General features: G+C 62.4%; 47 protein-coding genes and 1 pseudogene. 11 read left to right on the top strand and 37 right to left on the bottom strand.

From position 1 onward, the window contains the following. From CRO48_RS32525 to CRO48_RS28465, 8 genes and pseudogenes are all read left to right on the top strand, one after another. Window positions 1–3,561: pseudogene (locus CRO48_RS32525) on the top strand (hypothetical protein); the annotation flags it as partial. A gap of 6 nt (window positions 3,562–3,567) precedes the next feature. Continuing rightward, window positions 3,568–3,990, top strand: coding sequence for a hypothetical protein (locus CRO48_RS28440; RefSeq protein ID WP_097143055.1), 423 nt, complete (start codon window positions 3,568–3,570; stop codon window positions 3,988–3,990). Continuing rightward, window positions 3,980–4,369, top strand: a complete 390-nt coding sequence (locus CRO48_RS28445; protein WP_097143056.1) for a DUF4376 domain-containing protein — start codon at window positions 3,980–3,982, stop codon at window positions 4,367–4,369. The genes CRO48_RS28440 and CRO48_RS28445 overlap by 11 nt, the downstream gene beginning before the upstream one ends. A 145-nt stretch (window positions 4,370–4,514) precedes the next feature. Beyond that, the gene (locus tag CRO48_RS33595) at window positions 4,515–4,748 is read left to right on the top strand and encodes a Com family DNA-binding transcriptional regulator (RefSeq protein WP_102026022.1); all 234 of its coding nucleotides are present in this window, start codon (window positions 4,515–4,517) and stop codon (window positions 4,746–4,748) included. Continuing rightward, entirely contained in the window at window positions 4,687–4,869 is a 183-nt protein-coding gene (locus tag CRO48_RS32530) for a hypothetical protein (protein ID WP_176526931.1), read from the top strand. Before CRO48_RS33595 ends, CRO48_RS32530 begins: the two co-directional genes overlap by 62 nt. Beyond that, entirely contained in the window at window positions 4,866–5,966 is a 1,101-nt protein-coding gene (locus tag CRO48_RS28455; protein ID WP_097143058.1) for a GNAT family N-acetyltransferase, read from the top strand. The genes CRO48_RS32530 and CRO48_RS28455 overlap by 4 nt, the downstream gene beginning before the upstream one ends. Before the next feature lie 68 nt (window positions 5,967–6,034). After that, window positions 6,035–6,646, top strand: a complete 612-nt coding sequence (locus CRO48_RS28460; RefSeq protein WP_176526932.1) for a formyltransferase family protein — start codon at window positions 6,035–6,037, stop codon at window positions 6,644–6,646. After that, window positions 6,633–7,415: a M10 family metallopeptidase C-terminal domain-containing protein gene (locus CRO48_RS28465; protein ID WP_210202041.1), complete on the top strand. Its 783-nt coding sequence runs from the start codon at window positions 6,633–6,635 to the stop codon at window positions 7,413–7,415. The genes CRO48_RS28460 and CRO48_RS28465 overlap by 14 nt, the downstream gene beginning before the upstream one ends. Before the next feature lie 98 nt (window positions 7,416–7,513). Here CRO48_RS28465 and CRO48_RS28470 read toward each other — a convergent pair whose 3' ends face one another. After that, a complete protein-coding gene (locus tag CRO48_RS28470) occupies window positions 7,514–7,771 on the bottom strand; it encodes a hypothetical protein (protein ID WP_097143060.1) in 258 nt (85 codons plus the stop codon). Between the two features lie 260 nt (window positions 7,772–8,031). Next, window positions 8,032–8,289 (bottom strand): hypothetical protein, encoded by a 258-nt coding sequence (locus CRO48_RS28475; RefSeq protein ID WP_097143061.1) that lies wholly within the window; start codon window positions 8,287–8,289, stop codon window positions 8,032–8,034. A 1,212-nt stretch (window positions 8,290–9,501) separates the two neighbouring features. Here CRO48_RS28475 and CRO48_RS28485 point away from each other — a divergent pair. Continuing rightward, window positions 9,502–9,792, top strand: a complete 291-nt coding sequence (locus CRO48_RS28485) for a hypothetical protein (protein ID WP_141402141.1) — start codon at window positions 9,502–9,504, stop codon at window positions 9,790–9,792. Further along, window positions 9,789–10,103, top strand: coding sequence for a hypothetical protein (locus CRO48_RS28490; RefSeq protein ID WP_097143064.1), 315 nt, complete (start codon window positions 9,789–9,791; stop codon window positions 10,101–10,103). The genes CRO48_RS28485 and CRO48_RS28490 overlap by 4 nt, the downstream gene beginning before the upstream one ends. A gap of 75 nt (window positions 10,104–10,178) precedes the next feature. On the opposite strand, the gene CRO48_RS28495 is transcribed toward CRO48_RS28490, so the two are convergent. From CRO48_RS28495 to CRO48_RS28640, 30 genes are all read right to left on the bottom strand, one after another. Next, complete coding sequence (locus CRO48_RS28495) at window positions 10,179–10,517, bottom strand: DUF1515 family protein (protein ID WP_097143065.1); 339 nt, start codon at window positions 10,515–10,517, stop codon at window positions 10,179–10,181. A 69-nt stretch (window positions 10,518–10,586) separates the two neighbouring features. Continuing rightward, entirely contained in the window at window positions 10,587–11,102 is a 516-nt protein-coding gene (locus CRO48_RS28500; protein WP_097143066.1) for a hypothetical protein, read from the bottom strand. A 51-nt stretch (window positions 11,103–11,153) separates the two neighbouring features. Next, window positions 11,154–12,020 carry a peptidoglycan recognition protein family protein gene (locus CRO48_RS32705; protein WP_097143067.1) on the bottom strand — a complete coding sequence of 289 codons (867 nt, stop codon included), beginning with the start codon at window positions 12,018–12,020 and terminating at the stop codon, window positions 11,154–11,156. Between the two features lie 323 nt (window positions 12,021–12,343). After that, window positions 12,344–13,372 (bottom strand): phage late control D family protein, encoded by a 1,029-nt coding sequence (locus tag CRO48_RS28510; RefSeq protein ID WP_097143068.1) that lies wholly within the window; start codon window positions 13,370–13,372, stop codon window positions 12,344–12,346. 3 nt (window positions 13,373–13,375) lie between these two features. Further along, window positions 13,376–13,609 carry a tail protein X gene (locus CRO48_RS28515; RefSeq protein WP_097143069.1) on the bottom strand — a complete coding sequence of 78 codons (234 nt, stop codon included), beginning with the start codon at window positions 13,607–13,609 and terminating at the stop codon, window positions 13,376–13,378. Beyond that, complete coding sequence (locus CRO48_RS28520; protein ID WP_097143070.1) at window positions 13,606–14,037, bottom strand: phage tail protein; 432 nt, start codon at window positions 14,035–14,037, stop codon at window positions 13,606–13,608. Before CRO48_RS28520 ends, CRO48_RS28515 begins: the two co-directional genes overlap by 4 nt. Next, window positions 14,037–17,174, bottom strand: a complete 3,138-nt coding sequence (locus CRO48_RS28525; protein ID WP_097143071.1) for a phage tail tape measure protein — start codon at window positions 17,172–17,174, stop codon at window positions 14,037–14,039. The genes CRO48_RS28520 and CRO48_RS28525 overlap by 1 nt, the downstream gene beginning before the upstream one ends. Before the next feature lie 170 nt (window positions 17,175–17,344). Beyond that, complete coding sequence (locus CRO48_RS28530; protein ID WP_097143072.1) at window positions 17,345–17,635, bottom strand: phage tail assembly protein; 291 nt, start codon at window positions 17,633–17,635, stop codon at window positions 17,345–17,347. Window positions 17,636–17,724: 89 nt separating this feature from the next. Continuing rightward, on the bottom strand, window positions 17,725–18,252 hold the full coding sequence (locus CRO48_RS28535; protein ID WP_097143073.1) for a phage major tail tube protein: 528 nt from the start codon (window positions 18,250–18,252) through the stop codon (window positions 17,725–17,727). Between the two features lie 76 nt (window positions 18,253–18,328). Then, window positions 18,329–19,834 (bottom strand): phage tail sheath protein, encoded by a 1,506-nt coding sequence (locus CRO48_RS28540; RefSeq protein WP_097143074.1) that lies wholly within the window; start codon window positions 19,832–19,834, stop codon window positions 18,329–18,331. An 86-nt stretch (window positions 19,835–19,920) separates the two neighbouring features. Further along, window positions 19,921–20,337, bottom strand: a complete 417-nt coding sequence (locus tag CRO48_RS28545; RefSeq protein ID WP_097143075.1) for a hypothetical protein — start codon at window positions 20,335–20,337, stop codon at window positions 19,921–19,923. A 1-nt stretch (window position 20,338) separates the two neighbouring features. Further along, window positions 20,339–21,442 (bottom strand): hypothetical protein, encoded by a 1,104-nt coding sequence (locus tag CRO48_RS28550; protein ID WP_097143076.1) that lies wholly within the window; start codon window positions 21,440–21,442, stop codon window positions 20,339–20,341. Then, window positions 21,442–23,397 carry a phage head spike fiber domain-containing protein gene (locus CRO48_RS28555; RefSeq protein WP_097143077.1) on the bottom strand — a complete coding sequence of 652 codons (1,956 nt, stop codon included), beginning with the start codon at window positions 23,395–23,397 and terminating at the stop codon, window positions 21,442–21,444. Before CRO48_RS28555 ends, CRO48_RS28550 begins: the two co-directional genes overlap by 1 nt. Further along, window positions 23,397–23,579 carry a hypothetical protein gene (locus CRO48_RS28560; protein ID WP_097143078.1) on the bottom strand — a complete coding sequence of 61 codons (183 nt, stop codon included), beginning with the start codon at window positions 23,577–23,579 and terminating at the stop codon, window positions 23,397–23,399. The genes CRO48_RS28555 and CRO48_RS28560 overlap by 1 nt, the downstream gene beginning before the upstream one ends. A gap of 56 nt (window positions 23,580–23,635) precedes the next feature. Then, window positions 23,636–25,948, bottom strand: coding sequence for a hypothetical protein (locus CRO48_RS28565; protein WP_097143079.1), 2,313 nt, complete (start codon window positions 25,946–25,948; stop codon window positions 23,636–23,638). A 7-nt stretch (window positions 25,949–25,955) separates the two neighbouring features. Continuing rightward, window positions 25,956–27,248, bottom strand: coding sequence for a phage tail protein I (locus tag CRO48_RS28570; RefSeq protein ID WP_097143080.1), 1,293 nt, complete (start codon window positions 27,246–27,248; stop codon window positions 25,956–25,958). Then, the gene (locus tag CRO48_RS28575; RefSeq protein ID WP_097143081.1) at window positions 27,245–28,129 is read right to left on the bottom strand and encodes a baseplate assembly protein; all 885 of its coding nucleotides are present in this window, start codon (window positions 28,127–28,129) and stop codon (window positions 27,245–27,247) included. Before CRO48_RS28575 ends, CRO48_RS28570 begins: the two co-directional genes overlap by 4 nt. Then, window positions 28,126–28,542, bottom strand: coding sequence for a GPW/gp25 family protein (locus CRO48_RS28580; protein WP_097143082.1), 417 nt, complete (start codon window positions 28,540–28,542; stop codon window positions 28,126–28,128). The genes CRO48_RS28575 and CRO48_RS28580 overlap by 4 nt, the downstream gene beginning before the upstream one ends. 3 nt (window positions 28,543–28,545) lie before the next feature. Further along, window positions 28,546–28,917, bottom strand: a complete 372-nt coding sequence (locus CRO48_RS28585; RefSeq protein ID WP_097143083.1) for a hypothetical protein — start codon at window positions 28,915–28,917, stop codon at window positions 28,546–28,548. Between the two features lie 9 nt (window positions 28,918–28,926). After that, on the bottom strand, window positions 28,927–29,199 hold the full coding sequence (locus CRO48_RS28590) for a PAAR domain-containing protein (RefSeq protein WP_097143084.1): 273 nt from the start codon (window positions 29,197–29,199) through the stop codon (window positions 28,927–28,929). 10 nt (window positions 29,200–29,209) lie between these two features. Continuing rightward, window positions 29,210–29,683: a phage baseplate assembly protein V gene (locus CRO48_RS28595; RefSeq protein WP_097143085.1), complete on the bottom strand. Its 474-nt coding sequence runs from the start codon at window positions 29,681–29,683 to the stop codon at window positions 29,210–29,212. Further along, window positions 29,680–30,501: a hypothetical protein gene (locus tag CRO48_RS28600; RefSeq protein WP_097143086.1), complete on the bottom strand. Its 822-nt coding sequence runs from the start codon at window positions 30,499–30,501 to the stop codon at window positions 29,680–29,682. Before CRO48_RS28600 ends, CRO48_RS28595 begins: the two co-directional genes overlap by 4 nt. Window position 30,502: 1 nt before the next feature. After that, window positions 30,503–30,916 carry a hypothetical protein gene (locus CRO48_RS28605; protein ID WP_097143087.1) on the bottom strand — a complete coding sequence of 138 codons (414 nt, stop codon included), beginning with the start codon at window positions 30,914–30,916 and terminating at the stop codon, window positions 30,503–30,505. A gap of 16 nt (window positions 30,917–30,932) precedes the next feature. After that, window positions 30,933–31,964 carry a major capsid protein gene (locus CRO48_RS28610; RefSeq protein WP_097143088.1) on the bottom strand — a complete coding sequence of 344 codons (1,032 nt, stop codon included), beginning with the start codon at window positions 31,962–31,964 and terminating at the stop codon, window positions 30,933–30,935. A 68-nt stretch (window positions 31,965–32,032) separates the two neighbouring features. Further along, a complete protein-coding gene (locus CRO48_RS28615; RefSeq protein WP_097143089.1) occupies window positions 32,033–32,413 on the bottom strand; it encodes a head decoration protein in 381 nt (126 codons plus the stop codon). Between the two features lie 32 nt (window positions 32,414–32,445). After that, on the bottom strand, window positions 32,446–33,789 hold the full coding sequence (locus CRO48_RS28620) for a S49 family peptidase (RefSeq protein ID WP_097143090.1): 1,344 nt from the start codon (window positions 33,787–33,789) through the stop codon (window positions 32,446–32,448). Between the two features lie 2 nt (window positions 33,790–33,791). After that, window positions 33,792–34,034, bottom strand: a complete 243-nt coding sequence (locus CRO48_RS28625; protein ID WP_097143091.1) for a hypothetical protein — start codon at window positions 34,032–34,034, stop codon at window positions 33,792–33,794. Further along, on the bottom strand, window positions 34,024–35,520 hold the full coding sequence (locus tag CRO48_RS28630; protein ID WP_176526933.1) for a phage portal protein: 1,497 nt from the start codon (window positions 35,518–35,520) through the stop codon (window positions 34,024–34,026). Before CRO48_RS28630 ends, CRO48_RS28625 begins: the two co-directional genes overlap by 11 nt. Window positions 35,521–35,648: 128 nt before the next feature. After that, window positions 35,649–37,685 carry a terminase gpA endonuclease subunit gene (locus CRO48_RS28635; RefSeq protein ID WP_097143093.1) on the bottom strand — a complete coding sequence of 679 codons (2,037 nt, stop codon included), beginning with the start codon at window positions 37,683–37,685 and terminating at the stop codon, window positions 35,649–35,651. Next, window positions 37,585–38,085 (bottom strand): hypothetical protein, encoded by a 501-nt coding sequence (locus CRO48_RS28640; protein WP_097143094.1) that lies wholly within the window; start codon window positions 38,083–38,085, stop codon window positions 37,585–37,587. The genes CRO48_RS28635 and CRO48_RS28640 overlap by 101 nt, the downstream gene beginning before the upstream one ends. A gap of 88 nt (window positions 38,086–38,173) precedes the next feature. On the opposite strand from CRO48_RS28640, the gene CRO48_RS28645 reads away from it, so the two are divergent. Next, a complete protein-coding gene (locus tag CRO48_RS28645; RefSeq protein ID WP_097143095.1) occupies window positions 38,174–38,995 on the top strand; it encodes a hypothetical protein in 822 nt (273 codons plus the stop codon). A 42-nt stretch (window positions 38,996–39,037) separates the two neighbouring features. On the opposite strand, the gene CRO48_RS28650 is transcribed toward CRO48_RS28645, so the two are convergent. The 5 genes from CRO48_RS28650 to CRO48_RS28670 all read right to left on the bottom strand — a co-directional run bounded on the left by CRO48_RS28650 (window position 39,038) and on the right by CRO48_RS28670 (window position 43,203). Next, the gene (locus tag CRO48_RS28650; RefSeq protein ID WP_097143096.1) at window positions 39,038–39,598 is read right to left on the bottom strand and encodes a PIN domain-containing protein; all 561 of its coding nucleotides are present in this window, start codon (window positions 39,596–39,598) and stop codon (window positions 39,038–39,040) included. Beyond that, window positions 39,582–39,950 (bottom strand): STAS-like domain-containing protein, encoded by a 369-nt coding sequence (locus CRO48_RS28655; protein WP_097143097.1) that lies wholly within the window; start codon window positions 39,948–39,950, stop codon window positions 39,582–39,584. The genes CRO48_RS28650 and CRO48_RS28655 overlap by 17 nt, the downstream gene beginning before the upstream one ends. Window positions 39,951–39,960: 10 nt before the next feature. Next, window positions 39,961–40,854 (bottom strand): hypothetical protein, encoded by an 894-nt coding sequence (locus CRO48_RS28660; protein ID WP_097143098.1) that lies wholly within the window; start codon window positions 40,852–40,854, stop codon window positions 39,961–39,963. Between the two features lie 82 nt (window positions 40,855–40,936). Next, window positions 40,937–41,647 (bottom strand): pyridoxal-phosphate dependent enzyme, encoded by a 711-nt coding sequence (locus CRO48_RS28665; protein WP_245423702.1) that lies wholly within the window; start codon window positions 41,645–41,647, stop codon window positions 40,937–40,939. Next, window positions 41,644–43,203, bottom strand: a complete 1,560-nt coding sequence (locus tag CRO48_RS28670) for a ParB/Srx family N-terminal domain-containing protein (RefSeq protein ID WP_210202042.1) — start codon at window positions 43,201–43,203, stop codon at window positions 41,644–41,646. Before CRO48_RS28670 ends, CRO48_RS28665 begins: the two co-directional genes overlap by 4 nt. Window positions 43,204–43,570 lie beyond the last annotated feature (367 nt).

Raw genomic sequence — 43,570 nt, forward strand, 5'->3', positions numbered from 1 at the left:
GTGAAGGGCGATCTTGAGCCGATCGAGCTTTGCCAGAAGCTTGACCGCGCCTGCAACGGCAAGACGGCCGAGAACGGCGGCATCTACAAGACCGTCTGCGGTAACCCCGCACTGCCGGTCTACTACTTCACCGACGAAGATCTGATCATTTCCGAGCCGCAGACCTTCACACCGTTCCCCGGCCTCGAAAAGACGTATAACGGCGCACACGCCTCCTATCCGGAGCCGGATGAGGCTTGGTCCGCCAAGGACGCCCCGCCGCGGTATAGGAGCGACCTGGAAGCAGAAGACGACGGCCGCCGCCTGATCGCCAATCTCACCTATGAGGCCGTGCCCTATAAGCGCCAGGTGCAGAGGCTCATGCGCGCGGCGATCGAGGCGAACCGACGCTTCCGCTCGCATCAAGGCGTCTTCACGCCGGCCGTGAAGCTGCTTGAGCCGCTCGACGTCATCGCATGGACGTCGGCCCGCAACGGCTACGACAACAAGCGCTTTCAACTTGGCGCTGTCGACGACCTGAACAACGTTAATCAGTCGGCCGCCTTCTCCGAACTCGACCCAGCCGACTACGACTGGTCGAGCGACTACGAGCTTCCGACGACGACCGGGCCGCTCGGCAGGGTGAAGCCCCAGCCGCGCGTGCTCGGCAGTTTCGGCGTGTTTCCCGCCACGGTAAAGGATGCGCTCGGCGTCGATCGCCGGCCCGCCATTCGTGCCGCGTGGCCCTATAATAATGACGACGTGGCAATCCGCGCGATCGCGTTTCAGGTTCGCGAGGCCGGAAAGACCGACGTCATGTGGCGGGGCCGATCGGATCAACCGGAAGAGGGCGAAGCGCTGCTCGCGCCATTCTCGCTTCTTCCGGATACCGACTATGAGGTGAAGGCCAAGTTCGTTGGCGGCGGCAATACCGAACTGTTCGCCTGGTCGGCGTGGATGCCAGTCCGGACGCCCAACGTCCAGCTGACGGCCGCTGACATCCTCGACGGCGCCATCGTCGCGGCGAAGCTTGCCGACGCGGCCGTCGAAGCCAACAAGATCATGACCGGGGCTGTCACCGAGCTCAAGCTCGCCGATCGCGCCGTTTCCGATCTGAAGATCAAGCTGGCCGCCATCAAAACCGAATTGATCGAAAACCAGGCTGTCGTCGCGGCCGCTCTGGCCGACGTGGCAGTAACGCAGCAGAAGATTGCCACCAACGCCGTAACCCAGCTGAAGATCGCAGCCGATGCCGTGACGGAAGCGAAGGTTGCGGTAGACGCAATCACCCAGGGGAAGATCGCCAGCAACGCGGTCAATGAGCTGAAGCTCGCCGCTGCCGCCGTGACAGAGGCAAAGGTGGCCGTGGGCGCAATCACCCAGCTTAAGATCTCAACGGGTGCGGTGGGCAACGCGCAGCTGGCGTCTCTTGCCGTGGATGCTGCGAAACTGGCCACCAACGCGGTGACGACGACCAAGATCGCGGATGATGCGATTACAACGCCGAAGCTGGTCACGGGTGCAGTTGTAGCGGACAAGGTTGCCGCAAATGCGATCACCGCCCCGAAGATCCTGGTCAGCGATCTGACCAACCTCGTCATGAACGGCAGCTTCGTCGGCGGTTCAAGCGATGGCTGGTCCGGTGGCGGTTTCGAATTGCGGGCGGGCACAAGCCGACCCGGCAAGACCGAATATATCGGCTACCTTCCCGCGGGATCCACAAGCAACATCACCGCGCAGTTTCCGGTAAATGTTCCCGTCAGTGAAGGCGACCAGTTCTATCTCGCGATGGACTTTGCGAGCGCCGGCAGCGGTGCGGCAGTGGATGCCGCCATTCAAGTCGTCTGGTACGACGCCACGAACTCCTACCTGTCGACCTCGTCACTGACGGACTCGGCGGGCACCTCCTGGAAAACCCGAGCGGGCACAATCAACGCCCCCGCCGGGGCCGCCTACATCCAGCGTGTCAACGTCATTCGGCAGGGCACGTCGGTAACCCTTCTCTACTTCACCAACGTCGTGCTTCGGAAGATGGCGTCGGCCGAGCTGATTGTCGACGGCGCCATCATCGCCAGCAAGGTGGCTGCGCTCGCGATCGCGGCCACCAACATCCAGGCTGGCGCGATCACAGCGGGTAAGATTGCGGCCGATGCGGTCACGGCCACCAACATTGTGGCCGGCACGATCACTTCGACCGAACTCGCCTCCAACTCCGTCGTCGCCGCAAAGATCGCGGCCGGGGCGATCGTCGCGGGCAAAATCGCGGCGGATGCAGTAACGGCGGCCAATGTCGTCGCCGGCACGCTGACGGCGGTCGAGCTTGCTTCCAGCTCGATCATAGCCTCCAAGATAGCTGCCAACGCCGTCACCACCGACAAGATCGCGACCAACGCTGTAACCGCAAACGAGATTGCCGCTGGCACCATCACGGCAACCGAAATCGCCTCGGGCGCGATCACGACCGTCAAGCTAGCAGCCGAATCCATCACTGGCGCAAAGATCGCGGCCAACACAATTGGCGCGAACCACATTGCCGCGAACTCGATCACGGCAAAGCAGCTCGTCATCATGGACTGGGAGAACATTGCCCCGAACGGACAGTGGATTACCGGCGACAATGCCGGGTGGGGCTCATATCCGAGCGGCTGGAACGTCGTCGGCGCCGGCGCGCGGCCTCCTCAGCGTGGGGATTACATTCTTTCAACTCCGGGCGTAGCTGACGATCGGACCATGACGACCGCCGGGCTCGATGTTCCCGTCCAGGGCGGTGAGCAGCTTAACGTTCAGTTCGACTGCGCCGGATCCGGTTCTGGCGCGTCATGGGAATTCCGGGTGCGCTTGGTTTACTACGCGGCCGGCAGTTACCTGTCCGGCAGCACAGTAACGCTGTCCGGTACTTCAGTAAGCTGGCAACGTCAGAACGGCACCATGAGCGTGCCGGCTGCCGCGGACAGGATACAGCGCATCGAGATCACCAGGGCTGGAGGCGGCAGCAACAATGCGTTCATCACGAACGTGGTTGTTCGCCGCAAGAAGGGCGGCGAACTGATCGTTGATGGGGCGATCTCGGCTGACCACATCAGGGCCAACGCGATCGAGACGGACAAGATCGTTCTGGGCGGCGTGACAACTACCAAGATCGATGCCGGCGCGGTCACCAACGTTGTCAGCGCCTATGCCTCGGGCAGCACAAGCGACCATAACAATAACGTGGTTCGAACAGTTGCCTCGGCCACAATTTCCGGGCTGACCGACGCAAATGCAGTGCAGGTCGTCTTCAATTGCCGAACCGTTCAGTCTGCCCGCGCAGGAGATGCCGTAAGCAGCCGATCGACTACTACCGTGGTGATCAAGCGCGGAAGTACCGTCATCGCGACGCGCGACATTGTGGATTGCGCGCTTGTCGATTCCGGCGGCATCGGTCGCATCGGGACGATGCCGGCCATTGCCATAGCCTTCGCGGACACGGGTTTCACAGGCAGCTCGGCAACCTACAGCGTAGAAATTTCTAGCGACTATGGCGGCTCCGGTACCTGCTACACGCAACAGCGGTTCCTTCAGCTCATGGCGACGAAGAGGTAGCAACCTATGGCGACGAACACGATCAGGTTCGTGAAGTACCGGACCGACACTGGCGAAATCCTCTGCACAGGCAACTGCGCAAAGGAAGAGCACGCCTACCTTCAGATGGAGGATCCCGAGAATGAGCACATCCTGCTCGATGTCGCGGCCGACGACGCAACGCAGTGGGTAAACGATGAAGGCGATATCGTCGCCCGTCCTACGCTCGATGTTCCCGAAACTGCATCGATCATTGCGGACGGCATTTCCGAAGTGACGGGCGCTCTGCCGGCCGGAACCGTGGTGCGCTTCAACGGTGCCGTCGCAACCACGGACGGCAGCGACTTCGGTTTCACGACTGACATGCCCGGTACTTATGTTTTCGACTTCCAGCCGCCGTTTCCGTACATCCCTCGCACCCTGACGATCGAGAGCACCGATGCGGTTTGATATTCGAGAGGATCAATCTGCCCGCGCCGATCGGGTGAATGCCGAGCGTGATCGGCGGATTGTCGCCGGCCTCGTCTTCGGCGGCGTCCTCTATCAGACACGCGACCAGGACAGGGAGAACATTGCCGGCGCCGGGGCGCTCGCCATCGCTGCTATCATGAACGGTGCGCAGCCGGCTGACTATCGCTGGCACGGAGGCGACACCGACTTCACCTGGATCGCGGCCGACAATAGCCTGCATGTGATGGACGCCCCGACCCTGATCGCCTTCGGCAATGCCGTGGTCAATCACAAGGCGGCGCTGATTCACGCGGCCCGCTTGATCAAGGACATGAACCCGATCCCGGCGGACTTCGCCGAGGATAGCTACTGGCCGTAACCGACCGGGCGGCCGAGGCGCGCGAACGCCTCAAGCGACGGGTGAACAACCGGCAAGAAGTCACCCCGTCCGACAGCAGCTTTGCACAACCGTCGCACCCGTACCCTGCAGGGCGGATATGCGATTACGTCGTGAGTTCTTAGAAATGGTGAACATTCGATGCGGCTCCTGCTCGGCCCTGCTTTTCAAGGCTGGACCGGGAGCCATCGCCGCCGGTATAGAGATCAAGTGCCGCCGATGCGGCACGATAAATCATCTGAGGCCACCCGAGCCCTTACCCGATCGCCAGGAGCGACAGGACAAAGGAGCCGGTGGCAATGCCACAGAAGTCAAAACCCCTCCCTCCATTGCCGGCCGACGCCCCACGGGCGCCGGATAAACCCCGCTATAAAGAACAGTATGGCGTGATCCTCGTCTGCCCGGATGAAGCAGCGCAAAAGGTCCTGTTCGAGGCGCTCGCCGCTCTCAAGGCCTGCAAGATCAAGGTGGTTGTGACATGAGGATCAGTGTCGCAAACTCGTGCGCCGACTACGCGAGCTACCGGACCGAGCGCGTGAAGTCTCTATTCAATGTCGATGACGGCAGCCGGTTCGAAATTGACGTCAATTTGCCGGTCGAGGAATCGGACTGGAAAATCGGCCTGGTGGTCGGGCCGTCCGGTTCGGGCAAGACGACGATCGGCAAGGCGATCTTCGCCGACCCGGCTGCGCTCTCGGCGCCGAGCTGGGCCACGGACAAGCCGATTATCGACTGCATCGCGGAGGGCGGCAGCTTCGACGACGCGACCGCGGCGCTCTCGGCGGTCGGACTTGGGTCTGTCCCGGCATGGCTGCGCCCATACTCCGTCCTTTCCAATGGCGAGAAGTTCCGCGCCGACCTCGCCCGCGTCGTTTGCGAGAAGCCCGGCGAGGTTGTCATCGACGAGTTTACAAGCGTCGTCGATCGACGGATCGCCCGCATTGGCGCCCATGCCTTCGCCAAGGCGTGGCGGCGTGGAAGCGGGCGGGCGGTACTGCTGTCCTGCCACTACGACATTATCGACTGGCTCGCGCCGGACTGGATTCTCGACACAGCGACAGGTGCTTTCACCGGGAGGTATCTTCGACGACGCCCGTCGATCGAGCTGGAAATCCGCGAAACCGACTGGCGATGGTGGCCGTATTTTGAGCCGCATCACTATCTGAAGCTTCCGAAGATGGTGGCCGCGTCCTGCTTCGTGGGCTTCGTCGACGGCGAGCCCGTCGCCCACCTGGGCGTGAGCACTCGGCCGGGCCTTAAGGAGGCCCGCGCCTGCCGCCTGGTCGTCATGCCCGAATGGCAGGGCGCCGGTGTCGGCATGCGCTTCCTCAATGCCGTTTGCGCCGCCTGGCGCCGCGGCGACAACCGCTATGGCCGGCCGATGCCGACCCTGTTTCACACCTCCCACCCGGCGCTCGCGGCCGCGCTGCGCCGCGACCCAAATTGGACGCAGGTTTCTGCGCCCTTGTGCGGCGAGAGCCGCAGCGGCCGATCGGCGTCCGTTGTCGGCAGCCTGGGCGGCCATTGGCGCGCCTCGCAGGGGTTCCGCTACATCGAGGGGATAAATATTCGAAAATGAAAATCGGGATTATTGGTCAGAAGTGGCTCGCCGAACGCGTCTTCAGCGAGCTTACAAAGGAGTTTCAAGTGACCTTCGTGGCGGCTTCAAGCGCGGACGATCGGCTGGCAGAAGCAGCCCGCGGTGCCGGCATCGAGCCGTTTCTCTATAACGGCCGTTGGTTGTCGGACGCCACTCCGGTCGAACCTCTCGACCTCCTCATTGCCGCGCACGCCTTCGTCTATATCCCGGCCAAGCTTAGGGCCGCCGCCAAGTGGTCGATCGGCTATCACCCCTCGTTGCTTCCGCTCCATCGCGGGCGGGACGCGGTCAATGCAACGATCCAAGCCGGCGACCGTGTCGCCGGAGGCAGCGTCTACCATCTGGACGACGGGTATGACACGGGGCCGATCGCGTTTCAGGAATGGTGCTTTGTGCACGAGGGCGAGGCCGCTGAACAGCTATGGCGGCGGGCGCTCGCCCCGATGGGGGCCGAGCTACTGGTGCGGGCGGCGCACTACCTTTCCGCCTACGACTTCCTACCGGCTGCAGACCAGGAATGTGACGCTCACGGCCGCGGCGCAACAGCGGCGCGGCTCCACAATCATCGGTACCCCGGCCTCTTCCGCTCATCGACAATTTGGTGCAAAAAGCAGCCTGGGCTTGCGGAAATGAGGGATTTTACAAGTGGCCAAATTTAAGTTCGGCGTTCGAGCTACCGATGAAATTTTCACGCATATCTCCCCGGACAATTACAAGACCTATATTCCCCGTCTCGACAGCCTCGACCTCTACGACAACATCTTCACGAAGGTAACGTTCAACGTTGACGGCCTAGAATGGAAGATGTCGCGAGGCAACCCGGTCGGCGTGGAGCGCGGGCGGCTGACGGAGCTGATCCAGTTGGAAAATTTGTCCACCGTCATCCACATCGAAAACATGAAGGTGAGCTTCAAAACCATCGTGCACGCGTTGAACAAGCGCGACCAACAAAAGGTCGCAGACCTGATCTTGAAGGGCAATGACAGCATCACCCTGACCAAATGGAACGACGACTTCCGCGGCGGCGCTGGCAACGACATTATGAAGGGGCTCGGCGGCCACGATGTCCTCCGGGGCGAGGCCGGTAGCGACAAGCTCTACGGCGGCGGCGGGAACGATAAGCTCTACGGCGGCGCCGGGGATGATCTCCTTGTGGGTGGGCCGGGAACCGATAGGCTCTACGGCGGCAGCGGTCGCGACACGTTCGTTTTCAGGACCGGCAGCGACAAGGACCGCATCATGGTTTTCGAGGATGGCGAACGGATCGACTTGAGCGGTCTCAAGTCCGTCACCTCGTTTGCTGACCTGATGGACAACCACGCGGCGCAGGTGGGCGACAATGTCCTGATCAACGGGAACCATGGCGACAAGCTCACTATCGCCGGAACGAAGCTCGCAGCGCTCGACGCGGACGACTTCATCTTCTAAGGCGCGCGGCTTCAAGGGGTCGTGAAGGGCTTGTGAGCCGGCTTTGAGACAGCAGCGAAGAGTGACAAGAACGACGGCCGGAAATCTACTGCAGCCCGTCAGTGTCGGCGCCGGAAAGACGGCAATAGGGCAGCCTTGATGAAAACCGGATCGCGCTGCCCCTGCGAGTAGAGGCGGATGATGGCGCCGCCGAGGGCCTCGGCAGCCTCGCTGTCAATCGAGAAGCAACATTCGCGCATGCAGTCATCAAAGATCGCCTGCATCTGGTTCAGGTCAGTGGGGCTGAATGCCTTGCTGAACTTGCCACATGGGAAGACCGGATAGCCGGCTGCATCATAGTAGTAAGACGGGGTCACAATTCCCTCCCGCGGTTGCGGCGGAAGTTGCTACCTCCCTGCCGTTCCTGCCAACATGTGGAGCGATGAGGGATTATGCGCCTGGTTCGGCGGGGGGTCTATGTCAGATGACACTTCGGTAGCGAATTTGACACTGCGTCTGGAATTCCGAAAATTCGCGTCGGGCTACAGGCAGGGCACGACTGACGCCAAAGGCACACACACCAACAGCGGACGCCTTCGGGCGTCCGCTTCTCGTGATCGCCTAGACCGGGAGGTTGTCAGGGCCGGCGCTTGAATGACGGAAGAAGCTCAGCCTTGATCAAAATGGGATCCTGCTGTCCCTGCGAGTAGAGACGGATTATGGCGCTGCCGAGGGCTTGGCCCGCTTCGCTGTCGGCCGCAAAGTTGCACTCGCGCATGCAGTCGTCGAAGATCGCTTGCATGCTGCTCAAATCATCAGGGCTGAACACATGTTCATTGGCACCAAATGGAAAGACAGGATGGCCGGCGGCATCAAAACGGCGAGACGTTGGCATGTCTTCCTCCTAAGTCCGGACGGAAGCCCACCTCTGGCGGTCCCGCCTCCCCCGTCACATGGAGGCGGTCCATAGTGTGCAGCTTACGGGGCTGTCGGCCTATAATGAACAGCTATGAAGCTAGCGTTCAAGCGGCGAAATTTGACACCTAATCTGCAAATTCGATTTTTGCAGAACCATCTGTCAAAATTGCAGATTTTCGCGTCCGGCTACACCGGAAATCTGCGTCCGGCTACAATTGCCACCGGAGCGACGCCGTGTATTGGCTATTGCGTTGGTAGCGGAGGTCCGCTCCGATCACACTCCCCCCGCAATTTCCGTTCGGGACACGGGCCCTCCCACGATTGTTTTTGCGGGTTTCAGGGCATAACTCGAGGCTCAAACTTGCAAATTAGAAAATCACCGACTTAATTGCCAGTATGAGCAAGCCTCAAGACCTTTTGCGAGCAATTGAAGCTCGGCGACTGCGCGGCGAACTGATGGATGAGGCGTGGCAGAAGCTTCGCCGGTCACTGCAGGGCGCACTATACAGAGAGGCACGCTTCCCCTGGCGGTCGCTCGGCCCGCGTACCAAACACGGTGCGCGATGAGCCTCCCCGCCGGAGCTTTCTGCGCAAACACAATTGGCTTTTGGTGCAATCGATTTAGGCACGCCCCGGGTGCGGCAATCCTACCGGGAAATTGGGGCCGCATTATCAAGACGATCGGTCCCTCGCACACCCACTACGCTCGCGAAGTGGCAATGGAGGCCCATCGCACGGCCCATCATCCCGGTAAGCCATCCCGATTTAACTGCAATTTTCTGTGCGGCTCGATCGAGCATGCAAGGTGGTACAAGCGCAATTATCAGCCAGAAGATCACATATATGAGGTGCGCTTCGACAGTCTCAACTACGCCTATCATCAAGGGATGATTATGTGCATTCCACCTCTACGGGGGAAGTCTGATGAAGATGCGGTCAGGCACTATTGGAATTGCGACCTAGGCGTTTACCCTGACCACGAGCCTTCGATCCAGCCAATTGAGATCCTAACGATGTCCCCAATGCTTGTTCTCGGTAACGTTGATCCGGGTGGGCCGACCGCGGAGCACTGAACGCAAAAAAGCCCCCCCGCCGCAACCGCAGCGAGGGGGCTTTAAAATTGGTGTTGAACTGGTGATTGCGCCGCGCTTAATTGTGCCAACACTTTTGCACAACTGAGGAGGCGCATGTGGGGACTGTCATTAGGAAAGAAGTACGAAAGAGAGGGTTCTTCGGCTGGGTGTTCCTGACCCTATTTATCGTTTTCAACCTTTTCATGCTCTTTTCCGTCTTCGCCGGCGCCAATGGCGCCAGCCAGGTTCCCGCCACGACAGAGCTTGAGCAGTCGGCGAAGGCCGTGGGCTCCGTCATCGGTATTGGTTTGCTTCTTTTTGTTTGGGCCTGCGGCTCAATCGTGCTCGGGCTCCTCGCGCTTGTGACCCGCGGCCAGAAGACAATCGTTGAAGAGGTGTCGGCATGAGAGCGTTGCTTTGCGTGGGGGCGCTCGCGCTCGGGTTCGTCGCTCCGCCCGCGGGTGCAGCAATGGGGCTGGAAGAGATGCAGGCCGCGAGCGGTTTGGCCGACATCCTCACGAGCGCTGAACACTGCGGCTATACGGTCGACGATCAGGCTCTTCAAAACTACTTCGTGGCAAAGAAACTGGACACACCCGAGATACTCGCCTTCATCAAGGACAGCATGGCGGGCAAGAAGTTTTCCGAAAAGCCTAACTCCTCCGAATGCACCCTTTCGCGCAGCACTGCCGCGTCGATCGGGGTAATCGCTCAGTAAAGGAACAGGGCGGCGGCCGGCAAGGAAACGACCGCCGCCCCTGTGCGCTCTACCCGCCGCGGAGAGCGCACGAACTCAAGACCACGGCATTCCGAACTTCGCCGCGAGCCATTTTCCAATTGCTGCCGTGGATGCCCCGATCATTCCCGCCAGGAACATCGTGAGCATCCAAGCGCCGATAAAGCGCTCTTTCCATTTCTTGATTTCAGCGATTGTTGGCCCCGCCGCGTCCATTTTCGCTTTAAGATCCGCGACCTCGCGCCGACTTTCCGCCGCATCCTCGCGCACTTTCTCAAGCTCGGAATACATCCGAGATCTGCCTTGCTTGTTATCCTCGTTGCCATCCCGGACCGCTTCGGTGAGCGCTTTCACCTCTCCTTCAAGCCGGCCGATAGCCCTTTCAGTGCTGTCCATCGCCGCACTGCCCCTTTCCTCGTATTGTGGCAGGGGCCGCCGAGACCATGCTCGACAGCCCGGCGTCGCTCAGCCCGCGGTGTATTTCACACCGACCGTCGCCGGCGCGGGGGGCAGGAATTCCGATAGCTTGGCATCAATCGCCTCGGAGACCCTCTCCTCGTCAACGCCGAAATAGCGGATGGCATCTGGAACCGCCGCAAGGACATAACGCAGGCCCTCCGCAACGAGTTCAGAGCGAACGTCGACCTTCACCTTCCCGGCGTGCTTCTGTGCATAGGCGAAACCAGCAAGGGCGCCGTTACGGACGGCGGTTTGAAACGCCTCTCGGTGCCTGGCTTCGACCGAGACGCGCATGTAACGCTCGACCAGCATGTAGAGCCGCCCGGCGACGAGGCCGATCACGGCGGTCACCGCCTCGACGATGTAGGGGCGGAAGGGATCGATGAGATCCGACAGGCTGAACACGGTGCCCGACGGCTCCGCGGCGATCGCGGCCGGGACGCTGGAAATCAGGATCAGGCAAGACATCGCAAGGCATCCGAGCGCAGCGCAAAGCGCCGCCCCGAGGCGGTTGAACTTCATGGTGGTTCTCCTTGAAAGCGGCCCGCGGGATTGCAAGCCGGGATTGGGCAATCAAGCGGCGAGGCCGAGTTGATCCTGCCGGACGTTGAACGACGGGCACGCCTTCGCGGCGTACTCGTTATGGCCGGTGACCTTCTTGATGCCGTGATGCTTGGCGCGCAGCTGGGCGGTCAACCACAACAGAGAAGTGCGCTGCGCCGGCGTGCGGGTATCTTTCGCGGTCTTCCCGTCGGCCGAAACGCCGCCGACATAGGAGACCCCGATCGTCCCCGTGTTGTGCCCTTCGACGTGCGCCCCGATTTGACCGACCGGGCGGCCAAGCATGATGCGGCCATCGCGGTAGATCACGTAGTGGTACCCGACGTCGGAGAAACCTCGTTGCTTATGCCAAGCCCGGATGTCGGCGACCGTGTAATCGCGCCCCTCCGGCGTGGCGGTGCAGTGGACGATGATCTCCGAGATCGGACGCGCCGTGTCGAGCAAGACGAGGCTTGCAACGTTCGGCGGCGGCGCCGCGCGATCGACCTGGGGCGCTGTCGCCGGCGGATGTCCACCCATTGCGCTCTTGTCAGGCTCCGGCCGGCCCGGCGAAATCGGCCCGGCGGCCCGCTTGAGCGCGGTGATCGTCTGGGTGCCGGCCTTGCCGTCAACCACAAGGCCAGCCTTCGACTGGAAAAATCTCACGGCGGTATCCGTCTTACCGCCGAAATCGCCGTCAACGCCTAGGGGCGGCGTCGCGCCTGCGACGTTGAGCAGCGCTTGCAGTTCGCGGACGCGGGCGCCGCGAGATCCGATTGCGAGAAACGATGTCATTTTATGCACCTTTAACGAAAAAGCCCCGGCTACTGCCGAGGCTTCAAGTTGTTCTTGACTAGAGGAGTAGTCGCAGGTCTTTTCCGGAGAGGTGCCACCTGCCATTGCGGTGGCAGAGGGAGCGCCACTCAAACGTGGCGGGCGATGGAAGTGGGGCGAAAGATGCGACTGAAGCTAAAAATCATGCCTGCTGTTCTTCTGTTCTCAGTTGGTGGTTGCGCCGCCTCGTCGCCAACGCCAGCACCTGTCGTTGGGGCATCAACGGAAAGAACCCGCTGCGAGGTTGTTGCCGAGGCCCTCACCGATCCGCGTGCCACATCGCAAACGCGCGAAGTTGCTATGGAGGTCGGAAGGAACCACGGCTGCTTTGGAAGCCCCCAACCGCAGAAGATCCAGATTGAACAGACGATTAAAGTTCAGTAACGACCCTATCGCCCATCTATCCCTGCGGTGCCCTGTGGTTGCTTGAGCGAGAGGGTCGTGGAGAAGCCGCCGCGCGAGTATTCGTGGTCGACGCTATCGATACGATAGCTGCCGTCGATGCCTGGCCGAGCGCCGGCGATAATGCAAAGCCCCTCCGGCTGCGCCATCACATTGCCCTCAATTACAACGGTGCCCTCGCCTGCCCCGCGTTCGCTCTCGGTCTTGTCGTTCGCGACCTTTTGCTTCGCCTGCTCCTCGTCCGGCTCGGCGTACCGCGATGTCAACTCGGCATCGGCGTCCTCGATCGTCGTCTCTGCCTCGACCTCTTTCCACTTCGCCTCTTTCGCGTCGTAGAAACGAGCTCGCACCTTCTTGAAGCGAGGGCGGCCGAGGAAGGGAGCGACGTCCCAAGTTTGCAGGTTCACGCCACGTTGGGCGATTACGGTAGCGAGGGCGGCCCCGCCCGGCGCTGTGCCGCCGTTCCTCTTCGCCAGTACTGCCGTTGTTCCGCTTATTTTGAAGGTGCCGCCGAGCTCGCTTGCCAGGCGCTCGCCGAGCGCAATAAAGCTCTCGTCGTCCATGCGCTCATATGGACGCTTGATCGACGCGAATTCAGGATCGACCTTGACGTCAGATATCCCTGCGTCTTTTCCCGCTTCCGTCAGGATCTCTTGAATGGTCTTCTGGTCGAAGTGGCGTTGCTGCGGTTGCTTCGCCTTCCCCTTGCTGTCGAACCCTTTGGCGCTAACGACGACCGTCATGCCGCCCCCGCGAGTGCCGCGGCTGCGGACCTCGTCGACCGTGCCCGAGAACACGAGGCCGACGCCAGTTTCGGCGAACCCCAGCATCACGGCGATGAGCGCGCCGGCCTGCGGTAGAGCAATCTGCCCACCCCGGTCATCGAGTTCGATGGAGGCGGTATCCCCGGAAGAACCGGCCTTATCGCTTACCCGGATCGAGATGACATATCGCGCCAAGCCCGCCGTCATGTCCGCGCCGTTGATCATCACGGCAAAGATCGCCCTTTTGCTCATCGCCTAGCTCCACAAACGAACGACGTCGATCTTGTTCCCGGCGCGCTGGGTGGACACCGGCAGTAAGATCTCAGTCCCGACGGCGAGGAAGCTGCTGGCGCTCGCCACGTTGGGATTGATCGCAAGGATCTGCTCGACCAGTCCCGGCATCGGCTGACGAAAGCGGCGCCAGACCATGAGCGAGAGCGTCAAACCCTCGCCCTGGACGGTAATCGTCTCGATAACCTCGTTGCTCATTGGAATAGCCCGATGATGTTGGAGATAACGGAGAAGAACGCGCCAGCGGCCGGCTTGCCTGCCCGACGTAGGGTGATCGTGACCTCGATCACCTGACCCACGCCGCGCGCGTCGAGGTACGTCGACCGCTCGGCGACACTCTCGATCACGTGCCATCCGAAGGGGGTGCCGTCTCCGCGCATGAGGTATTGCGGCTGGCCGGATGCCCGCATCTGGTGAAGGTGATCAAGTTCCGACAAGCCACCGAGCTTTCGGGGCAAAAGCTGCCCCGAAAGCGTCATCTTGTTCGCCCCCTCGCCGACATACTCCATCGGTGGCTCGGCGCCGATCACCGGCTTCGCGACGAAATCCGTCGTCGCGTCGCGCGAAACCTGCGAAACGTTGAAGGGCGCGACCTTTATGGACAGCGACCCGAGCGCATAAATCATCAGCCGAGCACTCCTGCGTCAGCGTGAACCCCGCGGAGGAGTTCGCGCACTTCCTGTCTGAGAATGTCCCGCACCGCACGCTCGACCTCCTCCGGCTTCCCTTCCGCGATGGCGAAATGAAAGGTCGGCGCGAGGGTGATGTTCGCGGGCGCAGGTGCCTGATTTGGCTGGGAGGACTGCAACGGCACCGGGTTGCTGACGAACGAACGAAGATCGGCGAGAAGGCGCGTCATTTTGACGTCACCCCCGGACCGGTCGGCGCCACCCGTTTGGCGCTCGCCACCCGCAGATGGCGAGGGTGGCCGAGTTTCGCGCAAGGAACTTCGTTCGATCCCGCTCGGCATCGGCACCGCATCCGACGCCGCACTGTCCCCGCTCGCGCGCCTCTGTCGGTCGGCGCCGTTACTCGGAGTGGAGCCCATCGCCCTTGCCGTCTCGTCGGCCGGGATAATGGTCCCGGGCCGATCCGGTTTGAAGAGCTCTGCGCCTTTCTCACCCACGAGATAGGTCTCGTCCGCCTCTACCGGGCCACCCTCTGCGCGTGCACCGGCAATAGGGGTTGCCCGCACTACCGGCGTCGCCCGCGGGACTGTGGCCGAGCTCGCCTCCCTAAGCGCCGCGCCGAGGCGCTGAACATCCGCTAGCGCGCCTTTTATCGAGGAGGTGTCCACGAGCGGCATAACAGTAAAATTGAGCTTCTGCACAATTTCACGGCCGATCCTGTCGGCTTCCGCGCCCGCCTGATCCCCCCCTTCGGCCAAAGCGGATATGTACGCGTTGATGTCGGCCTGCGCAGCCTCGGGCAACGCCGCTAGAGCGGATCGATAAGACTGCTCCACCGCCGCAAGCTTCTCAGCTTCGTCACCAGACAGCCCGAATAGGGTCGCGCTATTTGCCCGGCGCAGAGCAGAGAGTTCCTTTGCAATATCGAGTGCCCGCTGCATGTCGCCGGCAACGTCGCCGGTAGATTGCATAGGGATAACCTCGGGCGTGCTCGCACCAAACCAACGCCGAACCTTGTCGAGCGAACTGGTCACTCGACTTGAGATCGCATCACCGATGCGGCCACCGAAGTCCGCCGCCCAGCCGATGAAGTCTGATAGAACGGATTTAACTGCCTCGATCAAGCGGGTCGCGGCTTCGTGTCCGTAGGCTTCCCATTGCGCCTTTTGATCGTCGGATAGGACTTCTCTGGTGAAGAAGGAACCTAGCCAGGTCGCGAACTGGGAGAGCTTCTCTCGGACGGCGGAGAAGTCGAATAGGCGATCAAACGCCGCCTTTGCGGCCTCGATGTCAGCCCCAAAATAGGCAGCGACGTCGCCGACCCCCTCGCGCATAAAGCCCTTAAAGCGCGAGAACATCCCCTTCACTGCGTCAATGGCCGGGGAGAGTTGCTCGACGATCGCCCGGCCGACGCCGGTAAAGACGGAACTGACCCGGTCCCAATACTTGTACAGGACCGCACCGGCCGCAGCCACGGCGACGACCCCCGCAGCGATCGCTCCCCATATCGGAGCCGAGACGGCGGCGAGGGCTGATCCGACGACGCCAAGCGCAGTCGAAAGCGTTGCCATGCCGGGTACGGCCAAAGCCATAGCCTTAAGGGCCGTAGTTACCGTTTGCAGGCCAGACAACTTCTGCGGTCTACTGGCCACGGCTGCAACGCCGCTGAGAGAGGAGCGTAGGCGGTCGAGTACGGTGACGCTGCCGGCCATACCTCCAAGTGCAGTTTGCAGCGCGATCGCATTCCGGGCCGCTTTGACTGCCCCAATCGATGCCTTGCCAACCGTGTTGAACCCGAGCGCGAGCATAGTGAGCGCGCCACCTCGTCCGATCAGCCCAAGCCACTTGAGGGACACGACCGCGGCACGGAAGCCGATCACGGCCGCAGTCGCTGCGATCACATTGCGGATCAGTTCCGGATGAGCCTCGGCCCAATCGGAAAGCTTAAGCGCCATCTCGCCCATCGGCACGAGCAGCTTGTTGAGAGCCGGGAGAAGCGAAGCGCCGACCGTAAGCCCGATATCAGCCAGCTGCGATTTGAAACGCTGCAACTTGTATTCGGAGGTCGCGGCGCGCTTCTCGAATTCCCTCCCGACGCTGTTGAGATACTTCTGTTCGTCGGCCGTGAGGGCGAGCGCCTTTCGCAGAAGTTCGGTATTGTTAAGCAGCGGAGCGAGCGCCCGGGCCTCGTCGCCGAACAGGTCCGACATCACCGAAGCCTGCATGTGCTCGGGGAGCTTCGCGAGGCTCTCGATCACCTTCACCGTCGTCCCGACGGCGTCCTTCTGCATCGCCTTGGCGACTTTGACGGCATCCATCCCGAGGCGCTTCCACGCCCCGCGTTGCGCCTTGGTCGCACTGGTGCCGCGCGTGAGCGCACGCCCCATGTTGCGGAACGACGTGGCGGCGACTTCGCTCTCCGCACCGGCCGAAATCATCGCCGCGCCGAAGGCAAGCGTCTGCTCTTTAGCAAACCCGAAGAACTCGCCTTGCGATGCGACGCGCTTGGTGAAGTCGATCAGATCTCGCGAGCTCGCCGCGGTGCTGTCGGAGACGTAATTGACCGCATCCGCATAGGCGGAGGTTTGATCGTTCGTCAGCCCGAGCGCTGTTCGGATCTTCGCCAGGGCCTCTCCGGCCTCAGCGCCGCTCATTTCCCATGCGACCGCGGCCTTCGCGGTCAGCCGGGTGAAATCGAAGAGATCCGCGTCGGGGACGCCTGCCTGCGCCGCGGCGGCGGAGAGCGCGGCGAGGTCGTTCACTGCGAGCGGGATCTCGGTAACGGCCAACTTGCGCAACCGCTTTCCGTAAAGGTCGAGCCCTTTGTCGTCGAAGCCGGAGACCTTGGCGATGTCGGCCATCGCACTTTCGAACTTCACGGCGGCGTTGATCGGCGCGCCGAGGGCGGTGCGGAGGGCGTAGACCGACGCGATGGTATCGACCATCTGACCGCGCGCCTGATCGAGCGCGCGGTTGTTCGCCGTGATCGCCGCATTCAGGCGGTCGCCGAAACCGCCACGGCCTGCCTGCTCGGCGGCCCTGCTGATGCCGAGGAGGTTGCGGGAGATCGCCCGAGCGGGCGCGGAGGCCTGATCGAGCACGCGGACGATGAGCGAAGAGGTAAGCGTTGCCATTGCGGGCTACCTTGCTTTCAGCTGATGGAGGCGAAGCGCCTGGCGGTGCTGGCGCATGAGGAAGTCGATCGGCATCCGGCGGACGATCGGGAGTGGCGTGGCGAGGTAGTGCGCGACGTCGGCGCACACGGTGTCGGCGTGATCTCGGCTCCACTCCAAAAGGTCGAAGACTATACCGCTCCACTGCCCTCCGACGGATGCAGCAAAGGGATTGCGATCTCCTGCAACGCGATGAAATCGTCGCGATGAAGTTTGCCGATCACTTCGCCCGGGACGTCCGCGAGAGCGCAGAGGAGCCCCTTCAACTGGCCGATGCGCGCGCGCTCGCCCTCTTTCATGCCGAGGTCATCGATCGCTTCAAGCGCGTCGGCGTCGGGCTCGCGTAGCATCACAGCGGCGTAGGTTTTGTCGCCGATAGTGATAGGGTGCTTGAGCGGGTGGGCCTGTGTCTTCCAAAGCATGTTGCGTTTTCCTTTTCGCAAAACAGAAAGAACGCCCGCCGCAATCGCGACGGGCGCCTCTCTGGGGTCTTGGTGTGGGTGCCGCGCTTCTAGCTGATGCGGAGAATGCGGTTCATATCGGCGTTCTCGTCACGGCCGTTGACGCGCCAAGTATTGGTGAAGAAGTCCCAATACATTTTTTCGGTGCTGTCGAAGTACACCTCGTAGTGCACGACCTCGTTGATTGCGTACTCGTGGCCCATCAGTTCGCCGCGCTGATGGGTATCGGGAGCGATGCTCCCGAGGCGCCCTTCGATGATCGACTTGAGCTCGATGTGGCGGCCGGTACGCTTGTTGACGATCACACCATAGGCCGTGAAGTTGTTGCGGATCTTCGAGCCCAGGCCGAATTCGGCGAGAAGGTCCGGGTCAAAACCGTTCAGCTTGAAGGTCGGCTCAAGCTTGTTGACGCCGACGCCCCATTCGGTTGCCACACGGGCGCCGCCGGGGTGGTGATCGACGAAGATCTCGGAGAGATCCGGAAGCTTGAGTTCGGCGAGGGTCAGGTGCTTCGACCGCGTCGGGTCCGCGTCGCCGACGAACAAGTTCACCGCCTCGACAAGATAGAAAGTGGACATTGCTTGCGTCTCCAAAGAATGGAAGGGCAGCCAGCGCGGTTACGCGCCGGCTGCCAAGCCGGGGTGGTGGGGTGGATCAGGCGGCCTGGTCGAGGCTCGCCATCAGGTCGTCGAGAAGATCGTCCAGCGCCGGCCGATAGCGCGACGAGCGAATGCCGAGGTAACGGAGCACCGGGGCTTCCTCTGCCGCGAAGTCGACGGTGAACTTCCCGAGGCGAAGGCTCTCGGGGCTGTTCTGGTCGCGCGAGAACCCGACCTTGAAGCCTAGGATGTCGCCGTCCGCTTGCAGATCGCGGAGCGCCGACTTCATCGTGTTCAGGATCGCCTCGATCGTCTGCCCGGTCAGATTGAACCGACCGAGGTAGAAGCGCAGCGTGCGAAGGAAAAGAAGGTGGATGTAATCCCGCCCGCGCGTCACGTTATAGAACCGCCACAGATCATCCTCGCCGGCGTTGTCGGTACCGACAAACGCGAAGCCGCCAGAGGCGACCGCGCTCTCGACCCCGGCTTCTCCGCGGAGGATCACGCCGCCGTTAAGCGAAAGGATCTGCTGGCCCTCCGTCGAGCCATCGGTGAGCGAGAAATCGATCGGACGGCTCGGGCCCACGATCCCCTGCACGGCTTGGTTCGCCCAAGAATGGAACGGCTTGCCACCCTTCTCGTGGTCGCGGCGTGCCGCGATCCCGAGGATCGCCCCGACGCTGTCGAGAAGATTGGCGTCGACGCCGTACTTCACCCACGTCTCGACTGGAATGATCCGGTCGCTCTGGATCGTTTCGCGCCAATCGGTGAACGCCTGGAGCGTCGAGTGCGGCCCGGTCACGACAGCATGCGCGAGCAGCTTCGCAAGGACAGCCGGCAGCGCCGCGCATACGGGGTTGGCGAGGGTCTCGATAACCGCCGTTGCGGTCGGCAGAACCTTGCCGGCGTCGCTGCCGCCGCCCGTGAAGGACACCGTCAGGAGGCCAGACAGGTTTTCACCGGCGGTGTCGATCACCAGCGACGTCACCTTGCCGGCATTGGCGCCTGTGCCGAGCACGGCGTGGGCCGTCGGCAGGATCTTGTCCGGATCGGTCCCACCTCCGGTGAAGACCACGGTCGGTGCCTCGGTCAGATTGCTTCCCTGCGTTCCGAGCGTGAGCGTGCCGAGCCCGTCTCGCTGCTGGTAGGTATAGCCAGGCACGCCGATAAGGCGAGGAACGACGCCGAGGATCGGGCCGGCGACGGTCAGTGCATGGATGCCGGTCTTGAGGGCCGAACTGCCGATGAGGTTCGACATCGTTTCGTCCTCGTCGGTACCTTCCTCGACGCGAACAATCACAACACGGGCCGCGACCTGAAACTCGCCAAGCTGGGCATTGACGAGCTCGACCTGCGCCGGGATCGTGCCGGCAACGCCGAGCGCGGTCAGCGAGGCGACGCTGTCGGAGAATACGAGCACCGGCGTGTTCAGGGGGAACACGTCGGGGTTGGCATCCGGCGCCGTGCCGACGAGGCCAATCACCGACATGTCGGCGCCAATCGCCGGACGCGGCTCATTGTCGACGCGGGTTATCGCAATGCCGAAAGTTGGATCGGACATTCTTGTCTCCATAAAAAAAGCCGCCCGAAGGCGGCTGCTGTTGGAATGAGCATGCTGCGCCCCGCCAGGAGGCGGGCCGTATTTCGTTAAAGGGCGGACGCCCAAATCCAGAGGGCGTCAACCTGCTCGGCGGGAAGCGCGAAGGCGACCGATAGATCGGCCACGAGCGGATGATCGCGTTCGATGGTGCCGGCCGCACGCCATTCGATCATGAGACCGGCGTGCTCGACAGGGTCGGCCACGGGGTCGCAGATCTCCGCGATTTCGGCCTCGACCATCGCCTCGGTGATGCCGATAGACAGAAGGCCGAGCAGCATCTGCCGGCGGGTGATCGCCGGCGGCGCCACCGGCGCGGGCTGGTAGGGCGGAATGGTATTTCCCTCCGCCTCCCACTCGGCGATCAGCTGGCGATGGCGGTTCCCCGGATCGTCAGGTACGCAAAACAGCGTGCCGTCGATCGTCGCACTGATGTCGCCAAAGGCATTATAGCCGTGCACCTGCATGTCAAAGCTCCGCATCAATATCGACGTAGGAGGCCCCCGCTCCCGCATCGACGATAATTGCCGCATCCGCCGCGACGATGTTCGTCGTGTCGGTAATGCCGAGACCGAAGCGGATTGCGTCTAGGCCTCCTGCGCCGAGTGCCAGCGATGTGCCGGCGTTGTACTGGAAACCGCCTGCCCCCTGCCGAAAGACGCGGAATGTTGCTGCGTCGCTCGCAGAGACCGCCGGCGTCGCGCGCTTGCGTGTGAAGGTCAGGACGCTCTCAATGCCGGTCGTCACCCGCGCGAACCCCACAGAATAGTAGGTCCGCGCGATCCGCTCGAAATAGCGCTGGCAGATCGCCAGCTCCTGCGCCAAATGACGCGGCGAGTAAGGGTCAAGCTCTCTCGAAGCATCTCCGGCGACGAGGGAATGCCGCATCGTTCGAAACTGGAATGCGCTATAGGGCGCCTTCTCCACGAGGGACAGTTGCACGAAGTCGTTGCCGGCAGCGCCCATCGTCTTCCCAGTGACAGACGGGATCTCAGTAACGATGTCGTATCGCTTCCATTCGCCCGTCCCGACGATCGCCGGAAGATCGACGATCACGGTGGTACTCCCGCTCGTGCCGAACGATTGCGTCACGCGCGGAATGAGTTCCTTCCCCGCCGGGAACTGCGCATAGAACGTCCATGTCGCCAGCATACCGCTTAGTGTTTTGACGTCTTCGATCCTCTGCATGAGTGGTGCGTTGTCGACGGTTGAGGCCACCGTGCAATTGACGAGCACGCCGAAAGAGGGGTTGCCGGGAACAGCGAGTGTGCCTGGCGAGGCATTGATCCGGCTGACGGCAACCGCTGCTGTACGCTGGCAAAGCCAACGATCCGCGTTGAACGCATTGCTACCGACGAAGCCAGAGCTTCCCCGCTGCCAGACATCAAAGTTGCCGTTGATGATCTTATTGCGGAAGCCTCCGAGAACGTCCGCATCAACATTGGCGCGGGCCTGCCCCTTCTCCGCAGCGGTCAATGCGCCGGCGCGTTTGCCGAGCGCCGCCTCGAGATTGCGGACGTGCCCCGGCCCCATCAGGCCGCGGCGCGTCGCATGTGCAAGATGGCTTGTCATCAGGCAGTCATCCTCTTGAGATCGGCGTCGCCAAGGGCGACGGGGAACATGACGAGACGTCGGACGCTCCCGTGCAGGACGTGGTCGGGATCGCCGTTGAAACGGTTGCCGACGACGATCGACGTGTGGTGCCGCCACGAGGTCAGCGGATCGACACGCGCGTCGCGGCCATTGACGGCGTATGCGGCGCGGGAATTTCCGAACGCGAGCGCCGCCTTCATCACCTGCCCTGGCACGACGAGGTCAAGTGCATTGCCCGCGCCGAAGTCGATGCCCCAGCCCGGGCTTGCGAGGACCGCCACGCGGTTCCCCACATGGCCGAGGGAGAGAAACTCCGTGCTGCCGGCCAGCGAGACGACCGTGTGCGACCGCGGTGGCGAGATCCTTGGAAGGATATACTCGACGTAAACGGTTCCCTGCGTCGTGCTTTGTGCGGCGGCGACGAGGTCACTGGTCGGGACTACCATCTGGTCAATCTGGCGGCCCGCCGAGGTGTAGATCGGCAAGCGTTCGATGCCCGGGGTGATCTGCACGCCCCAGAGATAGAAGCCTCCGACGGTGGGGTTGCCGACAAACTCGTCGGTCGCGTCTTCCTCGTGAATGCGGAATATGGTGGCGCCGCCACTGAAGGCCGGCGGACCCGAGACCTCGATGCGGTACCAACCGCCCGCATGGCGGGTGATGCTCCATGAGGCCCCGCTTTGCATGATGCCGCCCATGAACTCGTAGATCGCGCCCTCGCCGCGCAGATCGAGTTCGAGCACCATGGCTTCGCCTGTCATCTTGTCCTCGATCGACAGGAGATAGAGGTAAGGCGCCGAGTTCGGCAGACGCATGAAGAAGGACAGCGCGTAGACACCCGCCCCAGCAAGATTGATCTCCTTGCTGATCCGATGCTTTCCGGCGACCGCCTGATGCGCGACGACGCTCGCCGTCAGCGTGCCGTCGGGAGCGGCCACGGTCCCGCTCGTCGCCATGGTGACGCCGGTGAGGTCCCACGGCGCTGCGAAAGCGTTTGTGGTCGTCGGCCACATGCCGAGCCCAAGAGCCGCACCGGTGACGGGATGGAAATCGATCGCAGGCTCCGCCGCACCGAGCGCCACCAGCGAGCCGTTCGGCGCGCGACGGAAGCCCCCGGAGTTGTTGACGACCGTATCGCGGGTGAACCCGCTGAACCCGTCCGTCTGGGTGAAATCCAGATCGATCGTCGGCGTCGCGGCCACGCGACCGAGCACGTCGGATACCAGCCCTGAAAGAGCGGCCGCCGCCGTCTCGGCACGATCGGCCTGGCCCTTCGCCTCGGTCGCTTTGGTGGTTGCCGTCGCGGCCTGCGCGGCGGCATTGACCGCCCTGGCTTCGGCAAAGGCGGCCCGATCGGTCGCAATGGCGGCCTTCGCGGCCGACACGTCCCTCGCGTCAATCGCCGCGGCTGTGGCGGCCTGAACTTCCGCGCGCAAAGCTTCCAGCCCGTCGCTCGTTGCGTAGGGGCCGATGACCCAGCCGTTGCGCGTCCCCTCGCCGGTGCTGTTTTCGACGAGGACAGCGAGCTCGCCCGTCTCCCGGTCATAGGATGACAGCCGCCCGAGCATGATCGCGTCGAACGAGCCGCCCTCCGCCATGATGAGGAGGAAGCGGCTCGGGGCGAAATTCGGCCGCTGCTGCTCGGGGATGACGAAGCGCTTGATGCCGAGGCCGAACTCCTCGATCGAAGCCGAGCTCGCGGAGAAGATCGTCCCGAGGTGGGCGACCTCCATGATCCGGTCGTAAATCGGGAGAAGAGCATCGTCGATACGCTCAAGACCGACGGCCCGAAGCGCATCCACCTGCTCCTGCCAGTCCGGGGCGAAGAGGCGAAGTACCTCGATCGCGTCCGTCAGGATCTTCATCCGACGGTTCAGTTCCGCCTGGTCGAGCTTGGTGGAACGGGAAAAGGCTACGTCGGAATAAAGCGACATCAGATGGCCTCGTAACTGTCCAGATTTTCTTTGATCGCCGCAACGATCGAGCCGACGGCCCGGTGCGTCACGCCGGCGCGCGGGATGTATTTCCGCCCTTCATGCTCGAACGAGCGCGAGAACGTGATCTTGTACATGCGGTCAGGCTCGATCGCCGCCGCAGTCTGGGACTGCTTCGCCATGGTGGCTCCATTGGTGTCTGGGGGTGGTGCCCGGCCCATGAAGGCCGGGCGACGGATCAGAACGTCAGGTAGGTCAAGCGCTCGACGTGGAAGACCTCCGTCGCCGCGGTCAGCGTGCCATCCGAACGGATCGCGATCTGGTTGGTTGCCGTCGCAATCTGCGCCGACGTCCATTCGCATGTGCGGCGGATGCGCTTGCGCGTCCCGTCGCCCTCGCCGAGCACCTCGTCGACGACGGTCGCGGGCGCGATGTTGAGCACGTTGTGTTGCTTGTCATCGAGCAGGACGTCGAAGTTGTGGTTCGCCTCGTTGAAGTAATCGAGAATAGCGATGACCTTGATCGACTGCGACGCGGCCGGCAGGTTCCGCGGCAAGGTATGATGGCGGAACGTCACCGCCGGCCGCGACACCGTCACGTCGCTTCCGGTCAGCTTGAAGCCCGGCATCAGATCCTTCGTCCCGACGAAGACGGCACGGAACCGCACGAGTGCCGGGAGCCCGAGGAACGGGTTGCCAGATCCGCCGATGCGGAACCACGTGCCGCTTCCTTCCGGGCGGACCTCGAAGTGAAGTTCCGTGCCTGCGGGCGTGATGCCCTCAAACGCGATATCGATATCGTTGATGCCGCCTGAAAGGTTGAGCGAGGCGAGATCGAGTTCGAGGCGCGTGTTCGTGAAGCTGGCAAAGTTCGCCCGCATCATCATGTCGAGCGTCAGGTCGCCTTGGAAGAAGGCGCCATCGGTCGAGTAGAACAGCGTGCCGGCGCCGTAGTTTGCCCCCTGCGTTAAGCCGACGTAGTGATCACCGCTGGTGATCAGCACGAGGCCGTACCGTTCGCCCGCTTCGAGCGCGGTCGGCGCCAGCGAGATCCGCGTCCAGTGGCTCGCCGTTCTCGGATTGCTTCCTCTGACGAGATTGCCGGCGGCGATCGTTGTCTCCGCAATGACCCGCGAAAGGTCCGGCTTGCCGCCGGCCGTCTTCGTCAGCAGAACGCGAACATTCCCGGTCGCTGCGACCTGGGTGAAGTACAGATCGAACGAGGTCAGCCAGCCCGCCTGGGTGTTGAGGAAGGTCTGCGCGACCATCGCGCCGTTGACCGTAAAGTCGGTCGTGACGCGTTCCTGATAATACTCGACCTCGGTGTCGTACCAGAACTCTTGGAGGCGGATGAACTTCTCTTTCGCATTCGTATATGCCGCGTCGAAATCCGTCCCAAGAGCCTGATAGGTCCGCCCGAGCTTGTCGGTGAAGATACCCTTCGAATAGTCGAAGGTGCCCGTCTTCCAGAACTCCGAGTTGTTGCAGACCGTGCGCGCCAGGCCGAAGCGAAGACGCTTCGCGCTGAGAGCGATCGTCTTGAACTGCACCTCCTGATACTCGTACTGCGACAGCGAGAGCGGCTGATGATAGGCGTCGATGTTGAGACGCCGGACCTCCGTATACCGCGGCAGGCAAAGGCCGTTGCCAGCAACAAGCACCGATGGCTCCTGCGGATTGAACAGCTGGATGGCCGTCGCGGATGCGTTGGCATCGGGAAATCGAACGCCCTCCTCGACCTTGGCATAGTATCCGACGACGTCGGGATCGCTGATGCTCTGGTCGAGCGCGAGGAAATTTTCCGAGCCGTAACCCGAATAGTCGTCTTCGAGTTCGAGCATGTCTTTGATCGTTGCGACGTCAGCGAAGATCCGCGCAAGCACCGAACTATCCGCCATCTGCCGGAGGCGATCGTTGATGTTCGAGATATCGGTGCCGAGCGTCGTCAGTTGCTCGCCGGCCGCCTGCTTCCAGACTTCGAGCTCGGTCGCGCGAAGGTCCATCCGCTTGAGCGACATGAACTCGTTTTCGGTCGCCCGCTCGATGGCGTCGACACCGGTGGTGCCGAGCGTGATCCACGCGATGACGACGGTATCCGTCGACACCGTCGGCCGCTGCGGCGCAGAGTTCTCGGTACCGTAGACGACCTGAAACTCGGCGTAGCGCATCTTCTGCATGGCGACGCTATCCGGCTCGGTGGCGCCGGTGTCGACATCGATGAGAATGTCACGCGGCTCGATATTGGTCTCGATCTCCGACCCGATGACGACGACCGCGGCGATCTTCTTGGTCACGAGCGGAAGCCGGGACAGGAAGTCGATCTCGTGCGGCTCCTCGCGAACATAACGCTCGCCATTCGACCAGTATGTGCCGGGGGCGACGGTGACGGACGTGGTGCCGGTTTTGGACACGGTGAACTCGGAGAACTTCTTCTCATCGGTCAGCCCCTCGCGGACAAGGCGGTCAACGGCCTCAGCGCTGAAAACGCCGATGTTCGAAAGGTCGCCGGCCTGCAATTCCTGCCGATCGCGAAAGATTACCTGCTTTTCCATGTTTTCCTCACAGGTCGCGCACCCAAGTGCCGACGGTTATTGTTCCGACCTTGAGGCCGTCGCCGACATTGGCGGGGCGCATGGTCTTGGTGGTTACAAGGATCTTGTCTCGAAGCGACTTCGACAGGCGGACGGCCTCGATCGCCCGTCGGGCAGCCGCCTTGTCGGTTGCGACCGGGAAGCCGTGGACGAAGCGTTGAAGCGCAAACGGCGAGATCCGCGCCCGCTTTTGGATCGTGAGCCGGGCATGATACGCGGGCATCCCCAGGCGGGTTGCGCCGACGAAAGTCCGCGCATTTCGCCTATCCGCCAGGCGCGATTGATCGAAGAGAAACACCTGATCGAAGATCCGCAGGCGGGCCGATGACGCCGGGAGAAAGGTTCGGCTTGCTCCGTCTGTCTTCCGGTTCACGAACTCGGTCGCGACGCCGCCGAGCGAAGGGAACAACTGGCCGACGATACGCCGGCCGGGCAGCGATGCCCGTCGGGGCCTGACGTCGATTGGTTGATCAGAGGGCAGGATGCCGCTGACATGCAGATCCGACGTCGTCTCGGTGTAGCTGGTGTCGATCGAGATCGAGAAGCGGCGCGCGCGCGCGCCTGTGTCCAGCGTGAACAGCTTGCGGATCGGTTTGCGACCGGCGAATGCCGCTTGTCCCATCCGTCCGGGCAGAACAACCTCCTCGAAAGCCACGGCGGCGCGCTCGACCGAAGTCGACGTTCGCTCGACCCGCTTTACCGGCTCCTCTACGCCGGAAAGCGGGTCGAAGACGAAGGCACGTCGACCGATCCTTGCAACCGCATCCGTGAGGGCCGGGAACGCTCTCCCGCCCGGGAAGAGTGCTGGGAGCCGGTATCCACTCAAGAGATACGCGCCGAAGGTGGCCGCGCCACCGGAGCGGAAACGATAAAAGCGCACCTGCCGAAACCGGGCGAGATACTTCTCTCGCTCCTCCGTCGTCAGTGTCGGGTCAGGAATTGTGCTGTCCGGCGGGCGCCTCGCCGCAACCACCTCTGCCTCGAAGAAGCGAACTGCTTCCTTGATCCCTGTCAGCGTCCCTTTCTTGCGATGGAGCCGGTACCAAGCTTTTGCGACCGCCCTCTTCTTCTCGATGGGCCAGTGTCGGTCCCATAGGTCGGTGGAGAGGCCCCAAGCGACGAACGGGACGAACGCCTCGGGTGCTCGTTCCGGATCATGGATGGTGCGGAGCACCTCCGCCGCCTCGTCGAGGCGAAAAACGGCCGCATCGATCGCGCGCTCGAACGGCGTGCTTCCCGGCATGAGAACGGACTGCATCATTCGTCAACTCCCGCGGCGACGACCGAAACGCTAACCACCCGCACGATCTGCCGCGGGCCGACGACAACGTCAGCACCCGGCGAATGCAGGGACACGGAACGAACCCCGTCCACATGCAGGCGCGAAAAGATGGCCGAGAGCCGGAGATCTCGCCCGAGGAGCGCGTTCTCGGCCAGCCAGGTTTGAAGCTTGGCCCGTGCCTGCTCGACGACGATGGTTCCGTCGGGGCCGGGAAAGACCGTTATGCCGGCGGCGATCGAGACGTCGACGACTTCCGGCGCGAGCACCGACACGTTGTCGGTCAGCGGGCGGACGTCGTCGGCGCGCAGCGCCATGGCAACCGTTGTAAGCGCCTCCGCGGTCGGCACCGGATCGGCGCCGCTCGCCATGATGGTGACGACTACCTTCCCGGGCTCGGGCGAGATGGCCGTGGCGTCCCGCAGCGACGGGACCGCGGTCAATGCGTGATAGACGTAGGCATCGGCCGGGCCGGCGACCGAATACGCTTCGATCGCCAGGAGCACGCGCCGCCGAAGACGCTCGTCGTCTTCCAGTACCGCCGGGTTCAACGTCGTCGCCGGCGTGACGATAAGGCGAACGACACCGAAGTTGGCGGCGATGTGGTCGAGATCCGAGCCGACGGCACGCGCCAGCAACAGCGATCGGGCGGCGTCATTGAGGCGCGCGCGTAGGATGAGCTCGCGATACGCGCACGCTTCCATGACCTTGAGGGCAACCGAGCTTTCGAGTTGCAGCACGGGCTCGATGGCGGGGAAGCGCACAACGAGGTCCGCCTTCATCTCCGCGAGGATCGTCTCGAAGGAAAGCTCCTCGATGACGCGGGGGGCGGGAAGTGCCGAAAGGTCAACCTGGCTTGTCATGCCGTAATCCTCACGCCCTGTTCGGCCCCATTGAGAACGATGCGCTTCCCGCCCTCGGCGGCGAAGTCACCGAGCAGCGCGCGCGGGCGGTACTCGCCGGTGATTTCAACGCTGAACGCCCCCAGCCGATCGAGGGAAAGGGGCGTTATTTTCTTGATCTTGAAGCGGGGCTCCCACTGGTCGACAGCGGAAGCCAGGGCGGTGAAGAACGTGACGATTGTGTCCTCGTTCATCAGTTCGCCGAGAAGCCGCGGGACCATCGAACCAAACCACTCGCGCATAATCCGCTCGCCGAAGACCGTGGTGAACACCACTTCGAGCGATTGCACGACGTGCGGCCACCCGGCGATCAACTCGCCAGTGTGGCGATCGACGTCCACGCTCGGGTTACGAAGGTCCGCGGCCGTCTGCATGGGCTAGTCTTCCTTTTTCGCGCGCGATCTGCGCGTCTTCTCGGGCTCTTCGGGCGGTTCGGCATCCTCGGCCGGCTTCTCGCCTGCGTCTTTCGCATCGCCTTCATCGCCGGCCGCTTCCGGCACCGAGGCGCCCGGCGTCTCCGGTGCGGGATCGGCGGCGGGTTCTTCCGCGGGCTGGGCGAAGTGCGCCGGCGGGGCGATCTCGTCGCCGACCACTTGCAGCGTCACCCGGCGATTGTCGCCGACAGCGCCGAACGTCAGAAGGACGCGGTTCGCGTTGATCGACAGCGCCGCGACGAGGGCGCGCGGATGTGCGAGCCTCGCGCGGAGGATGGCTTCGAGGGTTTCGTTGTCTTTCTGCTCGTCCGACATGGGACCTCCTCAAGGGATACGGAAAAACGGCCGACCCGAGGTCGGGTGGCCGCAACTGGCCGCATCCCCTTCCCGGCAAACCGGAATGCCGAGGATGCGGAATTTCGGACTTCCCTGCGCCATCGTCGGCGAAGGGATATGAGGCGGAAGGAAGGGGGCGTGCCCGGCGACCATGTCGCCGACCACCACGGCCAGATTGCCGCGCACCCTGAACTTGCTCGCCTGCGCGCCAAGTTGGGCCCCGCCGGCGATATCGACACCGACGCACGCAATCCCGGGCATGGCGGATACCTCACTGAAAATCGTAGTCGGGCGCGACCATCTTTAAGCCCCCGCCGGTGAGCTCGAAGGTCGAGCCACCGCAGTCGATGAAGACCTTCGGCCCCTTTATGGTTAGGGCGTCCCCGGTCAGGCTGATGGTCCATGGACCGAAAGTCAGAACGTGCTCGTCCCCCTTGTTCCCCGGCGACGGGTTGCTCTCGCTCCACGTCATCGGGATCGCGATCGACTGCCGCCAGTCCCCGCCCGTGCCGACAATCGTCATCTGCTGGCCGATGCTCGGAGGCGAGTGGAGCTTTAGCGCGCCGCCGATCTGCGCGTACGGGATCGCCGGCGACAGGAACGGCTTTTCCGTCGTACCGCCCAACATCAGCCGGATTGTCCCGTTCTCGGCGTCGACCTCGTGGACCGTGCCGCTACGGACCATTCCCGACATTCGCCGCTCGGCGTCGACGATGCGCTTTAGGAGATCGCGGAGTTCGTTCATGGCACCTGCTCGTCCGCTGTCGCCTCGTCAACAACGCCCAGACCCGCTACCTCGACCGCCGTCACCGCGCTCGGGTCTTCCGGCGGAATGATCGCTGGCATTGTCCCGAGACCGGCCGCCTCGACATCAAGAAGTCCGAGCTCCGAAGCGGTCCGCCGCCACGTCGGGATGTCATCGCCGACGATCACCGCCCGAAGCATCGGGGCGAGTTGGCGCAACTCAGCATCGGCGTCGACGGCCACAAGGAAGGCTGCGATCGACGTCCCTGGCTCGGGCTCGGCCCCGAAGTCTGGCTCCGCGACCGCGTCAACCGTTATTACTATCTGCCGAGCGGCAAACTTCGTGCTGTCCTTGCTCCCGGCGCCACGGCGAGACGCGATCGATTTGATCGACGGCGCCAGGCGCTTGAAGACGTCAAACCAGATGCTCGGCGCCGAGCCCTTGTATGTGAGCGCCCGCATGATCTGCCGCGAGATCAACGAGAGCGTGATCTCGAAACCCGCGTCGGTGGCCGGGATCACCACGTCGAGCGCCGTCTGCACCTCGCCGCCGGCGACTTCAATCGTCTGCTGCACGTAGGAGGCGACAACGATCTCGAAGACGAGCTCGATCGTGCCGGCCGTGCCGACGACATCGCGGCCGGCAACGTTGAATTTCTCATCCTCGGTTGAGATGACGATCGCCGGCGCGGGATCTTTCGCGATCATCTCATCGATCGGCGCGATCGCACTATCGAACACCCGGGCGCCGGCGAGCGTAGCGTCCTCGATGAGACGCCGCGCTGACATGCGCAGCGCGAGAGCAACAATTCCGCTCATGTCATCCCCCGGTCGGCGTCGCGCCCTGCGCGAACTGGATCAGCAGACCACCGCTCTCGGGAAAGACGGCGGTTATGGTGCATCGTTGAGCCCCTCGCTCGGTCAGTTCTACAACGTCGTTGCGCCGCGGCTTCCAAGGCAGCGCAGCGGCACCGACGTGATCGATCCAGAGCTCGGAGGAGAGGGAGGCGAACTGAGCCGCTCCCGATAATTCGGTGCCCCGCATCTGCCCGCGGAGATCCGCGGTGCGGGGGGAAATGGACACGGTAGCGACCGTGTCCGCCGCTTCACGGGCGGGGTCGGGACCGTGGGAGTAGTCGCCTCCCACCATGCCGAATAGGCGAATGCCCTCGCCTGTCTGCTCCGATATATCGACCTGGACTTGCCGGTCGAACTCGTCAAAAAGCGAGGGCATTTTGTCTCCTGTCGGTTTACGTGCGCTTTGCGCGCATCAGCGCTCCCGGGCGGGTGGCGATATGCAACGTGTTCGTCTGCGTTTCGCCGAGGACACCCTTGCCGTTCTGCATGGGCCACTGCTTTGCGTAGCGAGCGCGGCCGAGAGTGTTGACCGTCTCGGTATAGTCCGCCGGGGCGTAGTAGGTCCGGAACATGCCGGGGATGCCGACGGGCACGAACTTCGCGAGGTCGGTTGCGATGCCCAGGAGCGCGCCGTCGCCGGCGTCGTCGATCGCGCCGTAGTTTTCCCACACGATGCCGCCGAACTCGAACATCGGGTTGGAGGAGCGGTTCCTGCCGATGTAGCTTTCGCGCAAGATCTGCGCTTCACTCCAGCCCTTGTACGTCTCGCGCACTTCCTTGTGACGGAGGATGTCGTCGAAGAAGTTGTCGCCGACGAACGCGTGCAGGTAGTCGAAGGGTACGCCGCCCAGGGCCTTCCGGGTGGAGCGGATAACCTTCGTGCAACGCTCGCGCAGAATGCCGTCGACCGGGGTGGCAGCGTCGAGATCGAAGTCGATTTCCGCCGGCTGGGCGACGCCGAACTTCGTGAAGAGGTTCAATGTCTGGCCGCCTTTGTAGGAGACGATCCCCTGCACGGCGCCGATGCGCGCGTATTCGTCGGTCAGGTCGAGGTCGGCCAGGTTGATCGCGATCTTCTGCGCGACAAGCCCCTGCACCGTCATCAGCTGGGTCTCGGACCCGTAGGCGCGGATGCCCTGGACTTCGTCGGCAACCACCGACCAGTCGCGCTGGAAGTGCGGGATCGAGATGTTCTCGATCGAGCGCTTCGGCATGTCGCGCTGCTCGCCCGCCGACCCGCGCGGCGACGGAGCGACAAGCTGGATGGTATCGCCGATGCGCTCAAGGGCGATGGTCAGCGTGGTGACGGACGTGGAGGAGAACAGGCCGAGTTCTCCGAGCCGACCGGGGCGAACCTTGCGGTCGGCGATTGCGTCGGTCAGCGAGGTGACCGAGAACGCGTCATTGTTGAAAATATCGAGCATCTCGACGATTTCCCCATTAAAAAAGCCCGCTCAAAGCGGGCCGCGGATTGATGGACTGGTGGGTTGCTTTAGCGGACGATGATGCCCGCCGCCGCGAGTTGCGTCGCCTTCGTGGTCTTCTCGGCGTCGGTGTCGACGCTCTCCTCGTAGGTAAGCGTCGAGGCGTTCCATTCGGCGTCGCGCACAATCGCAGTCACCTTCTGGTCTTCGGCGGTGGCATCTACGCCGTAAAGCGTGATGCCCTTCGCGGTTTCGGCCCCTTCGAGGCCAGTCTCGGAGGCGACCGGCGAAGGTGCGTATTTCTTCGAGGCGGTAACCTGCCCGACTACGGTGCCAGGCGCGACCACTCCGGAGCCCGCGACGATCGTGATGACGTCGCGCGAGCGGTGGCCGTTGGCTTCGGAAAACAGGCCTTCTCCGGGGTGACGGCCTTCGGTGAACTTGGTCATGTTGAGGATCTCCGTTGATCAGGCGCCGCGAATCAGGCGGCGCTCGTGTTGCCGAAAGCTCTCGCCCACCCGCCCTTGATATTCTCGGCCGTGGGCTTGGGGTCGTTGGCATCGGAGCCGAACTCCGGCATGCCCTGGGCGCGCTGCTCGATCGTGAGCGGCGTCTGCGTAGCGGCCGCCGGCTGCCCGCTCGGCGCGGCGGCGAGAACCTTGCTCGCCTCGTCGGCGCTCATGGCGGTGTCAAACGCGAGTGTTTGCGCCATCGCTTCGCGACCCTTGGCACCTTCGCAGGTGAGAATGCCCTTGATCCGGGCGGTCGCCTCCGCGGCGCCGTCCTTTTTGCCGGCGGCGGTTGCTTCGGCGCGCGCCGCGGTGACCGCCGAGTTGTGGGCTTCCAGCGAAATGCTGCTGGCCGTCGTCGTGGTGTCCTGACCGTCCATACGGGGTCTCTCCTTTGTGGACTTGCCCCCGCTGGACGCGGCGGGCCGATTGAGTTCTGACAGGATGTCCTCGAAGGTGCCTATCCGGTCGGCTAGGCCGGCCGTTATGGCATCCTGCCCGAAATAGGTTCGGGCTTCCGTGGCGCGGGCTTTGTCTGTCGACAGGCGGCTCGCGCCCCGGCCCGCCTCGACCGTTTCGAGGAAGCGATCGAGGAGGGTATTCGCATCGCGCTGCAAAGCGGCGCGGACGTCTTCGGACAGCGGCCCGAAAGGGTGGCCGTCGACCTTGTGCGCACCGGCGTGGATGAGCGTGGGGCGAACGCCCTTCTGCTGCATCTCGCCGGATCGATCCATGTGCAGCATGACGACGCCGATGCTGCCGACGAGCGAGGTGGGCGAGACCACGATCTCGTTGGCTCCGGAGATAATTCCGTAGCCTGCACTGGCCGCGACGTCGTTGACGACCGCGACCACCCGCTTTTTTGCCGCCAGGCCGCGGATTTTCGCGGCAAGACCGAACATGCCGGTCGCCTCCCCGCCGTAGCTGTTCATGTCGAGAATGACCGACTGAATTTCGCCGTCATTCGCGACGTCGTCGATCTGCGCCGCGATCCCCTCGTAAGATGTCAGGCCGGAGCTTGCGCCGATCCACGCGCCTCGGTTTACGAGGGAGCCATCGACGGTGATTATCGCTGTCGAGCCGACGGCCCGAACGAACGAGCCGCCACGAGTTCGCCGGGTGGTACTTCCGACAAAGCGGGTGGCTTCGGGCTGCGGCGCGATCCGGTCAAGGTCCGCAGCCGCAGCCCCTTCGCCGTCTTCAAGGCCGGGGAGGATGCGGCCCTCAAGAACGGCGAGCACGATCTGCGCTTTCGCCGGGTCGATCAGGAGCGGGCGGTTAAGCACCCGATCCGCAATTCGCATGAGGTGGGTCATGGCTACCTCGGAACTATGGCGAAACGCCGGGGGCGTCCGCCTTTGCTTATCGCGCACGCGTTCTCCGCCGCGAGGATTTCTCGGTCGAGGCGGCCGAGATCCGCGGTTGTGTATCTGGCACGCCGGCGGACGCCGTTGCCGCTCTCCTGCTCGAACTCCACCAGCGACTGCCCGGTGATCAGTTTGTCCCGGATCTCCCGAAGCTGGATTGCCCGAGCACAGGGGTCGTTCTGCTCAATCGCCATCCGGCGGCTCCTTGTCTTCCGCCAGGGCGGCGGCTTCACGTTCGGCTTGGGCCGTCTCGCGCTCCACCTCATCGGGAAGTCCGTAGACTTCGCGGAGCTGCTTCTCCCGGGCGCGCTGCGCATAGACATCCTCGATGTCGAGGCCCAGATCGTTCGCGATCGCCTCGTCGGTGATCACACCCATCTTGCGGTAGGTCTCGTGGGCCTTGGCCGTCTTCAAATCGTCGGCCTGCGGTTTCGGAGCGCCCTGCCACACGGCACGACATGCTGCGGATCGGTTGGCGAGAAACGCTTCAAGCCCACCCGGGAATGGGATCGATCCAAGCTCTATCTCCTCCTCAAGCCATGCCTCGTAGATCGGCTGGCACCACGGCGAGACGATAAACTTTCGACGAGCAAGCGTGATCGGGAAGATGTCGTTCACAGACATCCGGACCCCGGTATAGGTCTCACCATTGTGATCGCCGGTAGCGCTCGAATAAGTCAGGCCGAGGCACCGAGCCAGTTCGCGCATCAGATGCAGGGAGAAATCCTTGTATGCTGTCGCGGGATGCTCGGGAGACAGGAACTCCATCTTCTGCCCGGGGAACATATGGGCGATGCGCCCACCGATCCCGACATCGATCGAGTTGCCATCGTACCAACCCGACTGCGCTTCGAACCATGCCTCGAACGGCGAAATGCCGGTCGCAGCGAGTTTGCCCTGCTCTTGCACCGACAACAGGCCCTGGATGATGTCGTCTGTCGGACTGTCAGATGTTATCGCCGCGGCAAAAACGTTCTGGATCAACGACGTCATCAAGGTGGCGTCCGCAAGCTGGTCGAACTGCTTCGCCACCTTGAGCGCTGGCACGAGCGGGGTGATCCCCCGCACCTGGCCCGGCAGCCCCATGAATACATGCAGCACTTTCGGCCGCCCGTACGCGTCGCGCGCCGGCACCCGCACCTCATACTCACCGAGCAGGGGGTCCTTGCGCTTGGCGAGGTACCCGATGGGAAAGTTGTCGGCATCCATCTGGACACCTGAGACGATCCGGCGATATGGGTCTGTCACATTATGAAGCCTCGACGGCGGCAGCAGCCGGACCTTGGTGCCATAGCGGGAGCCGAACCGGCGACGCCACGGGATTTCCGACAGGATCTCACCCGTCACCAGCCAAGATCTGAAAGCCGCATCTTGCTGGGCAGCGAAGGTCCGGCGGCCCTCGATATCGCACTCGACTGCGTTTTCCGCCCACAGCCCGAACCGTTGCTCGACGAGTTTTCGCCAAGCCTGGGCCGAAGTCTCGTCCATGCCAAACAGTTCGTTCTCCGGCATGCAGCGCAGGCGGAGGCCGGTACCGACGGTGTTCGCCACCGCCTGATCGAACATCCCGCTGATCCAGCCGCTGTTGTGAACGAGATCCGTGGCGCGTGCCGCGGCCTGCTCCCAAGCTGACGCGACATCATCATTGGTGTCGCGAAGTGCCGGCCGCCAGCCGGTCATTGTGATACCCCGGCCGCCCTTCATAAATTCCGAGCGGGGAGTAGGCGCAAGAATGCCGCTTCCCGCCGACGCGACATCGGCGGGCGCGGCATCCCGCTTACGCGGGATGCTGGGAACAGATCGCATGGTTACCTCATTCGGCTTCCGAGTGACCGGAAGCGGCTGCGCAGATCCGCACCGGCAGGAGCCGGCGGGACTGGCTGTTCATCGTCGGGCGGGTCCGGCACTTCCGGTTCATCCTTGGGGGCGACGGCGATCTCATCCTCCTCGCCCCACTGTCGAACTGTCCCCTCGGGGATGGCATGCACGTTAAGCGAATAGCCCGCGGCGGCGGCCATTGCCTCGCAGTCGAGGAAATGGTTGTCGCGACGCAGCTTCACCCACTTCGGCTTTGCTGACCCTGCCTCGATCACGCGGTTTTCCGAGACCACCTGCCTGGCATACTCCTCGTCGACCTCATCATGGAGGAAGAAGGCGCCGACCTGATCGAGCGGGGTCTTTACTCGCGAGTGTACGAGGCCTTTGAAGAAGTCCGTATTCAGGTGAACGAGGTTCAGCGAGTAAGGCTTCTTAGAGCCGTCCGGCTTCACCTCAATCGTGTTCACATGGTAAGGTCGCCCCGCCAGCGTGTCTCGCCCCTTGGTGGGCGAGCACAGGAACGAATAGCGCCGGCAGAACTCATAGACCTTGTGCTCGCTGCCGGCGTCGGGTTTGTCCGGTCGGAAGCCACTGTCGATAAACACCTTCTCCACCTGCATTCCGCCAACCGGCGACAGCATGATCCCGGCAAGGTCAGTCCACACCTGATCCTCATCGGATCGTCCATGCAGGATGCCATGATCTACAAGCCAAGATGTGCCGCGAGATCCGAAACCACGGATCACGTAGACGAGGTTCCGCTTGCCGACATCGACGCCCATCGTCAGGCGGATTATCTGACGGGTGACTTGCCGAGGCTGGTAAGGCAGCTTGTGCTTGAGCAGTTCCTTCCAATCGGGCAGATCGCCGCCCGCTCCCTCTGAATAGAGTTCCCCAAAGTTCGCGTTGGTGGCGGTCTGGATCTTATCCTCTTCGCCGGTGTTCAATGCGGTCACCATGCGCTCGGCGCGCAAACCCCATTTTACGAAAGGCGAAGCCAAGCCAGATGTCCACTGCGAGTACGTGTTGGTGTCCGGCAAGTTGCGGTTCTCGCGGGCATCGTCAATCGTCTGACCCGGAGCGACCATCAATCCGCGGGCGTTCATGCCCGCCTTGTCGCCCTCGTCGATCACGCCGCCACATGTCGGGCAACATAAAAACGCCTCCCGTCGAGCCTGCGCAGGCGTCGCGCCCTTCGGCCAGCGTAAATGTTTCTGCATCGGCACGAAATAGGTGTGGCAATGCGGGCACGGCCACGCCCAATGATGACGGGTGCCGTCCTGCCAAAGCCGCCAGATCGGACTTTCTATCTCCTCTTTCTTTCCCGGCTTCCAGAACTCGAGACCGCTGGCCGGATCGATTTCTGTCTCGACGATCCCGCGGGATGGTGTTGACACGATCAGCGTGACGAAGTCGGCGTAAGTGTCGCCGCGCGCCTCGACTAGGCCGAGTGGGTCGCCCTGCCCTTTGATGTTCGCGCTCATCTCGTCGTACTCGTCCACAAACGCCAAGGCGGCAGGGTCGGATTTCAGCGCAGTCGAGGAGCCGGCGTGCGCCAGGCGAAGCCGAACTCCGGCGACAAGCTTAAGCGTCTTTTTCATGCGCTTGCCGCGCATGACTTTCGCCGCGAGCGTCTTCGCCTCGTCTAGCAGCCCCATGAGGCGCGGCTCGAACTGATCCGTCAGGAACTCTTTCGACGGCCCGACATAGATCATCGGCGCCGGCCTCGTATCGAGCCGCTCGCCGATGACGTCCATGATCGTCTCGGTCTTGCCGGATTGCGCCGCAGTCACGCCGACGGCCCGGGTATAAAGACCGGAAGTGGCGGCCCGACCGAGCGGCACCATGTAGGGAGTAAGGTAAGGATCACGCGGACCCGGCAACGCGGTCGCTTCTGGATAGACGCGGTTGTCGCGTCCCCATTCGTCAGGCGTCGTCGCTTCCGGCACCGCCAGGGAGGTCGCCACCCTCTCGAAGAGTTGTGGCAAGTGCCACCATTGCTTCCGCGATGCGGTTGAGGCTTCCATTCACTTCGCTCTCAATTTTCTTTCGCACTGCCAGATCTCGCGTGACGCGCTTCGGCACTGCCGATATCTCAGATCGGACTTTTCCGACGAGCGTATCGATAACGGCGTGCGCCTCGTCGATCGGGATCAACTCCCGCCGTTTCTCAGCGATGCGCATGTCAATTTCAGTGGCTTTCGCTTCCTGCATGCGGGAGGCGGTTGCGGACTTGGAGGAGCGGCGCTCCTCATCTTTCAGAAAACGAATGTAGCCCTGCACGACGCCGACGAGCGGATACATCCCTTTCCGCACCTTCGGGATGTACTCCATTTTGACGAGTTGCCGGACGCGTTCTTCGGAGATCATCAGAAGGCGCGCGGCCATCGCCAGCGGGATGGTGCCGGCCTGTTGCTCTTCCGACATTCAACAATCTCCGGTTTATTATGTGTTTGGAGTTGCTCTTTTTAGACGTGGCAATAACACACCACGCACCATCAAAAAGGAGCATGCCATGACCTCGAAACTGCATCCCGCCGACATCGCCGACCGCCAGAAAATCGCAACCGCGACGCACTTCAACGTGCACCTTCGTCGCGGACCGACCGAGAAGATCAACGAAGAGGCACCGACCTTGGCGGAGGCTGTGAAGATCGCCGATCGGATCAGCGCGGAGAGCGGCAGCAAGCCCCCGATGATCTACGCGATCACGCCCGACAAGATGACCGTGTTCGTGCCGAAAGACCTTGTCGACGCCGCTCGGGGCGACGAGGCCATGAAGGCGCCGCTTTCGAACAACCAGATCGCGCAGCTGACCGCGATCCTGACCGGCGGTGGCTTCAAGCGTGCCAATTCCAAGGAAGCCGCACAGGTGCGGTTCGTCACGGTCGCGATCGAGAAGGGGATCAGCGCTGACAAAGCCGCCGATCTTCTCGCCGGACCATTCAATTTCGCCGAGCACATTCTGCGCGAGCACGTCGCCGGCAAGCCGATGACGATTGAGCAGGTTGAGGCAGGGCGGCAGTCGATCGAGCCCGATGCCGGCGCGGCTGCGGCTGGAACTTCGGCCGAGGAAGCCAAGCCGCCGCGGGCCGGCGGCAAGCGAGCCGCGATCCTTGAGGCGGCCCGCGCCGGCACTTTGCCCGAAGCGCCGGACTTTTCCGCAGCCACGCACGCGCGTTTCCGCGACAAGCTGGCCAAGCTGGTCGCTATGGCGAAGATCGGCGATCTCGATGGACTGCGATCCGTCGCCATCAACCCGGTCTCTTCGAGCCCGAAAGCAATGCTTAGGTACCGGGATCTTTGCGTGCTTGCGTTAGAGGCGAGACGTATTTAAGGCCGCCCGATTGCTAAAGCACCCTGGCGCGATTGCCTCGCTCTAGCGAGGGTGCTTCTGCTTCGCATTCTTGAGGATCCGTTTGTTCGCGGTCACGAAATCAAGCCCGCAGTTCGCAAAATCGGCATCGTGCGACACGACAATGTAGCCATTCAAACGGCAATGCTCGCGAATTACGATATCTGAGAAGTCTATAGCGCCAGTTCCCGCCTCATTGAAGAAGTCACTCATTATACAATGAGTGCCGACAGCCGGCTCATAAAGACAATCATCCAATATATTTAGACATGTGTCCCGAACTGTCTCGATGTAATCCTTGAATGAGGGAAGCTGCCTCCGCTTTTTGAATTGCCTTTTGCTCGGATCGTCCGGAAACTCCAAGTCGTACTGAATTCTACATGCGCGATTAAATAATTCACCAAGTATATAATCGTTAACAACGATCTCATTGCTTTTCTTGATGGCTTCCGAGTAAAAGTCGCTATAAATGGCGGTGTCGGGCCGCGGATCGAAACCATCGATCGCGATCCATACATTCGTGTCGAAGAGGATTTTCCTGTTAGAGAACTGGCATCCCTCATACGCGCTAAATATCGTCGGCATCGTTTCCGCCCGCATGGTCCTCAAACACACTAGTCACCCGGTCCGAATTCTTGAAAAACTCCTTCGCCCTATCCACTACCAACTTCAGGCGGCTAAGGTGCCAAGCCTCAAAATCGACCGGCGGCGCAAGGCGCTGCCGAATTTCCTCTTCCGAAAACTCCCCATACAACTGACCAACGGCAGCATTTAGAAAAGCCGTGGTCATTCGGGTAATGCCCGAAAACGACAGGACCACACGATCGCCATCGGCGACCGCTTGTTGCACAATTTGATACACGCGCTGGCCATCGGAGGCAGAGACACAGATGCCACCACCCACGATCGCCGCAATTGGTATTCGCACTGTTCTCATTGAATTTCTCTCACCATATGTCGCGCGGATCCGGAGACGATTTTAGATCATAAACGTGATCGTCGTTTGTCATAATTTCCAGGACAACCGCGGTACCTGGAAATGGGTTCCGTAGTCTCGCTGTGGTAACCTCTTTTCCTGATTGCCGCCACAGCCCCTTGTTCGACACGACCAAGAGATTTCCCTTGTTGAAATGAATGAAATCTCGAAGGAGCTTCAACCCCAGACCGCCCGGTATGTCTCCCCGCCGCGATGTGTTGTTCGACTGCATGGCCCAGTCGATCGCTTGCTCGGGGCTTTTGTAGGTAATTCCGGCGGAGCTCAACGACCCGTCTATGCCACGCCCGCCGTCGGAGATTGCAAAAGATAACCGAGCGCTTCGTGGGAAAAATTGGCCCGTCGCCACCACCTTGACCGGCGAGTGTGAATGCAAGGAGCAATTAGCGAATAGCTCGTCAATTCCTTCAAAAATCTTCCCGGTGAGAGCTTTGCTCATCTTTGGCATTTCCTTTCTGCCAAGATGGAGACGTGTATATGCAGCGAATTCCACTTCTTGGGAGAGGGAAAAGAATTTCACTGGAATTGTGGTGTGGTAACTATCAACAGCACTGTCGGTAAGAAACCCGTTCTTCTTCAATATTAATAAGACATCCTCCTTGAAACCTCGCAACTTAATAGTGTTTCCCTGCATGCGCGCATGAGAAACAATGGTAAGAAGTGGCCCAGCTAGGTGACCGTCGATCCAGAAGACATTGGTAAAGTCTATAGCCACGACGGCATCGCGGAAATGAGATAAGCGATTGTGCAAGTCCGCCAGTGCGTCAAATCCGCGCTGATCGGTTCGAAGCTGATACGCCCCGATGGGGACATTGTTCGCCTGCGAGACAGATGCTGAGGAAACCATAATAAACCATTATGCTCCCGGCTCTCCAGTCACAAGGCGTTCCCGGCTTAAAAGCACAGGAAATGAGGCGGCGCCGACTAAGTCAGACTAGGGCCGGCCCCGTCACGTTCCAAGCCACAACGAGGCCCGGCCCACGCCGGGCCTTCGCTATTTCCCACGCCTTCGCGTCATAGTGCGGGTCGGATGGGAACGGCGGGCGCGCCTTGCACGCCTGCCCGAATTCGTAGGCGCTGACGTGGATCGTCGCGCCGGCAACATCTGCAGCGGAAAGCTCACGCCCCACCTGCACAACATGCCGCCGCGCATTCGGCCAGGCCTTCGCGAGGCCTCGCGCAAGAACGCCCGATCCAGAAGCACACCAAACCTCATCCGGCTCCACACCGGTCGACCGCGCTGCTGTGGCAATGGCATCGATCGCCTCAGGCATGTCCACGCCGAAGGGTGCAAGCATCGCTCCAGTGGCCTCGCAATATTCGCGGGCGCGGGCCTGAACCACTGTGAGATAGCCTGGCGATACCTGCCACACCGTCGCCCCGAGCGCCTTCGCCATCAACGCGCGAGGGTGCGGCTGCTTCCGCTTGGCGACGAAGAGCGTCGCCTTTTTGCCAAGTTCGCGCGCCGCCCAGGCGAGCGCCGTCTGCGCGCCGCCCTCCGCAGGGGTCGCATACACCACCTCCTCCGCATCGTCGAAGAGGTGCACGAGATAGCGAACTTTGGTGCCGCCCTCGATCAGATCGTCGCGAACAACATGGATGCCGTCGTGCTCTATCACTGTCGGTGGCGGCAAGTTCAAAGCTTCTCTCCCCACTGCTGGTCGCCGTCGGGCGCCGCTTCCCCAACGGGGGCAATCTCCCCGAATTCGACCTCGCCGGTCGCCTCGACGGCGCGCTTTGCATCGCCTTTCACGAAGACGAGCACATTCTGATGGGTCTTACCCAGCTTCCGGCTCGCCTCGAATTGCTTGCCGGCGCGGATCGGCAGCGATCCGGCCGCCGTGACGAGGATGGCCTCATTGTAGAAGTCCAGTCCAGCCCGCCGAAATGCCTCGATCGTATCGGGCACGAAGCCGTAGTACCTGCCGCGCTTATCGCGGACCTCGCCAACGACGAAGGCCGCGAACCGATCAGGCTTGAGCAAGGCGCAGGTGGTGGCGATGATCTCGAAATATGCCGCCCGAAACTCCTCGTAGCCGAGCGTCGATAAATCCGCCGGATCGTCGGAATAGACTTCAAGATCCGCATAGGGCGGGCAGGAAAAGACAAAATCCGCCTCCGTCCCCGCGCAATGCTCCCCGATCTTCCGACTATCGCCTACGCGCCAATCCGGCACCGGATCGCCGCAAATCTTCTCCGCCTGGGTGCGATTTGCCTCAACCTGTTCCGTCCGAAGCTCGCCGCCGACGTAGCGGCGACCGAGCGCCGATGCCACGATGCCGCGGACTGAGCCGCCCGCGAAGGGATCGAGGATCACGCCGCCTGGCGGGCAAAACCAGCGATAGGCAAGCTCGCAAAGGACGGGATCGAAGATGGAAGTGCCCGATTGCGGGGCGCCTTCCATCTTGATTTCTCCCAGCGTCAGCCCTGCCGGCGCGACGCCCCCGACGACGTGCTCCCCGCGCATCAAGTCTTGTCCGAACGTCGCTGCTTTCCGCTTGCCGTTCTTCGCACGCTTCGCCGGGTTTGGCTGATTGATCGTGTCGGAGAACTTCAAAAGGTTCTCGCCGCGCCCGACTTCGCTCTGAATTCCGAGTGACAGCCACAGGCGCTTGCGATCCTGCCACCATCCTTCCCGCGCATTCAGAACCGAGAACGGCGCAATGCCGAAACGCTCGGCGAGCTTCGGCCGCGGGTCTTCGTCGGTCGATGCCGCCGGATCGGCCAGCAGCTTTTCGAGCGATTTCGCGTCGAAGCCGGTCAGATCCAGCACAAAGCCCTCGTCCTGCAAGAACGAGAGTTCCATTTTCAGCAGATCGTCGTCCCACTCCGACGTCTCTGCCAAGCGGTTGTCGGCCAGGGTGTATGCGCGACGCTGCGCCTCGGTCCATCCTGTGCAGTCGATAACCGGCACCGTGCCTTTTGGGAGGACGCGCCCACTCGGCAGCTTGATCGGCTCGTCGGCCGCGATCATTTCGAGCGCGGCGAGGCGCCGGCCGTGCCCAGCGACAATGATCCCGCCATCGTCGATGTCGGCGAGGATTGGGTTCGTCCACCCGAATTCTTTGATTGAAGCCCGGATCTGCGCCACCTGTTCTGGCGGATGCGTCCGAGCATTTCGAGAATTTGGGGTCAGGTCAGCGACCGGCAAAAGCCGGGCGCTGATGCCCGCCTCGGCGGTGGCGGTCATCTGCATTTGCTGCTCCATTTTCGGGGAAGTTCAATAAAATTTCATCCAACCCAACCGCGATTTCCGAAAACTGAAAGACGCGCAAAGATCGGGGGGCAGAAGCTCCGCGCCGGACCCTCCTTGGGGAAGGTACCTAGCCCGGGAGTAATATTCTTTCGCGGCCCAGCAAGAGAGCATCGCGCAAATCCATTTCCCTCTCAGGGGGTGTGTGGAATGACGTTGCTCTATGGCAGTAGGCGGTTGAGCTCATGGGCCACGCGCTTGATGAGCATCTCGTCTGTCCGTCGTCGAATGATTTGAGACTTTTTGGGCGTGGGAAGAATGGAGTTTCCGGCTCGGTTTGCGGGTTGATTTAAGCCGCTTTGGCCTGGTG

It is taken from the genome of Rhizobium subbaraonis (genome assembly GCF_900220975.1).
GTDB classification, from domain to species: Bacteria; Pseudomonadota; Alphaproteobacteria; order Rhizobiales; family Rhizobiaceae; genus Mycoplana; species Mycoplana subbaraonis.

Bases quoted from the DNA above. Each gene is read 5' to 3' on its own strand.
- CRO48_RS28440 (WP_097143055.1), top strand. From the start codon at position 3,568: ATGGCGACGAACACGATCAGGTTCGTGAAGTACCGGACCGACACTGGC.
- CRO48_RS28445 (WP_097143056.1), top strand. From the start codon at position 3,980: ATGCGGTTTGATATTCGAGAGGATCAATCTGCCCGCGCCGATCGGGTG.
- CRO48_RS33595 (WP_102026022.1), top strand. From the start codon at position 4,515: ATGGTGAACATTCGATGCGGCTCCTGCTCGGCCCTGCTTTTCAAGGCT.
- CRO48_RS32530 (WP_176526931.1), top strand. From the start codon at position 4,687: ATGCCACAGAAGTCAAAACCCCTCCCTCCATTGCCGGCCGACGCCCCA.
- CRO48_RS28455 (WP_097143058.1), top strand. From the start codon at position 4,866: ATGAGGATCAGTGTCGCAAACTCGTGCGCCGACTACGCGAGCTACCGG.
- CRO48_RS28475 (WP_097143061.1), bottom strand. From the start codon at position 8,289: ATGCCAACGTCTCGCCGTTTTGATGCCGCCGGCCATCCTGTCTTTCCA.
- CRO48_RS28490 (WP_097143064.1), top strand. From the start codon at position 9,789: ATGAGAGCGTTGCTTTGCGTGGGGGCGCTCGCGCTCGGGTTCGTCGCT.
- CRO48_RS28495 (WP_097143065.1), bottom strand. From the start codon at position 10,517: ATGGACAGCACTGAAAGGGCTATCGGCCGGCTTGAAGGAGAGGTGAAA.
- CRO48_RS28500 (WP_097143066.1), bottom strand. From the start codon at position 11,102: ATGAAGTTCAACCGCCTCGGGGCGGCGCTTTGCGCTGCGCTCGGATGC.
- CRO48_RS32705 (WP_097143067.1), bottom strand. From the start codon at position 12,020: ATGGCAGGTGGCACCTCTCCGGAAAAGACCTGCGACTACTCCTCTAGT.
- CRO48_RS28510 (WP_097143068.1), bottom strand. From the start codon at position 13,372: ATGAGCAAAAGGGCGATCTTTGCCGTGATGATCAACGGCGCGGACATG.
- CRO48_RS28515 (WP_097143069.1), bottom strand. From the start codon at position 13,609: ATGAGCAACGAGGTTATCGAGACGATTACCGTCCAGGGCGAGGGTTTG.
- CRO48_RS28520 (WP_097143070.1), bottom strand. From the start codon at position 14,037: ATGATTTATGCGCTCGGGTCGCTGTCCATAAAGGTCGCGCCCTTCAAC.
- CRO48_RS28525 (WP_097143071.1), bottom strand. From the start codon at position 17,174: ATGGCAACGCTTACCTCTTCGCTCATCGTCCGCGTGCTCGATCAGGCC.
- CRO48_RS28530 (WP_097143072.1), bottom strand. From the start codon at position 17,635: ATGCTTTGGAAGACACAGGCCCACCCGCTCAAGCACCCTATCACTATC.
- CRO48_RS28535 (WP_097143073.1), bottom strand. From the start codon at position 18,252: ATGTCCACTTTCTATCTTGTCGAGGCGGTGAACTTGTTCGTCGGCGAC.
- CRO48_RS28540 (WP_097143074.1), bottom strand. From the start codon at position 19,834: ATGTCCGATCCAACTTTCGGCATTGCGATAACCCGCGTCGACAATGAG.
- CRO48_RS28545 (WP_097143075.1), bottom strand. From the start codon at position 20,337: ATGCAGGTGCACGGCTATAATGCCTTTGGCGACATCAGTGCGACGATC.
- CRO48_RS28550 (WP_097143076.1), bottom strand. From the start codon at position 21,442: ATGACAAGCCATCTTGCACATGCGACGCGCCGCGGCCTGATGGGGCCG.
- CRO48_RS28555 (WP_097143077.1), bottom strand. From the start codon at position 23,397: ATGTCGCTTTATTCCGACGTAGCCTTTTCCCGTTCCACCAAGCTCGAC.
- CRO48_RS28560 (WP_097143078.1), bottom strand. From the start codon at position 23,579: ATGGCGAAGCAGTCCCAGACTGCGGCGGCGATCGAGCCTGACCGCATG.
- CRO48_RS28565 (WP_097143079.1), bottom strand. From the start codon at position 25,948: ATGGAAAAGCAGGTAATCTTTCGCGATCGGCAGGAATTGCAGGCCGGC.
- CRO48_RS28570 (WP_097143080.1), bottom strand. From the start codon at position 27,248: ATGATGCAGTCCGTTCTCATGCCGGGAAGCACGCCGTTCGAGCGCGCG.
- CRO48_RS28575 (WP_097143081.1), bottom strand. From the start codon at position 28,129: ATGACAAGCCAGGTTGACCTTTCGGCACTTCCCGCCCCCCGCGTCATC.
- CRO48_RS28580 (WP_097143082.1), bottom strand. From the start codon at position 28,542: ATGCAGACGGCCGCGGACCTTCGTAACCCGAGCGTGGACGTCGATCGC.
- CRO48_RS28585 (WP_097143083.1), bottom strand. From the start codon at position 28,917: ATGTCGGACGAGCAGAAAGACAACGAAACCCTCGAAGCCATCCTCCGC.
- CRO48_RS28590 (WP_097143084.1), bottom strand. From the start codon at position 29,199: ATGCCCGGGATTGCGTGCGTCGGTGTCGATATCGCCGGCGGGGCCCAA.
- CRO48_RS28595 (WP_097143085.1), bottom strand. From the start codon at position 29,683: ATGAACGAACTCCGCGATCTCCTAAAGCGCATCGTCGACGCCGAGCGG.
- CRO48_RS28600 (WP_097143086.1), bottom strand. From the start codon at position 30,501: ATGAGCGGAATTGTTGCTCTCGCGCTGCGCATGTCAGCGCGGCGTCTC.
- CRO48_RS28605 (WP_097143087.1), bottom strand. From the start codon at position 30,916: ATGCCCTCGCTTTTTGACGAGTTCGACCGGCAAGTCCAGGTCGATATA.
- CRO48_RS28610 (WP_097143088.1), bottom strand. From the start codon at position 31,964: ATGCTCGATATTTTCAACAATGACGCGTTCTCGGTCACCTCGCTGACC.
- CRO48_RS28615 (WP_097143089.1), bottom strand. From the start codon at position 32,413: ATGACCAAGTTCACCGAAGGCCGTCACCCCGGAGAAGGCCTGTTTTCC.
- CRO48_RS28620 (WP_097143090.1), bottom strand. From the start codon at position 33,789: ATGACCCACCTCATGCGAATTGCGGATCGGGTGCTTAACCGCCCGCTC.
- CRO48_RS28625 (WP_097143091.1), bottom strand. From the start codon at position 34,034: ATGGCGATTGAGCAGAACGACCCCTGTGCTCGGGCAATCCAGCTTCGG.
- CRO48_RS28630 (WP_176526933.1), bottom strand. From the start codon at position 35,520: ATGACCGGCTGGCGGCCGGCACTTCGCGACACCAATGATGATGTCGCG.
- CRO48_RS28635 (WP_097143093.1), bottom strand. From the start codon at position 37,685: ATGGAAGCCTCAACCGCATCGCGGAAGCAATGGTGGCACTTGCCACAA.
- CRO48_RS28640 (WP_097143094.1), bottom strand. From the start codon at position 38,085: ATGTCGGAAGAGCAACAGGCCGGCACCATCCCGCTGGCGATGGCCGCG.
- CRO48_RS28645 (WP_097143095.1), top strand. From the start codon at position 38,174: ATGACCTCGAAACTGCATCCCGCCGACATCGCCGACCGCCAGAAAATC.
- CRO48_RS28650 (WP_097143096.1), bottom strand. From the start codon at position 39,598: ATGCCGACGATATTTAGCGCGTATGAGGGATGCCAGTTCTCTAACAGG.
- CRO48_RS28655 (WP_097143097.1), bottom strand. From the start codon at position 39,950: ATGAGAACAGTGCGAATACCAATTGCGGCGATCGTGGGTGGTGGCATC.
- CRO48_RS28660 (WP_097143098.1), bottom strand. From the start codon at position 40,854: ATGGTTTCCTCAGCATCTGTCTCGCAGGCGAACAATGTCCCCATCGGG.
- CRO48_RS28670 (WP_210202042.1), bottom strand. From the start codon at position 43,203: ATGCAGATGACCGCCACCGCCGAGGCGGGCATCAGCGCCCGGCTTTTG.